51 protein-coding genes are annotated in these 56770 nt (G+C 70.2%); 17 read left to right on the plus strand and 34 right to left on the minus strand.

Annotation, left to right across the window (positions count from 1 at the left end; genetic code table 11):
• The 4 genes from ACIQMX_RS38810 to ACIQMX_RS38825 all read right to left on the minus strand — a co-directional run.
• The coding region (locus tag ACIQMX_RS38810) for a hypothetical protein (protein WP_402485412.1) at window positions 1-1033 on the minus strand (1033 nt) is incomplete at its 3' end.
• A 325-nt stretch (window positions 1034-1358) separates the two neighbouring features.
• Window positions 1359-2153 carry a hypothetical protein gene (locus tag ACIQMX_RS38815; RefSeq protein ID WP_402485415.1) on the minus strand — a complete coding sequence of 265 codons (795 nt, stop codon included), beginning with the start codon at window positions 2151-2153 and terminating at the stop codon, window positions 1359-1361.
• A complete protein-coding gene (locus tag ACIQMX_RS38820; protein ID WP_402485418.1) occupies window positions 2150-2572 on the minus strand; it encodes a hypothetical protein in 423 nt (140 codons plus the stop codon). The genes ACIQMX_RS38815 and ACIQMX_RS38820 overlap by 4 nt, the downstream gene beginning before the upstream one ends.
• A gap of 50 nt (window positions 2573-2622) precedes the next feature.
• Entirely contained in the window at window positions 2623-3129 is a 507-nt protein-coding gene (locus tag ACIQMX_RS38825) for a hypothetical protein (protein ID WP_402485421.1), read from the minus strand.
• A gap of 317 nt (window positions 3130-3446) precedes the next feature.
• Here ACIQMX_RS38825 and ACIQMX_RS38830 point away from each other — a divergent pair, with 317 nt between their 5' ends.
• Both ACIQMX_RS38830 and ACIQMX_RS38835 read left to right on the plus strand, forming a co-directional pair.
• Window positions 3447-3911 (plus strand): gamma-glutamylcyclotransferase family protein, encoded by a 465-nt coding sequence (locus ACIQMX_RS38830; protein WP_402485424.1) that lies wholly within the window; start codon window positions 3447-3449, stop codon window positions 3909-3911.
• A gap of 108 nt (window positions 3912-4019) precedes the next feature.
• Complete coding sequence (locus tag ACIQMX_RS38835) at window positions 4020-4958, plus strand: hypothetical protein (protein ID WP_402485426.1); 939 nt, start codon at window positions 4020-4022, stop codon at window positions 4956-4958.
• Between the two features lie 73 nt (window positions 4959-5031).
• Here ACIQMX_RS38835 and ACIQMX_RS38840 read toward each other — a convergent pair whose 3' ends face one another.
• The 11 genes from ACIQMX_RS38840 to ACIQMX_RS38890 form a co-directional block, all read right to left on the minus strand.
• Window positions 5032-6645, minus strand: a complete 1614-nt coding sequence (locus tag ACIQMX_RS38840; protein ID WP_402485429.1) for an amidoligase family protein — start codon at window positions 6643-6645, stop codon at window positions 5032-5034.
• Between the two features lie 2 nt (window positions 6646-6647).
• A complete protein-coding gene (locus tag ACIQMX_RS38845) occupies window positions 6648-7190 on the minus strand; it encodes a hypothetical protein (RefSeq protein ID WP_402485432.1) in 543 nt (180 codons plus the stop codon).
• A 14-nt stretch (window positions 7191-7204) separates the two neighbouring features.
• A complete protein-coding gene (locus ACIQMX_RS38850) occupies window positions 7205-8668 on the minus strand; it encodes an amidoligase family protein (protein ID WP_402485435.1) in 1464 nt (487 codons plus the stop codon).
• Between the two features lie 80 nt (window positions 8669-8748).
• Window positions 8749-10224, minus strand: coding sequence for an amidoligase family protein (locus tag ACIQMX_RS38855; RefSeq protein ID WP_402485437.1), 1476 nt, complete (start codon window positions 10222-10224; stop codon window positions 8749-8751).
• A gap of 2 nt (window positions 10225-10226) precedes the next feature.
• On the minus strand, window positions 10227-11360 hold the full coding sequence (locus ACIQMX_RS38860; RefSeq protein WP_402485440.1) for a hypothetical protein: 1134 nt from the start codon (window positions 11358-11360) through the stop codon (window positions 10227-10229).
• On the minus strand, window positions 11357-12694 hold the full coding sequence (locus tag ACIQMX_RS38865) for a ParB N-terminal domain-containing protein (RefSeq protein ID WP_402485442.1): 1338 nt from the start codon (window positions 12692-12694) through the stop codon (window positions 11357-11359). The genes ACIQMX_RS38860 and ACIQMX_RS38865 overlap by 4 nt, the downstream gene beginning before the upstream one ends.
• 70 nt (window positions 12695-12764) lie before the next feature.
• Window positions 12765-13802: a replication-relaxation family protein gene (locus ACIQMX_RS38870; RefSeq protein ID WP_402485445.1), complete on the minus strand. Its 1038-nt coding sequence runs from the start codon at window positions 13800-13802 to the stop codon at window positions 12765-12767.
• Window positions 13799-16183 (minus strand): ATP/GTP-binding protein, encoded by a 2385-nt coding sequence (locus tag ACIQMX_RS38875; protein ID WP_402485448.1) that lies wholly within the window; start codon window positions 16181-16183, stop codon window positions 13799-13801. Before ACIQMX_RS38875 ends, ACIQMX_RS38870 begins: the two co-directional genes overlap by 4 nt.
• A gap of 19 nt (window positions 16184-16202) precedes the next feature.
• Window positions 16203-16721, minus strand: a complete 519-nt coding sequence (locus ACIQMX_RS38880; RefSeq protein ID WP_402485450.1) for a hypothetical protein — start codon at window positions 16719-16721, stop codon at window positions 16203-16205.
• A gap of 452 nt (window positions 16722-17173) precedes the next feature.
• Window positions 17174-18226: an NlpC/P60 family protein gene (locus ACIQMX_RS38885; RefSeq protein WP_402485451.1), complete on the minus strand. Its 1053-nt coding sequence runs from the start codon at window positions 18224-18226 to the stop codon at window positions 17174-17176.
• A 9-nt stretch (window positions 18227-18235) separates the two neighbouring features.
• Window positions 18236-18436: a hypothetical protein gene (locus ACIQMX_RS38890; protein WP_402485453.1), complete on the minus strand. Its 201-nt coding sequence runs from the start codon at window positions 18434-18436 to the stop codon at window positions 18236-18238.
• A 63-nt stretch (window positions 18437-18499) separates the two neighbouring features.
• Here ACIQMX_RS38890 and ACIQMX_RS38895 point away from each other — a divergent pair, with 63 nt between their 5' ends.
• Window positions 18500-18589, plus strand: coding sequence for a hypothetical protein (locus ACIQMX_RS38895; protein WP_402485455.1), 90 nt, complete (start codon window positions 18500-18502; stop codon window positions 18587-18589).
• Window positions 18590-19231: 642 nt separating this feature from the next.
• On the opposite strand, the gene ACIQMX_RS38900 is transcribed toward ACIQMX_RS38895, so the two are convergent.
• From ACIQMX_RS38900 to ACIQMX_RS38940, 9 genes are all read right to left on the minus strand, one after another.
• Window positions 19232-21616, minus strand: a complete 2385-nt coding sequence (locus ACIQMX_RS38900) for a hypothetical protein (RefSeq protein ID WP_402485458.1) — start codon at window positions 21614-21616, stop codon at window positions 19232-19234.
• On the minus strand, window positions 21613-24210 hold the full coding sequence (locus ACIQMX_RS38905; RefSeq protein WP_402485460.1) for an ATP-binding protein: 2598 nt from the start codon (window positions 24208-24210) through the stop codon (window positions 21613-21615). The genes ACIQMX_RS38900 and ACIQMX_RS38905 overlap by 4 nt, the downstream gene beginning before the upstream one ends.
• Window positions 24211-24249: 39 nt before the next feature.
• A complete protein-coding gene (locus ACIQMX_RS38910) occupies window positions 24250-24861 on the minus strand; it encodes a hypothetical protein (protein WP_402485463.1) in 612 nt (203 codons plus the stop codon).
• A complete protein-coding gene (locus ACIQMX_RS38915; RefSeq protein WP_402485466.1) occupies window positions 24858-25181 on the minus strand; it encodes a hypothetical protein in 324 nt (107 codons plus the stop codon). The genes ACIQMX_RS38910 and ACIQMX_RS38915 overlap by 4 nt, the downstream gene beginning before the upstream one ends.
• 32 nt (window positions 25182-25213) lie before the next feature.
• A complete protein-coding gene (locus tag ACIQMX_RS38920; RefSeq protein WP_402485468.1) occupies window positions 25214-26323 on the minus strand; it encodes a conjugal transfer protein in 1110 nt (369 codons plus the stop codon).
• Entirely contained in the window at window positions 26320-26601 is a 282-nt protein-coding gene (locus ACIQMX_RS38925) for a hypothetical protein (protein WP_402485471.1), read from the minus strand. The genes ACIQMX_RS38920 and ACIQMX_RS38925 overlap by 4 nt, the downstream gene beginning before the upstream one ends.
• A 108-nt stretch (window positions 26602-26709) precedes the next feature.
• Window positions 26710-27645, minus strand: coding sequence for a hypothetical protein (locus tag ACIQMX_RS38930; RefSeq protein ID WP_402485474.1), 936 nt, complete (start codon window positions 27643-27645; stop codon window positions 26710-26712).
• Window positions 27646-28695: 1050 nt separating this feature from the next.
• On the minus strand, window positions 28696-30300 hold the full coding sequence (locus ACIQMX_RS38935) for a hypothetical protein (RefSeq protein ID WP_402485476.1): 1605 nt from the start codon (window positions 30298-30300) through the stop codon (window positions 28696-28698).
• Between the two features lie 1181 nt (window positions 30301-31481).
• Entirely contained in the window at window positions 31482-32234 is a 753-nt protein-coding gene (locus ACIQMX_RS38940; protein ID WP_402485478.1) for a UTRA domain-containing protein, read from the minus strand.
• 260 nt (window positions 32235-32494) lie between these two features.
• On the opposite strand from ACIQMX_RS38940, the gene ACIQMX_RS38945 reads away from it, so the two are divergent.
• The 12 genes from ACIQMX_RS38945 to ACIQMX_RS39000 all read left to right on the plus strand — a co-directional run bounded on the left by ACIQMX_RS38945 (window position 32495) and on the right by ACIQMX_RS39000 (window position 43973).
• Window positions 32495-33145 carry a WhiB family transcriptional regulator gene (locus ACIQMX_RS38945; RefSeq protein WP_402485481.1) on the plus strand — a complete coding sequence of 217 codons (651 nt, stop codon included), beginning with the start codon at window positions 32495-32497 and terminating at the stop codon, window positions 33143-33145.
• Window positions 33142-33546, plus strand: a complete 405-nt coding sequence (locus ACIQMX_RS38950; RefSeq protein ID WP_402485484.1) for a hypothetical protein — start codon at window positions 33142-33144, stop codon at window positions 33544-33546. Before ACIQMX_RS38945 ends, ACIQMX_RS38950 begins: the two co-directional genes overlap by 4 nt.
• A 147-nt stretch (window positions 33547-33693) precedes the next feature.
• On the plus strand, window positions 33694-33882 hold the full coding sequence (locus tag ACIQMX_RS38955) for a hypothetical protein (RefSeq protein ID WP_402485487.1): 189 nt from the start codon (window positions 33694-33696) through the stop codon (window positions 33880-33882).
• A gap of 259 nt (window positions 33883-34141) precedes the next feature.
• Window positions 34142-36379 (plus strand): hypothetical protein, encoded by a 2238-nt coding sequence (locus tag ACIQMX_RS38960; RefSeq protein WP_402485489.1) that lies wholly within the window; start codon window positions 34142-34144, stop codon window positions 36377-36379.
• A 97-nt stretch (window positions 36380-36476) separates the two neighbouring features.
• Entirely contained in the window at window positions 36477-36989 is a 513-nt protein-coding gene (locus ACIQMX_RS38965; protein ID WP_402485491.1) for a hypothetical protein, read from the plus strand.
• On the plus strand, window positions 36989-37696 hold the full coding sequence (locus ACIQMX_RS38970; protein WP_402485494.1) for a hypothetical protein: 708 nt from the start codon (window positions 36989-36991) through the stop codon (window positions 37694-37696). The genes ACIQMX_RS38965 and ACIQMX_RS38970 overlap by 1 nt, the downstream gene beginning before the upstream one ends.
• Window positions 37697-37698: 2 nt before the next feature.
• Window positions 37699-38217, plus strand: a complete 519-nt coding sequence (locus ACIQMX_RS38975) for a hypothetical protein (RefSeq protein WP_402485496.1) — start codon at window positions 37699-37701, stop codon at window positions 38215-38217.
• An 85-nt stretch (window positions 38218-38302) separates the two neighbouring features.
• Window positions 38303-40612, plus strand: a complete 2310-nt coding sequence (locus ACIQMX_RS38980; protein WP_402485500.1) for a hypothetical protein — start codon at window positions 38303-38305, stop codon at window positions 40610-40612.
• A gap of 289 nt (window positions 40613-40901) precedes the next feature.
• The gene (locus tag ACIQMX_RS38985) at window positions 40902-41315 is read left to right on the plus strand and encodes an SsgA family sporulation/cell division regulator (protein WP_402485503.1); all 414 of its coding nucleotides are present in this window, start codon (window positions 40902-40904) and stop codon (window positions 41313-41315) included.
• Between the two features lie 136 nt (window positions 41316-41451).
• On the plus strand, window positions 41452-42171 hold the full coding sequence (locus ACIQMX_RS38990; protein WP_402485505.1) for a VWA domain-containing protein: 720 nt from the start codon (window positions 41452-41454) through the stop codon (window positions 42169-42171).
• A gap of 84 nt (window positions 42172-42255) precedes the next feature.
• Window positions 42256-42768, plus strand: a complete 513-nt coding sequence (locus ACIQMX_RS38995) for a hypothetical protein (RefSeq protein ID WP_402485508.1) — start codon at window positions 42256-42258, stop codon at window positions 42766-42768.
• 227 nt (window positions 42769-42995) lie between these two features.
• Complete coding sequence (locus ACIQMX_RS39000; RefSeq protein ID WP_402485511.1) at window positions 42996-43973, plus strand: hypothetical protein; 978 nt, start codon at window positions 42996-42998, stop codon at window positions 43971-43973.
• A 1035-nt stretch (window positions 43974-45008) separates the two neighbouring features.
• On the opposite strand, the gene ACIQMX_RS39005 is transcribed toward ACIQMX_RS39000, so the two are convergent.
• Complete coding sequence (locus ACIQMX_RS39005) at window positions 45009-45230, minus strand: hypothetical protein (protein ID WP_402485514.1); 222 nt, start codon at window positions 45228-45230, stop codon at window positions 45009-45011.
• A gap of 120 nt (window positions 45231-45350) precedes the next feature.
• Window positions 45351-45494 carry a hypothetical protein gene (locus ACIQMX_RS39010; RefSeq protein WP_402485517.1) on the minus strand — a complete coding sequence of 48 codons (144 nt, stop codon included), beginning with the start codon at window positions 45492-45494 and terminating at the stop codon, window positions 45351-45353.
• A 541-nt stretch (window positions 45495-46035) separates the two neighbouring features.
• On the opposite strand from ACIQMX_RS39010, the gene ACIQMX_RS39015 reads away from it, so the two are divergent.
• Both ACIQMX_RS39015 and ACIQMX_RS39020 read left to right on the plus strand, forming a co-directional pair.
• Entirely contained in the window at window positions 46036-49095 is a 3060-nt protein-coding gene (locus ACIQMX_RS39015; RefSeq protein WP_402485520.1) for a DnaB-like helicase C-terminal domain-containing protein, read from the plus strand.
• A gap of 3 nt (window positions 49096-49098) precedes the next feature.
• A complete protein-coding gene (locus ACIQMX_RS39020; RefSeq protein WP_402485523.1) occupies window positions 49099-49737 on the plus strand; it encodes a hypothetical protein in 639 nt (212 codons plus the stop codon).
• Between the two features lie 86 nt (window positions 49738-49823).
• Here the strand turns inward: ACIQMX_RS39020 and ACIQMX_RS39025 are convergent, their stop codons facing one another.
• The 8 genes from ACIQMX_RS39025 to ACIQMX_RS39060 all read right to left on the minus strand — a co-directional run bounded on the left by ACIQMX_RS39025 (window position 49824) and on the right by ACIQMX_RS39060 (window position 55327).
• Window positions 49824-50231 carry a hypothetical protein gene (locus tag ACIQMX_RS39025; protein WP_402485526.1) on the minus strand — a complete coding sequence of 136 codons (408 nt, stop codon included), beginning with the start codon at window positions 50229-50231 and terminating at the stop codon, window positions 49824-49826.
• 216 nt (window positions 50232-50447) lie between these two features.
• The gene (locus ACIQMX_RS39030; protein WP_402485529.1) at window positions 50448-51086 is read right to left on the minus strand and encodes a hypothetical protein; all 639 of its coding nucleotides are present in this window, start codon (window positions 51084-51086) and stop codon (window positions 50448-50450) included.
• Window positions 51087-51317: 231 nt separating this feature from the next.
• Window positions 51318-51665, minus strand: a complete 348-nt coding sequence (locus ACIQMX_RS39035) for a hypothetical protein (protein ID WP_402485531.1) — start codon at window positions 51663-51665, stop codon at window positions 51318-51320.
• 180 nt (window positions 51666-51845) lie between these two features.
• Entirely contained in the window at window positions 51846-52268 is a 423-nt protein-coding gene (locus ACIQMX_RS39040; protein WP_402485534.1) for a hypothetical protein, read from the minus strand.
• Between the two features lie 212 nt (window positions 52269-52480).
• Complete coding sequence (locus ACIQMX_RS39045; protein ID WP_402485537.1) at window positions 52481-53059, minus strand: hypothetical protein; 579 nt, start codon at window positions 53057-53059, stop codon at window positions 52481-52483.
• Window positions 53056-53829, minus strand: coding sequence for a hypothetical protein (locus tag ACIQMX_RS39050; protein ID WP_402485540.1), 774 nt, complete (start codon window positions 53827-53829; stop codon window positions 53056-53058). Before ACIQMX_RS39050 ends, ACIQMX_RS39045 begins: the two co-directional genes overlap by 4 nt.
• A 307-nt stretch (window positions 53830-54136) precedes the next feature.
• Window positions 54137-54904: an RNA ligase family protein gene (locus ACIQMX_RS39055; RefSeq protein WP_402485543.1), complete on the minus strand. Its 768-nt coding sequence runs from the start codon at window positions 54902-54904 to the stop codon at window positions 54137-54139.
• An 87-nt stretch (window positions 54905-54991) separates the two neighbouring features.
• Window positions 54992-55327 carry a BlaI/MecI/CopY family transcriptional regulator gene (locus tag ACIQMX_RS39060; protein ID WP_402485545.1) on the minus strand — a complete coding sequence of 112 codons (336 nt, stop codon included), beginning with the start codon at window positions 55325-55327 and terminating at the stop codon, window positions 54992-54994.
• Window positions 55328-56770: the final 1443 nt, after the last annotated feature.

Genomic DNA, 56770 nt, shown 5'->3' on the forward strand with positions numbered 1-56770 from the left:
GGTAGGGCAGGGCGGTCTCGGGCTCCCACATCGGCTCGTCGACCTCGGGTGCCTTGCCGTCGCCCGGCTTGCGGTCAGGGCGCGCCAGCTTGCCCTTCGAGATGTAGACCTTCAGGCTCGACAGGGCGGTGGGCTTGGGGCGGCCCTGTTCCCGGCCGTCGAGTTCGGCGATCTGCTCCAGGGTGAGCAGGCCCGGGTTCTTCTCGAAGTACTGCTGCAGGAACTCGCTCGGCTCGACCTCGGAGGCCGCCTGGGCGGGCTTGGGCGCTCCGCGCCGGCTGTCCGGCCGGCACAGGTAGGGCAGGGCGGTCTCGGGCTCCCACATCGGCTCGTCGACCTCGGGTGCCTTGCCGTCGCCCGGCTTGCGGTCAGGGCGCGCCAGCTTGCCCTGCGAGATGTAGTTGCCGAGGGTGGACAGCGCCGTCGGCTCGCGGTCGTGTTCCCGGCCGTCGAGTTCGGCGATCTGCTCCAGGGTGAGCAGGCCCGGGTTCTTCTCGAAGTACTGCTGCAGGAATTCGCCCGGCTCTCGCCGAGGAGCATCGCTCTTGCCGGTCTTGCGTCGCACGGGGCGCGGACGGGTGATGTAGGCATAGGCCGTCTCGCGGAACCACATGTCCTCGCTGACCTCGGGCTGCCGGCCGTCGCCAGCGCGACGGTCGGGGCGGGCGAGCACGCCCCGGGAGATGTAGGTGCGCAGGGTTTTGACCGGGGTGGACTCGCGGGAGAGGAATCGCCCCTCCAGTACTCCGATGTGACGGAGGGGAAGGAGGTCGCGAGGTCCGCCGGCAGGCAGTGCGGTGGCCTTCTCCTTCTGGTTGGGGTGGGCCACCACCCAGGCCTCCGGCTTGTGCTCGAGCACCCACTCGTCGACGGCACCCTCGTCGTACAGCTGGGTCTTGCCCCAGCCCTTGTCGGGGGATGAGGGGAAGGTCGGCTCGAGCGTCCAGGAGGCGGCGGTTGAATTGCTCACCTGGTAGCGCTTCGCGATCCTTTGGACCGTTGTCTGCTTGATCTTCGAGTTTGCGGGGATCATCGTCTGCTCCAGGGCCTGCGTGGCCTGATCGTTTCCCGTTGGAACGTGGTCGTGCCGCCGGGAGGTGCTGTTGTGCCGGGCCAGCGGCCCCTTCCTGTGCCCTTGCCGACGCCCGGTGACGGGCGGGAAGGATGCAGGGCGAGACCCGGTGCGCAACGTACAGCGATTCAAGCGATTAAGCAATTCTTCGCGGTGAGTCGGCGTGGCTGTCGTCGTGGAACCGGCACGGGCGTGCCGGGGAGCATATGCTTCCCGGCACGCCTGGGGTGGTTGTGCGGCGCGCTGTCCCGGCACCGCGGCCGGCGTGCTGGCCGCCGGCTGGTGGTCAGGACGCGAGGTCGAGGGCGCCTGCGGTTGCGCGGCGTTGCTTTCGCTCGGCGAGCTTCTTGTCCAGGGCTCGCTGCAAGCTGCTGAACGTCTCGTCACCTTGTCGTTTGAGCAGCATCGGGATGCGGTTTGCCGGAATTCCGACCTTCGGCGACTCGCTCAGGACGGACAGGAGGTCTGACTCCGTCTGGTCGGTGTAGCCGGCCTGCTCCAGTGCCTCGACCCCGGGGAACACGTCGGCGTGGCGATCGCTCTCCAGGTCCAGCAGGTGGTCTTCCTTGCCGCCCAGGCTGTAGCACCACAGAAAGTTCTCGGGCGGACTCGGTTCTACGAGGCGACGAAAACGCGAAACGGACTTCGTGTAGCAGTAGAACCAAGTATCTGCGGGGGCGCTCCGCATAATACGCAGCCATGCTTGCAGATAGGCGTCGGAATGGAAGTCGCCGGAATCATGCAAGCGAATCCACTTGCCCCGGTACCTCCGATGCTGAATCTCTTCCGTCATCTGCTCTTCCCACTCGTCCAGGGAATGCATCGTCATCCACATATTGCGCTCGTGCGCGGCCAGGACGACCGGCCACCGATAAGTTCCGACCCTCGCGTAGCAGAGCTTGGCACAGGCTCCCGCCTCGGGGCAGGCGTTATATGTCGATCCATCGGAAAATCGGCCGGCCCACGCTGGAAGTGGCCAATTGAAGATTCCTTCGGCACGCAGCTGCCGGTTCTGGGTAAGAAGCCACCGGCGCGCTTTGGGCTTCGTGTCCGACGTGTCGGGGGTCGAGTTGGTGCTCATGTCGTGCTTTCCGTCTGGTTGGAGCTCGAAGAATCGGCCGGGCAGTCCTCATGGGCCGCGGCGCAGGCGTGCACACCGAACTTGGTGATGCCGCCGTCGGTCATCAGGGCCAGGTAGGCAAGACCGAGGTTCAGGTGCTGGCCCGCCTCGGCGGTGTGCTTCTTGCTCGGGAACTGCAAGGCGTCGCCGCGGCCCATGATGACCGCGGCCGCCGCGTTCCGGAGCGGGTCCAGCGCATGCGACGGCATGCGGCTGACCTCGAGCATCGCGATCGGCAGCGCGTACAGGAGGTGTTCGGTGAGCCCGTCGTGGAAGATCTGTTCCTTCGCGGTGAGTCGCGCAGGTGCCGGCACGGCCACCACGGTGATGCGCGCCTCGGGCTGCTTGCTCAGCGGATGCGGGGAGTTGGAGCTGGTCATCGCGTACTTCGATCTGTTCGGGTGCCGCAGCGGTCGGGCTGTACGCCCGGCTACGTCGTGAGTGGCTGAATCGGCAGAGGGCAGTCCCGGTGATGGGCGGGCGAAGTGCGGTAGTGCGGCGACTCGGCGAGGTCCTGCGCACCGCCCAGCCAGTCGCCGTAGTCGGCAAGGTCGTTGATGCACATCGTCGGAACGGATGCTGCGCACCGCGGGCAGGGGCCGATGGGGCTCAGGGTGAAGTGTCGGGCGCTGTCGTAGGCGGCGAGGAACTCGCGGGGTTCGGCGGCGGACGGGATCAGCAGTCGGATGGCCGGGCTCAATGACCCTTCGATGAGGCGATGGAGGTCGTCAGGTGAGCTGATCACGGGGACCCACTGCCTCAAGCGGAGCACGCGGCGCAGCCGGGTGCGCGCGTAGCCGGCGGTGGCGAAGACGGCGAACGGGGCCATTGCGCTGCTGGAGCGGTGCGCGCCGTCCTCTCGTCGCCTCTGGCCGGCCGCACGAAGGGCTGCGTGGTCGAGTCGGGCCGAGGCGCGTGCGCTCAAGATGAGCGGCATGGTTCAACTCCGTTTTGTTCGGCTGCCGGTTGACGGTCGTGTGGTGCCCGGGCGCGGCGCCTCCAGCGCCGCGCCCGGGGCCTGTGTCTCCGCCGTGCTGGGAGGGGGGCGGCGGAGGATGAGCCGCGCGGGCGACTCCTTCACAGGGCCGCCGGGCGGTAGGCACTCACACCCGGCGACACCCTCTACTCTACCGAAGTAAATCCAATTAAGCAACATCGGACGCAAGCGCGACTCGTAGTTGCGCAATTGGAATTAGTCATGTAGAGTTGAGTCATCAACGCCGGAGAAGGTGACCGGCGAGCAGTATCAGAAAGGTGGCGAACGCAGTGTTCACCACTGAGCAGAAGCCCGTTTTCGTCTACGGCACGCTTCGTGCTGGCCAGGGCAACTACTTCGCAATCCTTGAGGGCACCACGGTCCAGGAGTGCGACGCGGTCCTGGACGACTACACCCTCTTCGGCTCCGGGGTCCCCTTTGCAGTCCAGCGGGACGGCCGGAAGGTCGTTGGCGAGGTCATGGACGTGGACCCCGAGCTGTGGGCCGGTGTACTCCACCGGCTCGACCGGCTCGAAGGGTACCGGGGTGAGGGCCGCAACAACATGTACGACCGCAAGGTCCGTACTGTCACTCTCGCTGACGGCAGCACGATCGAGGCGTACGTGTACCTCGCGGGCGAGACGTCCCGCCGCTGGTTCAGCGACTGCGAAGAGATCCCTGGCGGCGACTTCGTCAAGGCGGAGCGCGGCGAATCCGTTCCGTTCCTCGGAACGAGCGACTGAAAGCCACAACATCATGCAGTACCCGTCAGGCCGCGCGCGGCGCGGCCTGACGGCTTGAGCAGTACACCTCGGTCGCTCTCGGGCAATCGAGGAAGAGAAGGAACAACTATGTGTGGTCTGTTCGGAGTTGTCCGCAACCAGACCTGTGACCCCACCCGCGCGACCATCATGTGTGCCGCGCTGGGTCATCTGGCCGAAGAGCGCGGGAAGGACTCTGCGGGCCTGGCATTCGCCACCGGTGCCTCGCAGAAGCTGACGCGTCGTCCGGTCAACAACCGCCGTGACACCACGGCGGGAGGCTGGCGCATCGTCAAAGGACCTGGCCGGTTCCGAGACGTGTGGAAGTCCGACTACGTCAGCGACCTCGACGCGGCTCCGGTCGCCCTGGGTCACACGCGCTGGGCGACTCAGGGTCGTACAACGCTGATCAACTCCAGCCCGCTCCAGGTCGGGCAGCTCATCGGCACGCACAACGGCGACGTGGACGCGTGGCGGCTGCGGTCGGAGTACGGGCTTCCGCGAGCGACCGGCGAGACCGACACCGAGGTGCTCTACCAGGCGCTCGACCAGGAGGGCGGAGTCATTCTGCCCACCCTCGACGTCCTGGAGTCCGTCGTGGGCCGCGCCGCACTGGTGTGGGTCGACCGGCGCTGGCCGCAGCTCGTCATGATGGCCCGTACGGCGGTGAGCCCGCTGTCCGTGGCCGTCGACACCGAGGGGAACCTCTACTGGGCGTCCAACCCCGGCTGGTTCCGCACCGCCGCCCGCGCGGCGGGCGTAACCATCGCGGAGATCCAGATGGTGCCGGAGGGCACGTTCATGATGATCGACTACGCCTCGGGCAGCCCGTCCCTGGTGGGCGAGCGCAACTTCACCGCGACCGCGCGCGCCAAGGACGACCGACTGGCGCACCTCGTCGCCTACCGGGGCTTCAGCATCGAGGACCAGGTGGCCGACGAGGAGGTGTGCGGCCACCGGACGCTGCGTGAGCCGCAGCGCTCGCGGTCCGTGTCGGCGCCGCTGTGGCTCTCGCCCAGCGGAAAGTAAGGGGGAATCTGGCATAAAAAGGGGCCGGGGCACCGCAGATTGCGGTGCCCCGGCCCCATTTTCCTGTACGGCCTCAGTACCGGCCGTCGTGCCATCGGGTGCCGGCGAAAAGGGCAGCGGCCTGCGCCCGGTTCTCCTCCCGGCCGAAGATCCTGTCGGCCATGTCCCGGAACGAGCGGGTGGCGTTGGTCCAGGCCTCGCCACTCAGGCGCCCGCGCTGCCCGCCCCGGGCGCGACGGTGGTGCCCAACCCGCTGGGGAGGCGGCGGCGGGGTGCTGCCGGCCTCCCGCAGGGCCGCGTTCGTCAGGCCCAGCGAAACGTTGACCTGGGCCTGGATGGTGCCCGGATCCAGGGATCCGTCCCACATGCGGAACTCGGCGTGGTCACTCTGCCTCCCATGGACTGACTGGAAGTTAAGACCGATGTGGTGGCTGTTGTTGTAGCTCTGAACGGCCGAGACCGAGGTGTATGGACGTGTCGGCTGGTTGTTCGGGGTGCACCACTCCAGGCCGCGGTGACGGTCGGCGGCAGGGTTCTGTGCGATCCGGTAGATGACGTCCTCGTACCCGGCAACGGTGTTGATCAACTGGTTGTGGTTCTCGACGGTGTGGTCGTAGTCGGGGACGGCCACGTGGACGTGCCCGCCCGTTCGCGGGCTGGCGATGCCTCCGTTACGCTGCACGATCTCGCACACCTGCGCCAGGTTGTTCCAGGTCTGCGGCTCGTCGTAGAGGATGGGCGAGACGATCTCACCGGCGACGGTGGCGTCGTGCTCCAGCCGCCACGCGTTCGGGGCATCGGTGTAGCCCGCCCGCGCCGAGGCGTGCCAGCCGTTCACGTTGGCGTTCGGCGCGATCCCCGCCTCGTGGAGTTCGCGGGCGATGCGCCGGCTGGCGGCCTGCCGCTCCAAGTACGTCATGGACTCCGGATAGTCGAACTCGATCTCGACACCGAACGCGCGGCCGCCCTCGCGGGCACCGAGGCCGCCGGTGGCGTTCTCCGTCATGTACGGCACCAGCTGCTCGCCCGCCGCCCTGCGCTCCCGCGCCTGGTCGTACGCCTCCTGGAAGGCGTCCATGTCGTCCCGGTAGGAACGCACCGCAGGCTGGGCCGCCCGCTCGGCGCGCGCCTGGTCCTGAGCGGCGATGGACGCGGCGTGCTCGGCCGCGACCTCGTCGAGAACCTCTTGGGCGGCCGCCCGGTCGACTGCCGAGCGGCCGTTGGAGCTCAGCTGCTCCTGGATCAGGTTGGCCGCGGCGGGCTGGTGGCCGCAGGTGCCGTCCGCGCTCCCTGCGTGCGTGTCGCCGCCGGTGCACCGCAGGCCTTCGGGCTCCACCTGAAGCTGGCCGTCCGGGCCTCGGCGGACCCGAACGTCGCCCTCGACGAAGTGGCGCCCGTCCTCGTCGGTAACGCTGGCACCCACGTTGACCAGGGCGTCCTGATCATCGGAAACCTGGCTTCGGATGACATCGGGGCTCCGCGGCAGGAACAGCATGTGGTCGTCGCCGCTGACTAGGTACGCCTGGACGATCGGATGGTCGGCGGGGGTGTCATCGAAGATGCGCACCTCCGTGCGCTCGGGCCGCTCTTCGATGGTGAGCGGCGCGGCCTCGGCGACGAGCGTGTCCGTGGCGCGCGTCGGGGCGACGCTGTGGTGCTGGTGGTCTATCCGGCTTCCCGAGCCCACGGTCACTCCCCTCGGACATTGGGCGGCAGCGCGCCCTGCTCGGCGGCCAGGTGGATCACGCCGGCCTGGTGGAGCGAGACCAGCAGGCTCCACTCGTCATCCGGCTCGATCCAGATGAGCGCGTCCTCGGCGCCGTCGGGCCGCGGAAGGCGGCCGGCCGGCCTGTAGAACGTGGTCACCAACACCATCGGGACGGGCGCGTCCCAGCTGCTGAGCACCGGCGGGGTGTCCCGCGGCGCGAGGAGTGCCCGCTGCTGCTCAGGGGTGCACTGCTCGAACTCCTCCGAAGCGGTGAGGCCGGCCTGCAGCTGCACCTGGAGGCGCAGGGCGAGCCGGATCCGGGCGGCCGCCTTGTCCTTGGGGCTCACCAGCTCGGGGTACTCGGGGATCAGGCCTTCCAGGAGCTCGGCCGGGGTGTCGGCGTAGCCGCGCCAGCTCCCCCCGTCGTAGATCATCTCGAAGACGTAGTTGCTTCCGTCGTCCTTGGTCGGCGGGTCCAGCGGAGCGGCAGCCGACGAGGCATTGCGGGTACGGATGAACGTCATGACATCTCCAGTGGTTAGCGCCGCTGCCAGCGGGTCTCGTGGAAAAGGGCGGTTGCCTGAGCCTTATCCTCAGGTCGCTGGAAGAGGGAGTCGACCATGTTCCGGAAGTTCGCGGTGGTCATGCGCCAGGCGTCACCGCCAAGCCGTCGCCGCTGTCCGAGTTGGTTAACCTGGCGCTGATCGCGGTGGCTCCCCAGCTCCATGCGCCGGCCGGAGGGAGCGGCGTCCTGCCGGACGGCCGCCGCGGCCATTCCCAGGGAGAGCTTGACCTGCGTCTGGATCACGGACGGGTTGAGGGAGCCGTCCCACAGTCGGAACTCGCCGTGGGCGCTCTGCCCGCCGCGCATGGCGCCGTACAGGTTCACCGCCTGCCCATGGCGCGCGCTGATCTCCGAGATCGACGAATAGCCCTCGGAGGGAACGGGGTTGGGATTGCACCACCGGGTGCCCCGATGCTGGTTCCCTTCGGACGCGGGATTCTGTGCGAGGCGGTACAGGACGTCCTCGTGGGCCTTGTACGTCTGCATGAGACGCGTGTGGTTGGCGACGTCGTGGTCGAAGTCGTGCATGCCCACGTGCACGTGGCCGCCGGTTCCGAAGGAGGCGCGGCCGCCGTTGCGCTCGATGATCTCGCAGGCCGTGGCGAGGTTCTGCCAGGTCTGCGGCTCGTCGTACAGGATCGGCGAGACCAGCTCGCCAGCCACGGTGCAGTCCGACTCCAGCCGCCACGCGTCCGGTTCGTCGGTGTAGCCCGCATTCTGCTGGGAGTGGTAGTCGTACTGCCGGGCGGTGCGCGACAGGCCTGCGTCGCGCAGTTCCCGGGCGATGCTCTGGATCGCCCGCTGCCGGTCGACGCCGGGCTCGATGTCGAATTCGATCTCGACCCCGAAGCCGCGGCCGCCTTCGCGGGCGCCGAGACCCCCGGTGGCGTTCTCCATCATGTACGGGACGACTTGCTCACCGCGTGCGGCGCGGTCACGGGCGGCCTCGTAGTCGCGCTGGAAGGCGTCGAAGTCGTCGGTGTAGCTGACGTTGTCGGGCGGCCACTGCTCGCGGGCCGCCTCCTGGAGGGCCGTGGCCGCCTGGTGCTCGGCGGCGACCTCGTCGAGGACCTGCTGCGCCGCGGCCCGCTGGACGGCTCGCTCCTCAGGGCTGCTCCATTCCGGTGGCACGTCCCGCTGCTCGGGTACGGACACGCCGGCGCCCGCGGCCTGCATGATCTGCTCGTCGAGCGTGCCCTCGGCATGCCCGTACTCATCCTGAAGACGCTGGCGCAGTTCGTAGAACTCGTCGAGCTCTCCCGGGTTCTGGCGATGCTCGGCGATGGCGGTGCCGAGTTGCAGCACACGGCTGATCAGCTGCTCGTGTGCGTCGTCGGGAGACAGATCGACTCCCTGGCTGGGAGCGCTGATGGTGGTGCCTGCCGCCGTGGTGGCGACGAGGTGGTGCTGATGGTCGATTCGGCTTCCGGATCCCATGGCATTGGCCCCCTTTCAGTGATCTGGCCGGCCAGGACAGTGCAGGCCGGCGGTGTGGTGTGCGGACGTTGCGGCGGGCACTACCAGCCCTGGGATTCGGGCTGCTGCCAACGGGTTACCGCGTACAGCGAGGCCGCCTGTTGCATCTGCGCGCGCCGGTGGAAGATCTCGTCGGCGAACTGGCGGAACTGACGGCTGTTGGCCTCCAGGTCGCCAACGTTGAGGCGATGGTCTGGGCCCCAGTCCTGCCGGTGGCGGCCCAGCGGCATCCGCTCCCCGCGCCTGGTGGTCGAGGCGCTGTCGCGTACGGCCGCGTTCACCATGCCCAGGGACAGGTTGATCTGGGTCTGGATGACGGCGGGGTCGACCGAGCCGTCCCACAGCCGGAACTCCCCGTGGTCGCTGCGCTGGCCGCGCGCCGCCGACAGGTTGACCGCGAGGCCGTGACCGTGGCGCTGCACGTCGTTCAGCGATCGGAACCCGCCGGCGGGGACGAAGTTGGGCTCGCACCATTCGGTCCCGCGGTGTGCGGAGTCGGGCGCAACGCGGTTGGCGGCCAGCCGGAACAGGACGTCTTCGTAGTGGTCGTACATCTGCATGAGCCGGGAGTGGTTGCCCACCTCGTGGTCGTAGTCGTGCAGGCCTACGTGCACGTGGCCGCCGGTGCTTTCGTTGGCGCCGCCGCCGTGCCGGCGGACGATCTCGCAGACGGTGGCGAGGTTCTGCCAGGTCTGCGGCTCGTCGTACAGGATCGGGGAGACGATCTCGCCTGCCACGGTGCAGTCGTCCTCCAGCCGCCACGCGTCCGGGGCGTCGGTGTAGCCCGCGTTCTGTTGCGAGTGGTAGCCGTACATCCGGGCTGAGCGCGACAGGCCGGCCTCGTGCAGGTCGCGGCCGATGGCACGCAGCGCCTCGTCCTGGTCGTCGTAGTCGCCGTCTGTGACAAACTCGATCTCCACGCCGAAGCCGCGCCCGCCCTCGCGTGCGCCGAGGCCGCCGGTGGCGTCTTCAAGCAGGTAGGGGACCGCTTCTTCGCCGCGGATCTCCCTGTCCCATGCGGCGTCGTGGATCTGGCGGAAGGTGTCGAAGTCCGTGACGAAGCTCAAGTCCCGCTCGCCGGGCCACCGGTCTCGGGCCTGGACCGAGAGCGCGGCGGCCGCCTGGTGCTCGGCGGCGACCTCGTCGAGGACCTGCTGCGCCGCGGCCCGCTGGACGGGGATGCCGGCCGGTGGTTCGGTGGCCCGCGGGGGGAAGCCGGGGCGGTCGGCCTCCTCGGCGTCTTCGCGACTGGCGTCCTGGATGAGGCCGTGGCCGTTCCACAGGTCGTGCTCGAGGCGGAGCCGGTCGCGCAGGCCCCAGTACTCCATCGCTTCCTCGAGCGTGGCCCGTCCGTCGTTGGCCTCCCAGTGGGCCTGGATCGCCAGGGACTGGTCGATGAGTTCACGCTGGGCCTCGGGCATGAGGTCGACCCGCTCGGCCGGAGCCTCGATGGTCAGGCCCGCCGCTGTCGTGGCGACGAGGTGGTGCTGGTGGTCGATCCGGCTGCCCGAGCCCATGGTCAGGCCTCGTTCCGCGGGGTGATCGTGCCGTCGGCGAGTCCGGCGTAGTGGCGGACGTTGGCGGTGAACAGGTCTTCGGTGAGCGCGTGGGTGTCCACGCGTCCGTCCTCGGTCATGACGGCGCCGTGGCGTGCGTACTGCAGCGGGTTCTGGCTGATGAGGTAAAGGCGGCCGGGGAAGAGGGCCTTGAGGGTGGCGATCCGGTCGGCGCGGCTTGCGCCGGTCAGGACCATGGGCAGGTCGGGCGGGAGGGTGGCGGCCAGGTAGGTCAGGCCGGGGACGGCCATCTCTTCCCAGTCGGCCTGGGTGCGGAACGTCTGCAGGTTCATGGCGAGCGCGGGCGGCAGCGCGGGGGATTCGTCGAGCCAGTCGAGGTAGCGGTCGAGGTCTTCGAGGCGGAGCCAGTAGATGTTCGGGACCGCCGTGACGCCGGCGGCGGTGAGCTCGGCGGCGAGCATCAGGTTGCGCCGCATGTTGATCAGGTTCTCGGCCCGGGGCTGGTTGAAGTACATCGACGCGTTCGGGGTGAGGACGAGGTCCCACTTCTGGGCGGCGAGCATCTCGGCGAAGCCGTCGGCCTTGCGGCGCGTCCAGTACGCCTCGACGAGCGGGTCCTCCGCGTAGCCGCTCAGGATGGCCTTCTGCTCCGGACGCAGGTTGAGGAACTGGTGCGCGGTCTTGCCCTCCCAGCGGGGGAAGAGCTTGTGCGTCTTGGGGCTGATGACGCGGCGCAGCCCCAGGGCGTACGCCGGCCACTTCAGCTGGGCGTCGAGGGTGGGCACGTCGTGCCCGTCGACCTGGGGGGTGAACAAGGGCAGGTCGGGCAGTGTGCCGGGGACGCGCAGGCCGGTGAAGTGCATGGTGCCGCCGATGTCCTTCATCCAGGCCTCGCGGTCGGGCCGCGTGCCGCAGCGGATCGGGCACCGGGTGCAGGCCAGCTCCGACTCGCTCCCGGGGAGCGGGTCCTCGGCGCGGGCGCAGCCGCAGTATTCGCAGCTGGAGGTGCAGCCCGAGCAGACGGGTTCGACGGCCCGCGGATTGTCCATGAAGAACGGGCAGTTGTTGCAGTCGCATCCGGACGCGGGGGCCGGAACGGGCTTTCCGATTCTGGGCATGGGCAGGGAGACGGTCATGCGGCAGCGGTCCTTTCGGCGCCGGCGCTGGTGTGGCGCTGGAGTTCGGTCAGGAGCATGCGGAGCGAGCCCGCATCGAACCGGTGGAGCGTGCGGCCCTCCGTCAACTGGGTGTTGAGCGCGCGCAGCGCGTCGAGGGCGGCAGCCGCGACGGACGGATCGACGGGCTCGGCAGGTTCGAGGGGCTCATCGGCCCGCAGATGGTCCTGTGCGGCGGGTCCCGCGGCATCCGGCTCTCCGGGCATCTCGAAGGGGCTGTCGGCATGCTCCTGCGGCTGCGCAACATCTGTGCCGTCAGCCTCGGAGGCCGCCGGGGCCTCGGCCGGAGAAACAGCATCGAGCCCGGCGTTGTGCTGGCCGGCCGGAGCGACGGGGCGTGAGAGTGTCGCGGCGCGTTCGGCGTTGGCCTGCTCGTGTGCGGCGACCGCGGCGCTGGCGGCGGTGTCGGCGGGCATGTCCGGGTGGGTTGCCTGCGCCCGGGTCGCGGCCGACAGCAGGTCTGTTCGGCCGAGGCGTTTGACCGCCTGCCACAGTTCGGCGGCGGCCTCGCGGCGCCCGCGGCTGAGCCGGGCGAGATTGGTCCGGGCGGCAAGGGCGACCTGGTGCTGGTCCATGTCCGCGGACATTTCGCGCGGCAGGGTCCTGAACGCGGCCACGACCTCCCGTGCCCGGCGCGGGGTGATCTGCAGGCCCAGCCGGCGCAGCACCAGGTTCCAGGGCGCGGCCAGGTTGGCGTCGCTGCCGCGCAGCTTCTCCAGGGCCTCGAAGCGGGCGACCGGGTCCTCCAGCCGCTGAACGTCCTCGTCGACCTCGATGCCGGCGTTGTCGAGCTGGGCACGCAGGATCGCGCTGCGCTCCAGCAGCAGGGCCTTGGCGAGCTCGCCGGGTTGCAGGTCCTCGCGGGCCAAATTCTCCACCAGCTGCCACGTCCGGCGGTCCTCGTCGCTGATCGGTCCCGGGCAGATGACGGCGGGCAGTTTGCTGAACCGCGGGTTGTCCGGCTGGTTGACCGCGCCCCAGCGGCAGGCCCGGTAGCGGCGCTCGCCGATCACCAGGCGCCGCTGGACCTGGTTGTCGGGGCCGGGAAGTTCCTCGACCAGGACGGGGTGGAGAACACCGACGGTCGAGATGGAGGTGATCAGATCGGCGAGGCCCTCCGGGCTCGTGCTCGGTCCCGGCCCGCGGCCCTGGACGTCGGTGTAGACCGCGCCACGCATCGGCAGGAGCTCGAAGCGGCGCTGACGCAGCTGCTCCGAGCTGTCCAGGGCCTCGGCCAGGCCCAGAACGGCCGGCGCAGGGGCCGGGATGTGGGGTTCCTCAACGGCGACGGTCATCAGCTGAGCCTCCTTTCACAGGTAGTTGCAAGGCGCCCGGGCGCCTTGCCTCGAAGGGTTTTGGTGCAGGTCAGTGAGGAGCGGGGGGCGGCGGATGCCGCGCCGGGGCCGGTGCGGCCGGGCGGCGCAGCAGCATGTCGGCCAGGGGGTGCCGCTTCTCGGGCGTTCCACGCAACAGCGGCGTGAAGACCCGCCCGAACGGGCCGTGCTCCTTGAGCTGCTGAAGGGTGGTGACCCCGACCGAGAGGTTGCCGGCGAGCCGGGACAGCCGCGGGTCGACTCGCGTGAGGGTGTACAGGTCCTCGGTGCGGTCGTTGAGCCGCTTGGCCAGGGTGGGGCCGGGGGCACCGTCGAGGACGATCAGCAGGCGGGGGAAGGCGGGGTACGTGTGCTGCCAGGCTGGGCGGGTCGACGCCGCCGAGCGCCGCGCTCGGTCGGGATGCTGCGGCACGAACTCGTACAGCCGCCCGTACGCGGAGACCTTCTTGGCGAGCTCGGCCGCGGTCATGGTGGCCCGGTCGAGCTCGATGAACAGGTTGAGCATGGTGCGAGCGCCGTGGTGGACGTGCACATAGTGCAGGACGGCATCGGAGATCACGTGGTCGTCTTCGAAGCGGCGCTGCCCGTCGCGGATCCGGTGGGCGACCTCCGGCATCCAGGACAGCGGGGTGCAGTCGTGTCCGAGCCGTCGCGCGTGCTGGACGAAGGCGATGCCGACCTCGTTGACGGCCAGGGTGTGGGCCTGGCGCGTGCTGGCCGCCGACTCGGGCGTCACCCGGTAGCGGCGGGAGAAGACCTCCGCGGCCTGTTCCACGGCGTCGGCACCCGACTCGGTCAGGAACCACACGTAGGGCCGGTTGAACCCGTGGCCCGCGCTGGCCTGGCCCTGGGCGCGCAGGCGCTGGACGAGACCGCCCTCCTCGAGCTCGACGAGCTGCCGCCGCAGGTAGGACCCGCCGCGAGCGGCCGGCGTCAGCAGCCGGGCGAGCTGGTCCGTGGTCATCAGGCGGTGCTGGTAGAGCAGGTCGAGGGCCGACTTGGCGACGGCGTGGAAGCTGAGGGTGCGCGGGGGATGGTGCAGCAGATCAGGCTCGGTGTGGGTGTTCATCCGACGTGTGACCCCATGGTCTTGGTGAGGTAGGTGACGTTGTTGGGGGGCGGCTCCTCCGCCGTGGGCATCCCCGGCCCGTCGTCCGGGGGCTCGGGGCCCGGGTCGTCGACCGGAGGTTCGTCGGGTCCGGGATCGTCGTCGTCCGGCGGGGGCGGCGGCAGGGTGGCCATGAACAGACGGATGCGGGTGTCGAGCTTGGCGAGGTCGTCGAGGATGTCCCGCACCCGGCGCCGGCGCAGGTTCTCGTCGACCGCGGCGTCCAGGCGGTGCATGTCATCGGGACGGTGGTACTCGCTGTAGATGTCCTCGACGCTTGCGCCGCGGACCCGGAACGGGTCGCTCTGGCCGCCGTCGAGGGTGACCGACATGACGTAGTGGTAGCGCTGCAGCTGCGAGATCGTGTCGGGCGCGACCCTCTTGCCCCAGCGCCGCACCACCATCTGCGCCTCGTCGATGTCGCTGGCCGTGGTCGACAGGATCGACAGGTTCTGCAGCAGACCCTGCCTCGTGGTCGCCGACAGCCGCTGCGCCATCTGCGTCATCGCCAGGAGCTTCACCTTGTACTTGCGCAGTTGCTCGGCGATCGCGGCGAGCGTTCCCTTGCTCGCCCCGTCCACCGCGGTCAGCTCGTCGATGAAGGCGTAGAAGTCCTTGCGGTCGGCGACGGGCATGGTGCGCCGGGAGAGGCCGGCCCGGAAGAGGTCGTAGATCAGCAGGCAGGAGACGATGCGGTCGGTGTCACCGGTGCCGGACGGGCACACGAAGACGACTTTGCCGTGGTCCATGGCATGCCGGATGTCGTACGTGCTCAGCGAGGACCCGAGGAACCCCTTCAGGGAGTTCGAGCTGTCGAGACGCTCGATGATGTTCGTGACGACCGGAGTGGCCTCGTTGGAGTACTTCGGGTAGGTCTGCACCCAGAAGTCCCTCAGCGTCTTCGGCAGGTACGGCACGACGGAGTCCCGCCACACCTCGTCGTTGAGCAGGGTGCGGATCTGGAAGATCGTCGGCGCGAGCTCGGGCTTGCCGGCCCGCGACAGCATCCACGACAGGTGGGCCAGGGTCTGCACCGACCGCGTCAGGATGGTCTTGGCGCGCCCCGCGCTGTCCGACCAGTTCAGAGCGCTCGCGAAGCCGGTGACGATCGCGTTGACGATGTCCGGGATCTCCTCCTCGCCACGGTTCTCCATGGACAGCGGATTCCACGAGCCGACCATGGCGTCCAGGTCCGGCGAGGTCAGGTCGATCTCCCACAGCCGCGGCGCGATGTGCGGGTGTGCGAGGTAGGGCCGGGCGCGCTGCCAGCCGTCGCCGTGCGGGTCCAGGAAGAGCGTCCCGTGCCCGTTGTGGGCGAGCGCGATGGCCTGTACCAGCGACATCTCCGTCTTGCCGTATCCGGCTTTTCCGAGGAACAGCCCGAAGAGCAGGTAGGCCAGGGGCAGGCCGGCCAGCCGCTCCCCGCCACCGGGCTTGGCCACCCACCCCAGGGGAAGGAGATCCGGCTGCCCGGTCCATGTGGGCAGGCTCGGCGGAGGCGGGGGCACGACGCCGCCGGAGCGGGCCACGTTGGCCGCCATGTTGTGCTTCGTGGCGGGCTTGAGCAGGCCGGCGAGTTCCGCGCCGGTCACCCAGCTGGGGCGCCGCGGCGCAAACTCCCCGGTGGCGAAGCGCCGGTCGAAGCTGCGCCGGTACAGCCGCGAGTCCGCGCGCAGCCGCGTCACGAGCAGGTTCAGGCCCACGGGGCGCAGGTGGTTGTCGCCGGCCCAGCCCTCGAGCGTCGCCATGATCTGCTCCAACAGCATCCGCGGCCGGGACGGGTCGGAGGAGGAGGTGCGAATCAGCAGCTGGAGTGCGAACACCGGGTCCGCGCCGGGCCCGAACTTGCCCATGGCCGCCTTGACATCGGAGATGCTCGGCATGCGCTGACGCTGAGCGGGACGCTGGCCGCCGCGGCCCTGCTGCCCGCGCATCTCCGCCGCGATCTCGCTCCCCAGGGACGACAGCCGGTCGAGACCGAAGCCGCCCCCCGAACCCTGCTGCGGAAGGCCGGGTATCGCCGGCATCGCGCTGGGGTTCCGGCGAGCCTGGGCAAGCAGCCGACCGCGTCGACGGCCCACCCGGGAGGGCGAGATCGGCACCAGGTCCAGGACGATGTCCGCTCGCTCCCCCAGGTCCTCGCGCACATCCGCGACGGCAGCCGCGAGCGCCTCCAGCGGATCCGGCTTGATCGGCACCTCACGCAGGGCGAGGTGGTCCGGCAGCGCCAACGCCAGCTCGGCGCGCGCCACATGCTGCTGCTTTGCCGTGCCCTTGCGCGGCTTGGACCTGCGCGGACCGCGTCCGTGACCGCGGGGGGACTTGGCGTTCTTCTTGCTCACCACAACCTCCTTCGGGTGGTCACGCCGCGAGAGCGGTCTGAGGGCCGGCATCGGGTTCCGCGCCGAGACGGATCTCCGGGCGCTCGGCGCTGGCTGCGGCGGAGCCGACCGCGCGCATCTCGCACTGGCCGTATCCCTGGTGCCGCAGGACCGCCGCGGCTTGTGCCGGGCCCTCGATGCGCATGGTCAGGAGCCCGCCCTGGGACAGCAGTCGCACGCGCACCGCGGTGCCGCGCACCGGGGTGAAGGCCCAGCGCGAGACGCTTCGCTGTGCCTGGGCGAGCTGCTTGGCGAAGCGGAGGACGTCCTCGAGCACCGGGTCGAAGCCGGTGGTGGGCAGGAGCTCGAACGCCTGGCGGTCCCTGAGCGGCTTCCGGCCCAGGCGCCGTCGCGCCACCGAGGCGGATGGGCCGACGATCACGGGGACCGAGATCAGCCACCACATGTTGCCGGTCAGCCAGGTGAGTGCGGCCTGTCCGTACGCCGGGAGGTCCTGCACTACCTGGATCAGATGGTCGATGACGTCGTTGGTGGTCATCGGGCAGCCACGGGGCGCGAGGGGGACGGACGGGGGGTAAGAGGAGGCATGTCGGAACTCCGGGGGTGACGGGGAGCGCGGATGCCTATAGAGGTGCGGTTTCGGACGCCCGTGTGACATGGGTGACGGGACTTTTGATCTCCGGCCCCGCTCGGCCGCCCAAGGAGGCCATGAGCGTGTAGGGCGCGCGCTGCACCTGACCAGCACTCCAGCGCCGCGGGAAGGGGTGTGGTCAGACGGTCCGGAACCTGCTCGCGCGCCGTGGGTTCAGTTGCTACGACGTGAGGTGTAGGTTCTCGTTTGATCTGTCGGATTCCTAGGGCAGATCGGGCATCTGGCTCGGGCCGACAGATCGGTGAGAAGCTTGACCTGCGGACTCATCGACTCGCAGCCTCAAACCGACAGATCGCTGGGAAGCCGACAGATCTGATGCGGTCCTACAGATGGCCTGATCAGCCCACCCGCTTCATGACGAGGATCTGGGACTTCCAGTACGACAGCGGCTTGATCCGCACCTTGAGACCTGTCTTGGGCGCATCGATGACCTGGCCTTCGCCAACGAACATGGCGACGTGCTCGGGCCGGCTCGCGCTGCCGCGGCTGAAGAGCAGATCACCAGGTTGAAGATCGGCGGTCGACCGTACCTCCGTGCCCTGATTGACCTGGTCGTAGGTGGTGCGAGGGAGGTTCACTCCGACGCTGGCCCAGGCCATCTTCATGAGGCTTGAGCAGTCACACCCGTTGTTCTCCCGCAGACTGAAGGGGCTGCGGCAGTTGCCGCCCCACTGGTAGGCGGTGCCCAGGGCCCTCTGTGCAGCAGCCACCACCTGACCGGTGCGCCCGCTGCTGGCGGGGACCGGGCTGCCCTGCGCCATGGCATCGGTCCACTTATGGGCGAGCGCACGGATGGTCTTGACGTAGTTCTGGGTCTCCGGATACGGAGGTATCCCCTGGTACTTCTTCACCGCGCCCGGCCTGGCGTTGTAAGCGGCCAACATGTTGTCAGACTTGTCGCCGGGGACGTTCCGGACATCCTTGGCGATGTCGCAGTCGTAGTCGACGGCCGCCGGCACAGCGTCGTTGGGGTCCCAGACGTCCTTGTCGCCGTCGCCGTCGCCGTCCTTGCCATGGGATGTCCAGGTCCCCGGGATGAACTGCCCGATTCCCTGCGCCAGGGGCACCCTTACCTTGGTGCCGTCCTTCTTCTTGACGGTTTTGTAGGACTCGGCCTTGGGGTCGAAGCCGCTCTCCTGGTAGAGCTGTGCGGCGATGAGAGCAGGTGTCACCTCGGGGCACCCGTACTCGCTGATGGCTTTGTCGATCAAGATCCGTAGCCAGTCCGGGACGTCCGCACCCTGGGAGATGCCGCCACCGAAGCCGGCGTTCTGGATGTCCTCTCCGGTGTTGTCACTGCCGAGCTTGGTCACGACGGCCATCACCGCGGCCACGAGGAGGGCGATGAAGCACAGCCAGGCGAGGCCAAGGCCCAAGAAGAACTTCTTCACTGCGGCTCCTCAGGCGTTCATGATCGCGGCGACTCGCCACGGGCCTGCGGGCGCGTGGCGCATCTCGAGCGCGAGTTGGTCGTGAGTGCGGATGTCCGGCCGGTCGGCGGTGCGGGCTGTGCAGGTGTAGAGGACCCGTACGTAGGCCTGTGCCGCTGTCGCAGCGGGTGCTCCGTCAGGAGTGGCAACGTGATCGACGGTGCAGGTCACGCGTGTTTCGTCGGCAAGCCATCGCTGCCACAGCCGCGTTGACCGGTCGCCCGGCTCGCGCAGTTGGCCGGCCAGCTCCTCGGTGGCGTACGCGGCGGCGCGCCGGCCGACATCGCTGAAGGAGGCGTCGCGCCCTGGGCGGGCGTCGTGTGAGGTCCAGGCCAGAACGAACCGCAGTGCCGTGTCGGCAGCCTGCGGCGGCAACGACTCAGGGGCAGGCGCCCCCTGTTCTACCGCCGTGGTGGTGCTCGGCGTTGGCTCGGTCGATGCAGTACTGGACGCGGAGGAGGGCGACTCCGGAGCGCTCGGAACGGCTCCTGGATCGGCAGGAGGGACGGACGGTTCGGTGTCGACGAGCAGGATCAGGATTCCGCCGAGCGCCAGGAGTGCGGCCGCGGCGAAGAGCATGACGATCGCCCCGGTGCTCGACTTCTCGGGCTGCGGTGTGGGCATCGGGCACCTCCTGGGGGCCAGACGGGATGAGGGAGGGTGGGTGCGCGCGGGTACGGCGTGCACCCGCGCGGTTCAGCTGCGGCGTCGGGGGCGGGTCGGCGCCCCCGGCCCTGCGGATGGCGCAACGTCGGGGCGCCGAGGGCGCGGGAAACGCGGAGGACGTCGAGGACGCCGGGGGTGGTGGCGAAGGAGCCAGCACCGGGGCGGGGACGGACGCCGGGCTCGCTGCCGTAGTGGTCGTTGGGGAGCCGGACCTGGACGGCGTCGGCGCAGCGCCAGCGACCGGGGGCGCGCTCGCGGCCGCCCGTGTGCCGGGAGGGGTGGCAAGCCGGGGCGTGCCTGTCATCGGTTGCGCCATCCCGAGCTGCGCGTTGCGTGGCGGCCGACGAACCGGGTGGCAGTCTGCACGTTGCGGCGGTACTCGTTGCCGAAGGCGCGGGCCCCGTCGACCTTGGCGGTGACCCGGGCAACTGCCCGACTCTTCGCTGCGTTCAGCTGTCCCCTGACCGCGTTCGCTCGCGTGGCTGAGGCAGTGCCGCCCCGCTTGGCGGCGGCGATTCCTCGGGGGATTCCGACCGGGGCTCCCACGGTGGCGAGCGCGGCAACCTTGGTGGCCTTCCAGCCGAAGCGGGCACTGACTGCTGCGCCCTTGCCGGCCATGAGGGTCGCGCGTCCGCCGCGGGACTGCGCCAGCTTGCTCGTGGCAGCCGTGGCGAGCCGTCGGCGCAGAGCCTGCTTGGCGGCGCCCTGGGCTGCGACCTTCGCGGCGGTGGCGGCGCCGCCCGTGCCCACAGCGGCCGCGGTGTTGGCCGCCAGGCGGGCCGCGGAGCGCAGTCGGCCGCCGCGCTTGCCCTTCTGCGGCCCCATCCACATTTGCTTGGCGCTGCGCCCGGCCCGGGTAAGCGGCTGGGTCACCTTGCGGGCCTCGCCGCGGGCTTCGCCGAACAGCTGCTTGATGCCGGGGGCGGTCTCGGCGTAGCGGCCGAACTGGTTGAACACGCTCTGGCGGCTGCCGCCGATCCGGGCGTTGGCGAGGCGGCGGTTGAGATTGACGCTGACCTGCTTCGCCGTCTCCTTGATTTTCTTCTGGCCGACGAGTCCGGCGACCGCGGCCAGGTCGAGGCAGATGAACTTGACCGCCAGAACGTCGCCGGTGTCCGCGTCGATCAGCGCGATGATCACGACGGTGAAGATGGCGAGGAACAAGATCGCGAGTATGACGCCGAGGATTGCCTTGACGATCGCGGACACCCAGCGCCACAGCACGCCGCGGCCGCCGCCCGGCAGGATACCGGCGGCCAGGGCCCAGTGGCCCTTCATCGCTTCGAACGCCAGCCAGCCCTGCGAGATCAGGAAGGTGCCGGTGACCAGCACCATGAGGACGGACACGATGATCGCAGCGAGGGCCACGAAGGCGGCCGAGAAGGTCATGTCGGCCGATGCCTTCTTCGCATCCCCCTTCTTGACCTTGCAGACCTTGGTGAAGTGCTCGCCGGCGTTGGTGAGCTGGGCCACGTAAGTGGCTTCGCCGGAGGGGTTGATCCGGTTGGCCTCGAAGAAGTCGATGCCCATCTGCTCGAAGTTGTATTTGACCAGCGAGGCTTCCGCGAAGGCCTTCGAGCAGGCGGGGTCCTTGAACGTCTTGCCATAGAGCATGAGCTGAGTCGGCTTGACGATGAACGCGTCGACAAGGGCGTCGGTGATCGGCCGGGAGACGTTCTCCGGCTTGGCGTCTCCGTCGGGGTCCTGCGACAGCACGACCGCGCTCACCTCAAGCGACAGGTCCTTGGCCTTGCCGACCAGGCCCTCGTCGCTCAGCAGCATCGTGGAGCCGCCGGGGGAGGTCTGGTCGTGGGTGCCGAGCAGCACCTGGGCGGGGGAGAGCAGCACCGTGGTGGCCACGGCGGCGACGACCAGCGACATGCCGGCCTCGGCGAAGCCCCGGCTGCGGTTCTTGAACAGGATGTGCCACGCCGCGTACAGGCCGGAGAAGAGGAGGAAGAGCCCGGGCAGACCAAGACGGTTGATGACCTGGTCCCGCAAGCTCGTGGCGATGTCGTCGGCGGGCTTCACGAGGATCCTGGCGAGGCCGAAGTCGAGTGCCCAGTCGACCAGCCAGCACGAGAACCCCACGAACCACTTGGCGATCCCCATGAAGAGCTGCGAGAGCAGGTTCCAGATCTTCAGGTCGATGTCGTTCCAGTCGCCGGTGTCCGAGTCCACGCTGTACGCGCTGATCGGCACGCCGTCCTTGTCCTTGACGTTGAACGGCTGCAGCAGCCCGTTGGAGGCGTCCTTGGGCGACTTGCTCAGATCCTCAACCGGCCGGTCCTCGTCGCCGGGCTTCGGTGCAGGCGGTGTCACCCCAGGCCGCGGCTCCATCGGGTTGTAGGAGTCCTCCGGCTTGGGCTTCGGCTCTGGGGCCGGCTTGTCGTCCTTGTCGCTGTCGCCGCCCTCCTTGCAGTACTTGTACTGGGCGCTTCCCTTGGGCAGCTGGTCACACGGGTCCGGTTCGTCCTTGCCGGGCTTGGGCGTGCCCTTTCCGTCGTCCGGCTTGGTGCTCGGTTTGGCGTCCGGTGCGGTGGGTGCCGGTCCCGGCAGGGGGTTGGGGACCGTGTCGGCGAACGCGACCGCGCCGGACAGGCCCAGCAGCAGTGCCAGGGGCACGGCGATGAGCCAGATCCGCAGGGCGCGGCCGCGCGGCGCGGCACGGGGGACGGACTTCATGCGAGCGCCCCTTCGAGGGGCACTGCGACGGCCGGCTCGTCCTCGTCCATCTGCCCCGGGGTGGTGTGGATGGCGTCGGCGGCGTCGTCGTCGGCCGGGATGAGGACCTTGATTCCGCCGATGCGCCGGCGCAGATCGCGGTAGAGGCCCTCACCGGCGCGCAGGCTGCGCTCGGCATCGGAGACGTTGAGTGGGCTCAAGTTCTCCGTGATCAGCTTGATCATCTCGTCGTCGGTGGGGTCGAGGTCGATGAATTCGAGGCAGCGGGCGGCGAGGGTCTTGCTGCGGTGGCGGAAGACGAAGATGTGGCTGAGCAGGGCGCGGATCTTGTCCCCGACCTCGTTCTTGGGCCCGATGTCGTACGGGTCGTGCGAGCCCGCGTACACGCCGGCGTGGTGCTTGCGGCCGTCGGCGATGATCTCGAGCAAGAGGTTGGAGCCCTCGGCCGAGGCGGTGAGCCACCAGCACTCGTCCAGGAACACCCCAGTGAATTCCGCAGGGTTGGAGAAGGCGACCTCGCGGCACAGCGCGGTGATCAGGTACATCAGGCGCCAGCCGAAACGCGTCTCCACCTCCAGGCTGCGCAGGCGGTGCTCGTCGAGTTCCTCCTTTCGGGGCAGGGCGAGGCGGTCGACGGCGAACACGATCGAGTCGGCGTTGCTGATCCTGACGACCTGCAGGTTCGGGTCGAAGATCGTGCGGCCGAGGTCCTTCTTGGCCAGGGCGCGCATCTTGCGGACGAGTTCGGAGGCCGCCGCGCGTACGGCCATGTCGTTCGGCTCGTCCGGGTCCGGGGTCTTGGCGCGGATCGCGAGGTTGGTGATGAGGGAGGTCATGGACGGGTTGGGGCCCAGGCGCGTGACTTCGATGGCCTCGGCGAGCGTGACGCCTTCGACCGACATGCTGGCGATGTCGAGCAGGGGGGTGAGGAAGCTCTCGCAGTAGCGGGCCGCGCGCGGGCCGCGGAAGACCCGCAGCGGGTCGAGTGAGACGCCGGCGGTCTCGTCGACGCGGATGATCTGTGTCTCGCCCGGGCAGGCCAGGGCGAAGCGGGTCCACTCCTGCTGCGGGGTGCGGTCGATCACCAGGGCTCGGCCGCGGCTCCTGGCCTGTCCCGCTCGGTGCCCTGTGGACAGGATCGAGTACATCGCGGTCTTGAGGGCGACGCTCTTGCCGGAGCCGAGTTCACCGACGAACGCGGCGCTGGCCGAGGCGTTGATGCGCGGGCCGTGGCTGAAGTCGATGAGGACGGGGCGGACACCGCCGCCGGACAACTGCAGGCCGAACAGGGAGCCGGTGTCGTCGCCGAGGTTGGCGCCGCTGAACGGCATCGCCATGGCGAAGTCCCTCGCCAGCAGGTACTGGGTGAAGTCGAGGAGCGGCCGGGGCGTTTTGGTGCCGGGGAGCATCGCGTGGAAGAGCGGCACCTGGTCGCCGACGGGCCGGGTGAGGGTGTAGTCGTTGCCGCCGAAGTGGTGTTGCAGGGAGGCCGCGCGTTCGTTGGCCTCTTCGGGGGTGTCGCCCCATACGCAGGTGACGACGGAAGCGCGGATCTCAACTTCGGTGGCCGAGGAGGTCAGCCGGTCGCGGTACTCGTCCAGAGCGAAGGCGGCCTTGTCCAGGCTGGCGGGAACGCCGGCGGTCTCGCCGTCGTACTCGCCTCGCTGGTGGGCCAGTTCGCGCTGCTGCCTGCGGGACTTCGGCTCGGCCTTCGAGCCGGCTTCGATGCTCAAACGCACCGCCCAGTCGACCGGGAAGCCGAAGTCGTCCAGGGCGGCCAGGTACTCCGAGCCGGGGAAGCGGAAGCTCTCGGGCATCTCGGCGAGGACGCTGAAGGCCTGGTAGCTGTCTCCGTGCTCGGTGGTCACCTTGGCGTAGCGGCGGGCGAAGGGGTTGGAGGGGCCCTTGCGGCGCTGGCCGCCGCGGCCTCCCTCGTCGAGAACGACCTGGGTGTGGGCCGCGACGGTGTGTCCGCGGCCGCGCAGGCCGCGGGGCGCTCCCTCTTCGGGGAACAGTGGCTCGTCCAGGCCGCGGCGTGCGGCGTGTCCGTAGGTCCAAAGGATCTCCGCCTCGGTGGCGGCCTTGAGTTTGATGCCGGCCGGCCACGAGGCGGCGAGGCGGTTGGCCTGGCGTAGGCGCTCGGCTTCCTCGGCGGCGGAGACGGGTGGAGTCGGCAGGCCGAGCGCGGCCATGAGCTCGACGTGGGCGGAGGAGGCGACGGCCTTGGCGGTCTGCTTGAGGTCCAGGTGCGGCAGGGGTATCGCCAGGAAGTCCACGCGTCCGGTGAGTTCGAGCCCGTCCAGCTGGTCGAGGACTTTCAGGGAGAGGTCGAGATACTCGGGGCTCTTGTCCCAGTCGACGCCGGCGGTCATGCGCTTGACGACCGAGGCCGCGTCGATCTGCGGGCACAGGCTCAGGAGCAGGGCGTCGCCGTGCAGCGCCTTGAAGAGGGCTTCGAGGGCGTCGAGACGCTCCCTCTTGGTGGCCTTCGAGCCGTGGGTGTAGTTCTCGCTGTCGACCTTCCACACGCCCCACGTGGCGGCGTTGGTCGTCCAGATGAGGTGGCCGCTGATGTGCCGGACGGGGAGACGCATGGGAAGTCCTTCGTGAACAGAGCGCGCGAGACGGCGCTGTCAGGAACGGGGGTGCTGGCCCTCGATCGAGGCGAGGAGGCTCTGCAGCTGGCTGCGTCCGCCGGCGCGCGGAGGCGCTGTGCGCGCGGAGCTGGGCGGCGTGAGCGGCTCTGCAGTTGCGGGGGCGGCCTGCACGCGTGCGGGCCCAACCGGTCCGGTGGCGCTCGGAGTCCGGGTCGCGGCGACGGTGGCGGCGGGATCGTCGGAAGGCGAGCCGGTGACGCGGACGGTGCAGGTTGTCCGCGTGAGCCGGGGACGCACCTGGCGCTGCGGGTGGCCGGCGAGCCGGCCGCCGGCGGGCGCCGAGGCGTAGACGAGCAGGGAACGCAGTGCGCGCGCCGGGTCACGGCCGTCGATGCGTGCGTACCGCAGCACCCAGGCCAGTCCCCATGGGAGCGCGATCATGATCAGGATGTTCGCGAGACCGAAGCGCGCCCACAGGGACTGCGTCAGGGCCAGGGAGCCGAAGACGACGACCATGGTCACGATCTGGGTGATCGTGTACGGGCCGCCCGGGATCCTTCCGGCACCTGGGAGTTTGCCGATGACGAGCGGGTGCTTACGGGCGCGGGTGTAGGAGTGCCCGACGAGGTCTTCCTCCGACGCACTCACCGCAGTGCGCTGACGTCATGGGGGCCGGGCCCCGGCACCTGCACGGAGGAGCTGGCCGTGTCCTCGATCTCCGAGCCGACCTTGCTCTGCAGCGACGGCAGGTTGGCGATGCCCCACAACACGAGGGCTCCCAGGACGAACGCGACCAGCGTGGCCACCCAGGACTTGGTCCTCCAGTACGCCATCGCGACAGCGGCGAGCACCATGACACCGACGACTAGCTTGATGAGGGTGCCGATCTGGTTCGTCTTGAGGGTGGCCCAGTTGAGCAGGTCGCCGGCGAGGACGACGGTGTTGGGGTCAGCGGTCAGGGTGTGCATGAACGTTTCCTCTTTCGGTCGTGGCGACGGGGTCAGCTGCCTGACGGCGCAGCGGAGCTGCCGGGGGTGGAGGAGGCCGCCGGGGCGGAGGGCGCGGGCGAGTGCGGCGCGTTGGACGGCGTGCTCGCTGCGGCGGTGGCCGGGGCGTCGTCGAGGGAGGAGACCTCCCAGCGCCCGGCGCGCGCGGTCAGGCCGAGCGCGTAGGTGAGGGGGAAGGTGTTGCCGTCCGCGTCGGTGGCGTCGACGGAGACCAGCAGGCGCCTGCGGACGCCGTCGCCGGGTACCTTCGTACCGGCGTCGTCCTCGGAGTTGTCCTGGACGCTCGTGAGCTTGATCGAGGTGTAAGGGGTCGGCACCACAGGGGAGAGGCGGACACCGGGGGAGGTGTAGCGGTCGAGCTCGCCTTGGCCAGCCACGTAGGCCTTCAGGAACGAGGCCGCGGTATCCGAGGCGGGGTCGGAGCTACCGGTGCCCCGCGAGGTGGGATATCCGAGGTCACCGGGCTTGAGTGCGGCCGGAGCCGCGACCTGCGCCGGCAGGGACACCGCGGTGTACGCGCTGGAGCCGTCAGCCCCGGTCGACTGCACGGCGACCCGGAAGTACTGCACGCCGGCGTCCGTGTAGCCGCCCTTCTTGGACTTCGCCGCGACGTTGACGGCGATCGTGACGCTCCAGTAGCCGGGGGAGACCTCGCGGGCGTCCATCGCCTGGGTCCGCAGGGCACTTCGAGTACCGGTCGGATGGGTGAGGGAGACGCTGCCCGAGTAGTACGGGGCCAGGTTCTTCTCCGTCCCTTCTCCCGACTCCAGGTAGGCGCCCACGAACAGCTGCGCGAAACCGGCGGCCCCCGTGGAGGCACCCGCCTTGACCGCGGGCGCCGCCTTGGCCGCGCTCTGGGCAGGCGCGGACGAGCCGAGCAGGGCCATGACTCCGATCAGCGGACCGGAGGCAATCAGCACCCAGGTGCCGGCTCGTGCCAGACGCGTGACACCTGCGAGGCCGGCCGTGCTGGTCTTCCACCCGGTGGACTGCTCCGCGCCGGTGTCGCCCTGGTCGGTGTCGGCCTTCTCGCCCGTGTCGGCGACGGCGTCCTCGGGCCAGTCCTGCTGCTCGGGCTGAGCCTTGCGCCGTGAGCGCTTCACGATGCGCTCCGCTGGGCCTGCGCCGTCAGGAGCTCGGCGATGCGGGCCTTCAGCTCCTGGGGGGTGCGTGCCTTGAGGGCCTCCCACGACCGGAGGGCGGGCTCCGAGTCGCGGTCGAGGAACTGGCGCATCTGCTCGTGAACGGTCCGGTCGAGGGGGTCGCGCACCAAAGCGGTGCCCAGGCGGGTCGCGGCGATGCGAGCGCAGGCCACGCGGGTCTCGTCGGCGTCGGCTCGACGTCCGGTGCCGGCGGGATCGGTGAAGGGGGCGGCAGCCATGGGGTACTCCGGTGAACTCGGTGGTCAGAAAGGAGAGAGGGGCCGTACGTGGATCACCCGTAGAGGTGTGGTTCCGGCCGTCCGTGTGACAGGGGAGGGCGGAAAACTTCAGGCGGCGGGCTGCTGCGTCTGAAGTGCCGCCTGGCGCAGGGGGCGGACGGCGCGGCTGGCGCGCTGGCGCAGGCGGGCGCCCTCGCTTCCCATCGATCGCCGGGTGCGGGGGGCGCCTTCAGGGGTGGCGGAGGAGGCGAGGTAGTAGCTGGCGATCCGCTGCGCGTCGGAGATCTTCAGTGCCTGGATGTCGACCGCCCACATCACCAGGGACAGCAGTTCGGCGCGGGGATCGTCGGAGCTGAGCTCCGGCTCGTCGCTGCTGACGATCTCCAGCTCCACGGCGCGCACCAGGCAGTCGGCCAGCTGCGCCTGCGTCGCGGGGTCGGGGCCGCAGGACGGCAGAAGTGCCGCGGACCGGTCGCCGGCGAGGGGGAGCAGCGTGTCCCCGATCTCCTGGAGGACCGAGCGGTTGTCGTAGTCGGCGGCCAGGGTCTTCTGGGCCAGGACGAGCGTGTCCATCGCGATGTTCGCGAAGACGCCCCGCGGCCGCCGCTCGAGCGGGTAGGTGCCGACGACCTCGAACAGCGCGCTGAAAATCGACGAGACGATGTCGTCCCACCGCACACCGTCACGCTGCTGGGACTTCGCCATCGACACGGCCTTGGGCAGCATCACCCGGGTCGCCGTGCACCAGGCCAGGTCGCGGTCGGATCCCGATTCCTGGACGCGTCCCAGGAGGAAGAGCATCGCCCGGTCGTGCTGCTCCCAGGCGCCGGACCGGAAGAGACCGGTGATCCGGTCCACCACGTCCTGCGGGGAGCGAGCGCCTTCGAACGGGAGGTGCTCGGTGGACCAGTGCGCGACGGTGGTGCCGGCGCGAGTGCTTTCGCACAGGGCCGCCCAGTCGCGGTTCAGGCTCCGCAGGGTGCTGGAGCCCTCGTCCGTAGCCGAGGCGGACAGAGGGGTGAGGGTGTTGCCGATGTGCGACATCCGAGACCGTCCTTCGTCATCCGGTGGGGATGCCGCTGACGATCTTTTGAGCCCCCTTGTCCGCGGTCTGACCTCTTGAGGCAGCGAGGTCTGTCTAGGCGAAACACGGAGACAGCCGTGCTGTGGTGCGCGAGCGGCACACCTCGACAAGGGGGTCGGCTTCCGGTGCGCACCGGTGCGCGCACCTCGGCCAGGTGCGCGCACCGGTGCGGACCAAGGACACGGAGCCCGCGCGCCGGTGCGCGACAGCGCCGCACCGCCCCGGTGCGCGGGTGCGGCGCGCCGTCGGCCCCGGCCGCACCGCCGGTGCGCGGTGGCGCACCGGTTCGGTGCGCACATCGGTTGGGCGCTGGACGGTCCGAGGCCGGTGCGGGTGGGGGTACGTCATACGCGACGCGGCGTCCCGGCCCTCCCGGCTGGGGTCGAACGCCTCTCGTAGAGGGGCTCATCCTGACGCAGAGTGACTACTGAGAGGGAAGGCCCCGGAAGGGGCACCCTGCGAGCTGCTGCCCTGCAGGGGGCCGGCTGCCACCAGATCGAGGTCGCCGCTCAGCGTTAGCAGACGACGACAAGGGGGTCACGACGGAGGTTGCAGAAGTCGACAAGGGGGCGGAGGGGAAGGTTCCGCGAACTGGGCGGGCGACCCGCCGCCGAACTGCGGAAGGCAGACAGGGCTGTGGCGGGGCAACGACGAGTCACGCTTTGACGGCGACGACCTCCTGTCGGCGGTTACACACGGTCAGGCAATTCCGTGCATGTCCGCGACGGTGCGCACAGCACCTGAAGCTGAGCCGGGGCGCCTTGGAGGTGTTGGCGCGCGGTGCGAGGGGCCCGTGCGCTCGGGCCGGTTCGACGGCGCGCGACGTGTGCGACGGCGCGTACGGGAGCGTCCGGGTGCGGTCCTCGGGCGCGCGCCGGACGGTGGTGCGCACGGCGGAACCCGGACGGCGCGCACCGCGGCACGCTCTGCCGACCGTGTGACGCGCACTTCGGCGCGGACCAGGTTGGCCGGTGCGCGCACCGGGCAGTTGGTGGCCGCGACGGCGCGCGTCACCCGGCATCCTCGGCGCGCAGTTCCCTGGAGCGGTGGCGCACGCACACTCGGCGGCTCGGGATGGCCGGCCGGTCGCACCTTTCGTCCTGCCAGCCCGCGCACCGCGGTGTCGAGCCAGGGCGGTGCTCGAGCTCTTGTGCCGGGCTGTTCATCTCCCGGCAACTCCTGCACATCTGATCGACGAGTGAAGGTCCGAGCAGCCGGATGCGGCAGCCGCAGTCCCGGCAGGACGAGAGATCCACGGGCTCGGGCACCGCTGGATCCGCGTCGAGTACCGGGCGCACCGGGGGCGGTGATGCGCATGCCGCGCAGCGGATGCCGCCCCCGCCCTGACCATGGTCGGGGCACTGCCCGAGCTCGATCCGGTGCTCCTGCTCGCGTTCCCATCGGCGAGCGGCCCGGATGTCGGCGCATGCCGCGCAGGGCTCCCCGCTCGGCCACATCACCCCGCTCTCACATGCGAGATGCCCGCAGCCCCACCTCGGCAGAGCCACACCCATCAGCCACCGGGCCGGGTCCCTGACGTCGGATACGAGCACGCCCGCGAAGCGATTGAGCAGGCGCTGACGGAGCCTGTCGGGATCGCACTCGTGGTCGAGCTGGCGGCCGACCTCGCGGGCGATTCGCCGCTGCATGAACGTGTTTGCCCGCTCGTAGAGCATCCGCACCGGTTCGAGGACCTCAAGGATGCGGGGGTGAAGCGTCAGTGCCGGCCCGTCGTAGGACGTGCGCGAGGTCCTGGAGGTCTGCGGGCGAGGCTGTTCCTGGTCCGCGCGGAGCGCGAAACCGGCCGGGGTGTCGTGGTGCGCAGGGCGCGAGCTGGGGTTCTCCACAGGCCATCCGCCCTCAACTACCTGTACTTCGCCTTCGGCGGGTGAGTCAGGGCGGCGTTCGTCATCGGGTCGGTCAATCGTGTGGTCTTCCTTAGTCGCGAGCGATCCTTCACTGCCTTCCTGACCCGATCCCTCATCAGGACGTGAAGACGCGGAGCCGCGCGACGGGCTGTCCACAGGCGAGGGGATGCGGGCGGCCTCGGGGACCGGAGGCACATCGTGGGCGATGAACTGGTGACGCCCTTGCACGCCCGACCTGCGCAGCACGGTCACCCAGCCGGCACCCTCAAGGGTGTCCAGGACCTGTCCTGCAGCCGCCGCGGACAGTGCCGTTCCCGCGCGCGCCCCGGAGTAGTGGTGGAGGTGTGCGGCGAGCTCGCCCTCGGTGAGGGGGATGTGCTGTACCTGGGCGAAGCAGAGCACCGCGTACGCGCGAAGCTGCCGCGGAGTCAGGTCCTCGCACGCGGCCACCGGAAGCCAGATGAACCGCTCGTCGCGATGCATCGGCCGAACCCGGCGCAACGCCGTGGTGCCGCACCCGCCCGGCAGTGAACGCCGCTGATTGACCGGCAACTCGATAACCCCGTCCGGCCCGGGCCTGCGCAGTTGGGCGATGCCGCGTTCGACGGAGGACCGCGACAGCCCGAGGTACGAGGCGAGCACGGCAGTCCCCGCGGTGCAGCCCTCCGGTCGCTGCCCGAGCGCCTTGATCTTCATGTAGACGGACAGCGCCACGTCGGCGTACTGCGCGGACTCCACCAGGCGCATCGGCACTTTGACGCGCTGGCGCCGAACGGGTACGTGGACGTTGGATGCGTGTGGTGAGCCCGCGGTGCGCGGTCGTGGGACCGGCGCGGAAACGCTGGTGCTGAGGAGCAGGGAACTGGACACACTTCTCCCGCACGTCGTCGCCGGGGTGACGACCCGTCGACGAGGTGCATGAGCCGCCGCCTCTCCGGAAGGTGCGCAGAGACGGCCTTGCAGATGGGGACCATGCGCCCCGCTGCCATCAGAGGGGTGTCAACCCCGGCGCGGTCGGTGGCACGCGCTGTGCCACGAGCCGCACCTGCTGACGGACGGCGTGAGCCGTACAGCGGAGCGCGGACAGCCCTGGCCGAGGAGAGGGGCACGCGGAGCGGCCCCCGGCCCGTCGGCCGAGCGAGCGGATCAGCCGGCGAAGACCGTTCGGCAGGGCGCCGACCGTGCTGTCGGCAGGCCCCGTACCCCCGGGGCCGACGCGGAAGCTGTCAAAGGCCCCGAAGCGGACGAGACGTCCGAAAAAGGCATCACGGAATGTGACGTCGAGGTGACTTCCGGGGGGCGAATGGCCGAGAACGTCGGTCGCAGGAGCCTGCTGAGCTGACAAAAGGCGTTGCGGTGCTGCAAGATGTACTCCGTTCACCCTGGTGCACTCCAGGGATGACAAAGGCCCTTCGGGGTCGGCCCCTCGGGGCAGCTGCTGGGAGGCAGTGATCATCCAGGCCGACAGGCCTGGTTCTTCGCTCGACGGAGCTGGATACTCCACAAGAGCGGTGACGGCCGGCAGAGGAGCTGCTAACTCCAAGCCGGCGGGGAAGGGCGAGGTGCGCTCCTTGCTGAGGAGCGCCCGCCCGAGATTTCTACGACATGCCGCCCTCCTTGATGGGGGCGATGAGCGATGCGCGGTGCCCGCACAGCAAAAAGTCCCGGCTCGACGGCGTCGTGGACGCAGCGTGGAGGCCGGGCTGGCTGTGCATTTGTGTGTGGGTGCGGGTACGCTCCATCACGAGACACCGCCTTATCCGGTTTCTCGAACTCGATATACGCCCCCGGACTTGCTCAAGGTCTGGGGGCATCGTGTTGTCGGGGCTAGCAGTAGATCAATCGATGGTCACCCTATCCCCATCAGCGCCGGAAGTGCACAGGCTGTGGACGGACCGGTACATCCCGCGCGCCGTGCTGATCAGCAGTCACTTCCCCTCCGGTGCACCGGGATTGGTCATCTTTGGTACCTTTCCCGATGATCCGGCCAAACTGACCCTACCGGCATGAATGAGTAGAATTTCGCAACTGCGCGCCTGCTCGCCGCTGTAGCTCACGCGTTGGACCGAAAGCAGTGATGTCGCGCGCGACTTGAGCAGGGCGGCTTCCTGGTCGGCCGCCGGTCGTCCCGAGATGGCGTGTGAGTGCCCGGTTTCGGGCAGACCGGCCTCCTCGAGGATCTGGTCCTCGTCGACCAGGTCGGCGTCCAGGAGCCGGCGGGCAGCATCGGCGATGGCCTGCGGGATGTACGTCTCCTCGATGGCCCACGGGGCGCCCGCCCGGATGAGGATGCTCTGGCGCAGGACGACACCCATGTCCGGCGGGCCGCCCAGGGCCGCTGCCACTGCGGCGGAGGCCTTGCGGACGGCGGTGGTGACCATCTCGGCCCGGTCGTCGGCCTGCTCGGGGACGGGGTGGACGTGTCCGCGCCTATCGAGGCGTGCCTCGAAGGCGGCCGCGGGGGACATCATCATGTAGCCGACCTTGGGGATCGACCGCACCAGGCCTTCCTGCTCGAGGATCTCCATCGCACCGATCAGCGTGTTGCGCGCGCACCCGAGTTCCTTGGCGAGCTGGCGCCCCGAAACGACGGTGCCGGGCGTGCGTGAGGGGGCGCCGGCGTGGATCTCGGTGCGCAGGAGCTCGGCGAGCTCGTGCCTGCTGGTCGGGGGCGTGGCCATGCGGGACATCCTGCCGTACAACCACCCGTGAGCGGGCTGCAGGGCCGCGAGCGTCATGTCGGTCTCCCTTGACTTGATTCGGAAGGCGGGGCACCATCATCACATCTGGCTCACCTGGCGTGAGCCAGATGAGCCAGATGTGGGCATGGTCCCGCATCCCGCGGCGCGCCGCACGCAAACGGCCTCCGAGGGGGTTGGAGCCCTCGAAGGCCGTGGTGATGCACGCCGCTTCCTCTCCGTCACGAAAGACAGACGACGCTATGACCAGCATGACAGCCGACCGCCCCCCGCTGGGCGCCACCGGCCACATTCCTCCCACCGCCGACGACATCGCGCGCGCCCTCGTCGGCACCCACTCGCCGGCCGCGCTCGCAGGCACCGGATACCTCACCGGCCCCGACGGACACACCACCGCGGGCCAGATGCGCGAACACCAGCTCTCCGAAGCGCTGCTGCTCGGAAGCTGCAGCACCACCAACGACGTCGACGCCTTCTACCGGCGCGACCAGGAACCGGACGAGGAGTGGCACGCCCGCCGAGACGACACCATCGCCAAGTACTGCGCGCGGTGCCCGATCGCCGCGGCATGCCTCGAACTCGCCCTGCGCTACCCCGAAGCTCCCGAGGACCTGGCGGTGCGCGGTGGTGTCTCCGAGGAGAACCAGCTCGCCCGCGCGGACACCGAAGCCGACCGGCTGGACGCGGCCCGAGCTCAGGACCTGGCCCCCTCCGCGCAGCGGGCCAAGCGGATGGACGCGGCCCTCCAGGTGCTGGAGCTGGCCCGCTCGCACATCGGTCTGTCCGTCAAGCCCGAGGACCGCACCAAGAACCACGCCAAACTCCGCACCGCGGTCTCCGAACTCGACCAGCTTCGGACCGACCACCGGCGTGCGACGGGGTGGGCCGCATGAGCGACCACACCACCGCACCGCGCCCCGACGGCTCCGTTGAGGACGAGCTGCGGCACCTCAACCGCCGCCTGATGCACGCCCTGCACATGAAGTGCGCGATGCCGGTGGTCCCCGTGCCGGTTCCGCAGGACGGCGGTCCCCCGCAGCCGACCGCGCTGATCGGCATCCTCCTGGTCCTGTGGCACCAGGCCCGCGTCGAAGCCGACGCCTACCAGGCCTGGATCCGGCAGCCGGCCCCGCGGCCGAACACCGACGCGATCTCCCTCGACGCCGCGGACGCGGCGCGCGCACACCTCGACAGCCACACCACCGGCCACCGGGCCGACGGAGTGGACGCAGGACACGACGCCCTCCAGCACGGCCGGAGCGAGCCGCCGGACGGCACCTGCCGTCGGCGATGACCCGAACCCGGACCGCGCCGCAGCGACAAGGATCCCCATGAAACTGCCGATCGCCTTGCACCCCGTCCTCGCGTACGACCAGCAGCCGCCGGACCACGGCATCTCGTGCCCCGGGTACTGCTCGGCGAAGCACTTCGACGAGTAGCCATGGCACTCACCACGAGCTCCAGCAAACGCGGACTCCACAGCGGCCACCTTCGACGCCCGACCATCTGCCAACTGCCGATCGCCGCCAGCCTGCTGGCCCGATACGGGTACGCCAGCCAGGCCGACGCCCACGACGACGGAATGTGCGCCCGGCTCTACGCCGTCGGACGCCGGACGACCGCCTCGTGAGCCCCGCAGTCACCCCGTCGTTGGACGGCCCGCTCGCCAACGAGGCGGACCTGGACCGCGCCCTGTTCGGCCCCTACGAGCCCGAGAACACGCAGGACCCGCAGTAACCCGTCACACCTCGACGGAAGGTCAGCTCCGCGACGGAGCCGGAGACCACCGTCCCTCCATGAACCCACCACCACCACGATCATCCAGTCGACGCCGCGCCCCCGACACCACGGCAGCAGCGCACGCGTCCAACCACCAAAGGAGCACGACGGTGAGCAAGCCCCATCGTCGACGCCGCCAAGCCCGCCGGCCCGGGCCGGCGCCCTCGAACCTGCACCACCCGGACGCCGACTCCGCGGTCGGCGTCGCCGACCCGCTCGACTCTCTGTCCGTACTCGCCGATGCGCGGGACCGCGCGGCCGACATTGTCGACCTGGCGCACGAGAAGGCCGGGGCATATGAGTCCGACGCGCAGGACAGGGCTGCCGCCCTCCTGAGGGCGGCCCAGGCCCAGGCAGCACGGATTGGAGCAGAGGCGGAGCGCCGCACCGAAGAGCTCCAGGACCGTACGGCGAAGGCTGCGGCAGCCGTCGCAGCCGACGCCGCCGCCCAGGCCCAGGCGGTCAAGGACGCAGCCGGCCGTCAGCGCGACGACGTGCTGGCGCAGGCCCAGGCACAAGGCCGAGCCGCCGTCGACGAGGCGACCACCCACGCCCGGCGACTGCGAGAGGAAGCTGAGCAGGCCGCCGACGAGCAGTTGACCGACGCCCGGATCAGGACCGAGGAACTGACCCGCGCAGCCCGTCGCGATGCCGAATCGGCCGACGCCCGGCTGCGCGCCGCCAAGGCCGAGGCCGAGCGTATCCGCAGCGAAGCGGCGGCCGCGGCCGACGAGCTCCGCCGGCAGACGACCGCGGACATCACCGCGGACCGGGAACGCGCCACCCGCGACATCGACGATCTACGCAGGACCGCCGCGGCGACGGTCGCGGCCGCCGAGGAGCGAGCCGTCACGGTTGCCGGGACGTCCGCGAGCCGGGAGGAGGCAGCGAAGGAGAAGGAGGAAGCGGCCGAGCAACTGCTGAGCCACGCCCAGGAGATGTGGGATCGGGCACGCTCGCGTGCCGCCCGCCGGCAGGAGCGCAAGCGGGTGCGTCAGCAGGGCCGTCAGCAGCGCTCCACGGCGCGGCGCGAGCACAAGCAGGCCGCAGGACGCCCCACCTTCGGCCAGCGCCTTGCCCAGGGGCGCCGGTGGGCGCGGGAGCTGGTGCGCAACCAGGCCCGCCGCGGTCTGGTCGCCGGCCCCATCCTCGCCCCGATGGCGGTGGCCTGGTGGTCCCAGACCGACTACGCCAAGGACGCGTTCGGATGGTGGACCGTCTTCGCGCTGGGCTTCGCAGCCGCCTGGGAGCTCACGACCGCTTTCACTGGGTGGATGTACCACCAGGCCCGGCAGCAGGGCGACGCCGGCACCATCTACCGGATCATGACGTGGGTGTTCGCATCGGGCGCAGCCGCGATGAACTATGCCCACCACTGCGGGCCCGGTGGCCGGCCCACACAGGCCTCCGTCGCCTTCGCCACCATGAGCATCGTCGGCATGGTGCTGTGGGAGCTGTACGCCTCGCTGGTCCACCGCCAGTACCTGCGCGAGCAGGGACTGATCTCGCGGGCACGCCCGAAGATCGGGCTGATCCGCTGGATCCGGTTCCCGACGCGGTCCTGGACAGCGTGGTCGCTGACGATCGATAACGCGGCGTTGTCCACGCTGGAACGCGCCTGGAACGCCGCCGGCGTCGAGCTGGCGGACCGGAACGCGCTCCGTTCCGGAGCGACCCTGCACCGCATCGTGATTCCGCGCGTGCCGACGGCCGGCCTTCGTTCCGGAGCCGGTCCTGGCGCCGTTCCACAGTTCCGCGCCATGTGGGCTGCCCCGGGCGGAACGCCGACCATGCACTGGGCGCACTGGACCGGAACGCAGCCCACGGAAGGTGTGGAGTACCCCACGAGCCGCGGCGGGGCGGAGGGGCACGGCCCCCTCGTTCCACTCCGCCACCCCGCTACTGAGCAGGACTTTTCTGCTGTTCCACCCCGCACCGGGCCGGCACCGGCCGCCCCGGCCGCCCCGGCCGGAACCGGAGCGGAACGCCCGCAGCCAGGGGCGGTGACACCCGCCCGGACCGCGGAACGCGGCACGGCCACCTCGGCGCACCAGCCGAGCGCGCCGGATGGAGCGACTCGGCCCCCGGAGCGGAGCGACTCCGGCGCCCGGAACAGGCGAGAGAGCCCCGCCGGTGCGGAACGACAGGAGGAGGTGGTCCTCGAGGAAAAGGAACGTGCCGCGGTGGAACACCTGCTCGCACGCAACAAGCCGCTGAGCAAGCGCAGCATCTCGGAGGAAGTCCGCGGCCGGGGAGAAACGATCTCCGACGAGCGCGCCCTGAAGATCGCCAACTACCTCAACTCCACGGCGCAGCGACAGCTCGTCCAGCGCTTCGTCGGCGTCTGACCCTGCTCCGCCACGGAGCACCGCAACCGGGAGACCCGGCCCGCTTTCCAGGGCCCGGCCGGGTCTCCCTCCTCCACGAATTGGGAGTCCGCCCATCATGACCCACACCCGCACACGCCGACACCGGTCCTTCCGGCGGCGGCTACCCGGCCCCCTGTGGTGGCTTGTCGGCGGTGACGACCACCGCCTTGCCCAGGTCCGCTATGGCACTCGGGAGTCCGCCTCCGAGCGCGCCGAGCGACGTGAGTCCGCCGCCCGGCGCCGCCGGCGAGTGCGACGGGCCCGGCAGGTCCAGCGCGCGGCCCGCCAAGGCCAGCAGTGGGAGGACGCGGCCTACACCACCCGCACCCCGGAAGCGACCACCGAACCCTTCGTTCCTGCGATGCCGTCGGCCAGTGGGCGGCACGAACCGCTCCCCACCGGCCTGTCCGCGCTTCCTCCGGGATTCACCCCGGCCACACCGAAGGAGAACCCGCCGGCGCTGACCGGTGCCCACCCCTCCGGCAGGCCTGCCCTGTACGTCGTCGACGGACATGCCCCGCGGCAGGCGTCGGCCCGTTCCCGGCTCCGGCGCGCCCCGGCGACCGGCACCAGGACCGGGAGCCGCTGATGTCCTCCTCCTCGCACCTGAACTTCTCCAAAGGCCAGGGCGACCAGGCCGCGGCAACGCCGGCGGCCTGCTGCACCGGCTGCCCGCTCACCGACACCTGCGCCCGGGCCGATCCGGCGCTGACCGAGTGCGCCGTCACCGGGGCTGCACCTCCACCCGCTCCACCGCCGTACATCCCTGACCCGCTCGCCAGGAGGGACCTTGACCTCACAGAGGTCGTCAGCCGCGGTGTCGAAACGGCCGTCGGCGCCGCATTCGGGCTGGGCTGGACCGACCTGTTGGCCGCCGTGATCGAGCGCACCAACGCCACCGACTCCAGCGGCAACGAGGTCGACTGGGGCCGACTGCAGCTCGGCCGCAACCTGCTGTGCCTGGCCGCGGTCAACCTCGTTCCCCTTCACGGAGCACCCGCTGCACGGTGGGCGGCCGAAGCGATCACCGCGCACGGCCTGGCGGCCCCCCTGGGGCCCGTCGGCGCCGCCCTGTGCGTTGCCGGAGCCGTCTTCGTCGGCGCGAGGATCAACCACCCCCTCGGCCTGCTGTGCCGCGCGGCCCTGTCTGCGGCCACCGCCACCGGGCGGCTCAACTGGCGCTTTACGCGCTCCCGCCTCGGCTGGATCCTCACCCGCCCGGTGATCTGGACCGGGATCTCGGGCCTGGTGATCGTCACCTGGCGCGCCGTCGTCCACCTTCTCGCCGGAGCCTGACCATGCACCTTGCGATCGACATCTTCGACAACCAGTCCGCCAACGCCGGCTTCGGTGCCCTTCTGTTCGGGGCGATGGCCACCACGGCCGTCATCGCCGGCTTCAAGAAGAGGCTGCTCCGCAAGAAGAAGACGTTCGTGCTGGTCTTCTTCTTCGTCCTGCTCGTGACGGTGAACTCTCGCGGCATCCTCGGTGAGGGAGCCGGAGCCCTGCGCGCTGCCATGAACCACCTGGGACAGGCAGTTGCCGAAGAGGGCGCCGGAGCGCAGGTGAACGCCAGCGCCCCCCGTTCGACCGTCACTCCGGTCTCGGCGGGCGGCGCCGGAATCGGTCTGTGCGGCATCACCTACTACCTCGTGGTCCTGTACGCGGCCAAGTGGAAGCCTGCCGACTGGAAGGAAATGGCCGGCGGCGCCGTCGTCGCGATCTGCTATGGCACCTCGCTCGGCTTCATGGGCGTGATCGTCAGCGCCACCACCCTGACCGGCAACAACATCGGCCTGTGGATCTTCGGAGGCTGACGGCTGCAGACGGCCGCCCGCACACCACCTGCGTGCGCGGCCGCCCGCGCCCGGCCTTCGCACCCTGGCGAGGAGACCTGCACCCATGCCCCACCCCCACGACCCCGCGGACAGCACCGAACTGGCCCCCTACGGCGAACCCGTCTTCGCCGAGATCGTCGACGATGACGAACCCGGCACTCAGCGAGAGACGCAGGAGCCGCCGGCTGACGAGCGCGTCCAGCGACGACCGTGGACCGCCGCCCGGCGCGTGGCTCACTGCGCCCGTACCGCCGCGGCAGCCATCGCCGGCCAGACGCTCCCCGGTCTGCGGCACGCCCTGTCTGCGGCACGGCACTGGCTGCGCGCGGGCTACATGTCCGACGACGAGATCCGCCGCCGGATCGTCAACCGGCCGCTGGAAGCCGACCGCGCCCGCCGCGAGGAGTCCCGCGCCGCGGTCCGCCACTTGGAGAAGAAGCTCAAGCGCAGGCTCGAGGACGCCGCGGCGTACGGTCTCGAGGCACCCGAGAAGCAGACGATCCGTGACCTGAGCCGCGAACTCAGGCGCCGCCGAACCGGCCTGAACACTCTGCAGTCGGTCCCCTTCACGCCCGAGCAACCCACTGCGGAGCAGATCCGCCGAGCGCGCTCGCTGATAGCACTCGGCCGCTTCAGCGCCCTCCTGCCCGCCCTGGGCGCCGCAGGGCTCGTATCCGCCAGCGCCCCCTCCACGCTGCTGGTCGCGGCCCCGGTGCTCGCCGTCGTCGGGTGGTGGCTGACCCATCACCCGCTCGAACTCGCCGAGCGCCCGGTGCCCGACGACCTGCTGCTACCCGAACTGGACCTGCCGCCGGTGAAGGCCTCCGACGCCTCCGGAAACACACCCCAGGACGAGACCGAAGACGACCTCACCCCGTTTCCGATCGCGCAGGCCACCACTGCCGACGAGGCCGGTGAGGCGCTCCGCCGGGCCCTGCTGCACGAGGGCCAGGACGTCGACCAGGTCACCGACGTCACCAAGGAGCCCTGGGGGTGGTCCGCCCGCGTGTCGTTCAACACCGGCACCCCCGACGACCTGAACAAGGAGGACCTCTACAAGGGCCTGATCACCCTTCTCCGACTGCGTCGCAACGGCCTGCTGATCGAGGGCGACCCGGACGCGGGCGAGGCCTGCACCGTCCGACTGGTGCAGCGCTCACCGTTCACCCCGGAGCTGGTGGGCGACGTCCCGTACCGGGCGCCGCTGTCCCTGTCGATCCTCGAGCCGGCCGACTACGGCGTCGCCATGGACGCCAAGCCGCTCGTTTTCGCCCTCGCAGGGCTGATGCTGCTGATGGTCGCCGACTCCGGCGCTGGCAAGTCGGGCGTCATGCTCGCCATAGCCGAAGTCGTCACGGCATGCAAGGACGCCGTGGCCCTCAACCTCGACCCGGTCGGCACGGGTGTCGGAGACCTCGGCGAGGCCATCACGCTCAACGCCTGCATGGACGACGAGAAGATCGTCGCGACTCTGCAGTTCCTCCTCGCGCTGTGCTCCGCTCGCGCACGGCTGCGGGCCCGTTACGGCTGGGGCAACAAGTGGCGGGTCTCGCCCGAGCACCCGGCCTTCGTCGTGTTCGTCGACGAGTGGGCTCAACTGTCGGCCCAGGCGAAGAACCTGCTGATCCGTCTGCTCCTGCTCGGCCGCAAGGAAGCGATCTGGGTGATCGGTGGAAGCCAGTTCGGCACCCGGGACTGGCTTGGTGAAGCCATCGGCCCGAAGCTGTCCGGCAAGCTGCTGGGAGCCTGCCGGCGCGTCGACGTCACCGAACTCCTGGGCGGCGGAGCACTCGCCGAGGGCTATCGCGCCGACCTCCTGCGGGCGGCCACCCACACCGAGGTGAACGACGCAGGCCAGCTGTACGCGCAGGGCTTGCCCGGCATGCCCGACCGGCCCGTCCGCTACAAGGTCCGGGAGGTCACCGCCCAGTACGCGGCCGTGATCGGGGCAGAGCGTGCCGCTGCCGGGTTGCCGGACCTGACCTTCACCCTCGACCAGGCCGGACTGCTCGACGCATGGCATGGGCTCCGGGCCCTGGTGGACGTCGACCCGGCGGCCGGCGAACAGGGCAGCTTCGAGCTCCTTCCCGACATCGTCCGCGTCCTGCGGGAGGCCTTCGCGCTGGAACACGATCCGGCCTACCTCACCTACGACCAACTGCACCCCCACCTGCGCCGCCACGACGCCGAGCGCTGGGGGCGCTGGGACGACAGGAGCGACATCGACCGGCTCCGTGAACTCGGCAAGGCCCTGCGCCGCGAGCTGGACGCCGCGGAGGCCGAGCTGTCGTCCGCGCGGATCCGGGAGCTGGACGGCTCGCCCCGCGGGTTCTACCTGTCCGCTCTCAACGAGTTGATCGAGGGCTTGGAGTGATCGGCCGACTGATCGGCATCCATCGGCTTCGATCGGCCTCGGCCAGCCGATCTCAGCCGATGCCCGGGGCGATCGAAAGTTGATTTTGACCTGCGCAGACCATTCCAGCCGATCAAGATCCACCACCCGCCCTGCGGTACTCCCGCACGCCGGGGCGGGGAAAGAGGGCTGATCCACCAGCAGGAAAGGTATTGCATAAATGGAAATAAACATGTAAGGTGTTGGTATTGCTCGGGGTGTCGTCTCCCCCCGGCCCCTGTGCTTCTCCACCGAAGAAGAGGAACCATCCATGGGCTTCCACGGCCTGGAACTGAAAACCCGCATGACCCTCGTGGCCGACCCGGACACCCGCGCACTCATCCCCGTGCGGCTGTACTACAACGACACCGATCCCTACGCGGTGCAGTTCTCCTTCGACGTCACCCCTGACCAGGTGGTCCGGTGGACCTTCGCCCGGGAGCTGCTCGCCCAGGGCCTCAAGACTCCCGCTGGACTCGGCGACGTGAAGATCACCCCGGTTGGCCCGCAGCGGGACCGCACCCTCAGCATCGAACTCGAGTCCCCCGACGGCTACGCCCGCCTCGAAGGAGCAGCAGGACCCATCGAGGAGTGGCTCACCCTCACCTACGCGGCCGTTGCCCCTGGCCAGGAGTCCAAGGCCGTCGACCTCGACACCCTCCTCGACGAGCTTCTGCCCCACTGACGGCGAGAGCCGAACACCGGTCCGGGGCCCGTTCGCGGGCCCCGGACGCAGGAAAGTCGACGCTGCCATGTCACACGGACAGCGCGCAGCACACCTCTACACACGACCCACCCAACACCGTGCGAAGGAGCACCCCGTGGCCCCCCACTCCCTGGAAAAGACCTCGGCCATCAGCCTGGAGAAGATCGCCGGCACCGCGCCCGACCTCATCGACATGTACAAGGACGCCGAGACCAGCCTCCGCAAGAGCAACCGACTCGGCGGCCGCGCTGCCGTCTACCTCGTGATCGACCGCTCGCTCTCGATGGAGCCCTACTTCGCCGACGGCTCGGTCCAGCGCCTCAGCGACCAGATCCTCAGCCTGGCCGCCCACCTGGACGACGACGGCAAGGTCCCCGTCGGATTCTTCTCCACCGAAATGCACACCGTCTCGCGCCGCGGCGTACTCCGGCGACCGAGGCCGTTCGTCGACATCGAACTCGGCACCCATCAGGGCCGCATCGCCGAACTCCACAACTCCCTGGGAGCTATGGGAGGAACGTGGTACCGCCCGGCCATGGAGGCCGTACTCGACCACTATCGCGCTTCCAGCGCCTACGCGGCGTCGACACCGGCCTTCGTCGTCTTCCAGACCGACGGCGGCCCGCAGGACGAGGCGGAGGCCGCCGAGTTCCTCCAGACCACCCGAGACGAGAACGTGCGCTGGCAGTTCGTCCCCTTCGGTGCAGTGCCGCACTTCAGCGTTCTCTCCCGGCTTCCGGGCAACACCGGCGTCAGCGCCCTCGGATCCGACCCGCAGGCCCTGTCGAACTCGGATCTCTACAACCGTCTGGCCGTGGGACTTCCCCAGGCCTGATACACCCGCGACCGTCACCTGCCGTACGGACGGCGCGCCACCACCGTCCCCTGTAACCCCTCGGCTCCCCTCCAAGGACACATCGTGAGCTTCACCGCCGCGCGGCCGGTCATCGCGACCGCGACCGCCATCACTGCAGCGCTCATCCTCACCGGATGCGCGGACACCGACACCGACCTCGACCACGGCAAGGTCGTCGACAAGCGCAGCCGAGCAGCCCAAGGCCCCATCTACGAGAAGGTCGAGCGGCCGGCGCCCTGCCGGTCAACGCGCAGCCAGATGCTGCGAACCGCACTGACCACGTCGGGCTCCAAGCCCAAGCCCCGACCGAAGCCGCCTGCCGATACGAGCGACGACCAGCCGGACGCACCGCCGCGAACCGACACGTCGAAGGACCGGCCGCGCTCGACACCGAGCACCCGCAGCCCCAACACGGCCGCCCCCTCCGCACCATGCGGTACCACCACCGTCTCCGTCTTCAAGGGATACAAGAAGCCCGGGACGTGGGAGTTGAAGCTGAAGGATGGCAAAGCGACCGACTGGGAGTCGGTCTCGCGCGAGGAGTACGACAGCGTCGAGATCGGCGACCACTTCTGAGCTTCCACGGCCTGAGGGGTCCGGCCCTGCCGGACCCCTCAGGCCGTTCCGAGGCTGCGGCACCCGATCGCGACCAACCCACCCATCCTGCACACGGCAAGACCGGCCTCCACACGCCAGGAGCCCGACGCCGGAGCCGCCCGCACGGCACACGACGACCCCGCGATCACCCGCCTGCGCTGCACCGCCTCCCGCGCTCCTCATCGGCCACACCAGGAAGTTGACCCATGATCATCTCTCCGGCGCCACTGCCCGAACACTCAGTGGCTGCGTACGCCCTGGAGCAGCCCTCCATCCAACGTCTGATCCTCGAAGCCTGCTGGGCTCACGCGCAGCGCGACGCCACCTTCGAGAACCCCGAGGCCTTCCGCGACGATCAGATTCACCGGATCCGGCGCGCCTACTTCATCCACCTCGGGGCGCTCTACGACGTCCTCACGCTGCGCGGCTCCCAGAACGCCGACGTGCATGAGGCGACCCGTGAACTCAGGGCCGGCCTTCTTGCTCTCGACGGCTTCCACCTGCCCACCGTTCACCGCTCCGGAGCCGACTACCTGCGCACCAACTACGCCGTCCTCCACGGTCACAGCGACGGCCTGCCACAGCCGACGGAACAGACGCGGACGGCCGACGACCCGGGCTACGAGCCGCCGGCCTTGCCCTCGTACTGCCCGAGCGAGACGCGGCTCCTCCGCGCTGCACTGTGGACGTACGTCCTCGCCGCGGAGTGCCGAAGGCACGGTGACTCCCGACAGGCTGCGGCCCAGGCCCGCGCGCACCACATCGCACGCGGCCTGCTGCTGTGGCGCGCCGCGGCGCTCGCGCCCGCCGACCGCGCTGCCGCGCAGGCCGCCGCCGGCGCCGGCCACCTCGTGCGCGAGCTCGACGGCCGTCCGCGCACGAGCGACGAGATGAGCCGCCAGTACCTGCTGGAGACGTACCTCGCCGAGCACCCGGACGAGTACCAACCAGCCCACGCGCCCGACTGCCCCGGCGGTTGCGGCGGGACGGGAATCGTCATGGCCACCCTCATCTGGGACGACCAGGGCGACGGCATCCTCGTTCCCGTCTGGGCCGAACCCGTCGACTGCGCCGCAGGTGAACCGGAGGTACACGATCCGGACTGCGGCGACTGCCACGGCCACGGCTACACCTACGGCCGGGGCGAGCGCCATCTCTGTCACTGTCTGGCGCCCGCGACCTGAGCGCGCGACGACCCCGGGGCGGAATCACCTCAGTGTTCCAGTACGGAGGACAGCCGAGACGTCGACGTGGCCGGGGGAGATTCCGCCCCCGTGCGCTGACGGGGGAGAGAACACCCCACGCACGGGGCAAGGAGGCAAAAACTCCTCGGCTCCGAGCCACGAAGGGGTGATCCCACCCCGCTCTTCGGCCGCGGCGGGGGTGAATCCGCCCTGGCTGGGCCCGGGTGACGCTACCGGCCTCAGTGCCGGGTCGGCACGGAGGCTGCGGGCAGGACAGGCGAGCGGCAGAACGCGCGACGCCGGCGGGCCGTTGCTGGCCTCCGGCCCGCGCTTCCCGAGCGGCGATGGCAGCGGCTACTCCGTCTGCCTCGGCCCGTGGCGCCGCGCGTTCGAGCCGGTCTCCCGGGAGCCCTGGCGCTTCCTCCGCACTCGCAAGGTCCGGTCGCGCCCTGGGTCGTCTCCTGGGTCGCGCCCCGGGTCGCGCCCTGGGTCGTCTCCTGGGTCGCGCCCCGGGTCGCATCGCGAAGACGGCTCGACAGGTGAAAAACCGCAGGTCAGAGGTCGAATTCTGTGTGTCCGCATACGCCGACTACTTCCCTACAGGGCTAGCTGGCCAAGCAGCAGCACGTGCGAAGCGGTGTCAGAGGCCGGCGGCGGAGGAGGAAGAGGAGCAGAGGAAGAGGGGAGCAGAGCAGAACAGAACAGAGCAGAGCAGAGGAGTGCACGGGAACAACGGACCGGAGAGGCAGACGGAACGGCGGACGGACGAGCGAGAGGGTGTACGGCGGGTGCGGGATGAGGCGAGCTGAGGGTGGGGTGGGGGTCTGGCGCGTGGTGCACGGAGGGCTTGTTGCGAGGTGCTGACGGCTGAGCCTGCTGGGCCTGCGTCGGCATGCGGGCGGGTGCTCCCGGTGGGCCGGGGCGGCGGCCGGTGGTGCGGGCGGGAGGCCCGCGCGCGGGCGATTGTGCAACTGGAAATATTGAGGCCGCCCCGTGGGGCGGCCGGAGGATGGCGGGAGCGAGGGGGGGGAGAAGTCACCCCGTCTCGTGCTCCCGGCTGGGCCGGGGCATGGTGAGCACGAAGGCGAACAGGGCTCCAACGGCCCCGGTGATCACCAGTGCGGTGCCGGTCGCTGATCGCACGCCGACTGTGAGGCCGACGCCGATCACGGCCACGGCGACGGTCGCGCACGGTGCGCCCCGCCGCAGGGCCCAGCGCCGCCACGCGGCACGGTCGCCTGTTCCGATCTTGGTCATGCTGTGAACCTCCGAGAATCGGCGGGAAGGTGAAATCACCGCCAGGACAGGATGCCTGAGCGGGCCGGTGCGGAGGGGTGATCTCTCCTCCGCCTGCAAGCCGATCGCGGCCCGTCGCGTTCAGCCCTCGGTGCGGGCCTGCGGGCGCAGCTCGCGGCCGGTCAGGTTGATCCGCACGCGGGAGCGGGGCAGGGGGGACGCGCAGACCATGCACGCATCGTCGGTGGGATCGTTCACGGTGTCGCACTCGGTGCACTTGCGCATGGTCGAGAACTCCCGGTGTCTGGTGGACGCCCGGGGCCGGTCGGCCTCCGGGTGGAGCGGTCGGAACTGATGGGGAAGATGATTTCTCCGTCGAGCGGGGCGGAGGAGAGACCGCCCTCCCCGTCCGGGTGCCGGTTCGTTCGCTCCGTCACGCGGGCCCCTTGGTGCGCCGGCATACGCACACCGTACCAAGATATCTCCAATTAAGCAACTCACGTGTTACGGACCTCGCTGGGCACCGCGCGGCCTTCCCTGCCAGTTGTTACGCATCATGGGGCGATCCTGGGCACCTGGGCGGCTATTGTTACGGATAGCGGCTCGTGGAATGTTACGGGTTTGCCTGTTGCTGTGGCGTGCGCCGAAGCGCCGCGCCCCATCTCCTGGAGTGCCCATGTCTGATCGTTCCGTACCGCCTGATGCCCCAGCGGCCAGCCCGGACACGGTGGCACCCGCAGGCGCCGGTGCGCCCGAGGTCCTGCGTGTCTCAGTAGCTCGAACGCAGCTGTATCCCCTCGTGGACCAGGCCCGGGAGTCCGGTCGCGTGACCGTCGTGACGAAGGGGGCGGGAAAAGCGGAGATCCGTGCAGCGTTGGTGCCCCTGGACGCGCTCGACGCGGAGGCGCAGGCCCGAGTCGGAGAGTGGCCGGCGCTGTCAAAAACAGCGGCCCGGCCCAAGCTGGGTGATCTGGTGACCGCCGCGGTGGCAAACTCCGACCGCGGCTCTCCCGGGACGCCGCAGGTCTTGCTGGACTACAAGACGCCGGTCGCCGTACTGGTGGACGCCGCGCTGCTTCCGGGGGACGGCGGTCCGATCCGGATCCCGGCGCCCGGCCGCCGACAGACCACGCTGTCTGCGGCGGAAGCGGCGCGGGACTGGATCTCGCTGCTGGAGGATGCCGAAGCGGGCGAGACGCTGGTGGAGGTGTACCCGTCGCACTCGACGACGGCCCCCCGCGCCGTGCTGATCCCCGTCGTGATGCTGAGCGCCGAACAGACAGCACTGCTCGGGGTATGGCCGGAGCGTGACGCGAATGACGTCCTTGGCGAATTCGACGTCCTGGTCGAGCGCGTGGCCAACTCCACGGCGCAGGGCGCAGCGGACGGTGTGGTGGTGACACAGAACGGCAAGCCGGTCGCGGTCCTCACGGCCCGCGCTGAGTACCCCGACGGGGAACGGCCCACCGGAGACCCTCAGACGGTCGACGCGGCCCGGCAGCGAGGCAAGGCCGAGTCCGCCGACACCGGAACTCCAGTCGCTCCGGTCGCTGTCGCGGCCGACGTTCAGGCCGACGCCCCTGCGCCCTCCACGAGCGATCCGACCGCGGAACCCGAGGCGCCCGAGGCGGGCCCGGTAAGCCGTCGACCCGTGGCGGCCCTGGAGGCCGTCCTCCAGGAGGTATTGGCACCCCAGAGGTCCGCCGAGCCGCCGACCGAGGCCGCATGGTTCGGGATCCCGGCCCTGGACGACGTCGTAGCCGGCCTGCAGCCCGGGAAGCTGACGCTGGTAGCCGGCGCACCAGGCGCCGGCCCTTCGCTGCTGGTGGCGGCCGCAGCCCGCAACACGGTGCTGCACCGACAGCTCCCGGTCCTTTATGCGGCCTCCGGACTCACCCGTGCCGATGTGGCCATGCGCGTCATCGCAGCCGAGGCCGGCGTGAACTACCGCGCCCTGCGCACAGGGCAGCTCACCGACCAGGAGCAGGAGAAGGCGAACGGCGTACGGGAGCTGTTGGCACGCCTGGGCGGGGACGCCTGGCACATCGACGACGGGGCCGGGCTGACCGCATCGGACATCGCCGAGGCCGCGCAGTACGTCGATGGGCTCGCCCTGGTCGTCGTGGACCGACTGCAGCGCGCTCACGATCCCTCGGTACCCCTGTCCGGGCGCGCTCTTCCGGCCGCCGCGCAGGCTCTGACGCACATGGCGCGTCGCCTGAAGGTCCCCGTGATCGCCGCGCTGGACACTGACGAAATCCCGCTCGTCGGCGCACTGGACGCCGACGTCACCCTGACCGTCACCCGGACCGACGAGCGGGCAGAGGTCACCTACGCCGAACGCGACTTCGGAATCCTGGCGAGCGCTGAACTGCGCGCAGACCTGGCATGCGCCCGCTTCACTGATCCGCCCGAGACCGCGGAGCCCACGGCACCGCAGGCCGTGCAGGAGAAGCCGCCCGCCGCCACCGCCGAGCCCAGCGACGACACCGAGGACGAACTCCTTCAGGCGGCACATCCGTTCGTCTCCGGGGCAGCTGAGGGCATCGGCGCACGCCTGAGGGGCACGCTGTCCGCGCTCGGGGCAGCTACCCGCACCCCGGACCATGGCGGCCTGGAGGACCTGCGCGCATCTGTGGCCGACCTGGCCGCACGCCATCCGACCCTCCCGGAGACCGACGAGGGCCGACGCCTGGCATCAGCCCTGGCGGCCTACGCCGCCCGTCACGGCGCACCCGCACCGGCGGGTGCCGGCGGGACTGCACCGCCGGCACCCGCACCGGCCGCCTCCCTGACGGTCCGGGAACCCGTCCGGGACAGCGATGAAGATCAGGCACCCGCCGATGCCCCGTCCGACACGGACGAAGAGACTTCGGCGACGTTCCAGGACACCACCGTGCCGCCGGAGGACAGCGGCAACGTCCGTCGCGGTCGCACCTACACCTTCTTCACCAACAAGATCGCGGCCGCCGTGGACCAGGCGCTCCAGGAGGTCAACGGCGACGTCGACGAAGCCGTCAAGCTCCTCAAGCGAAAGGCCGTGCCGGATGCCATGGCCCTGTTCAAACTCTCCAGGGTCGGGGCTACATACGAGCATTCGGTATACCCGGAGCCGCTCGAATTCCTCTCCAAGCCCTCTCAGAAAGAATCCGACCAGATCTGGGAAGGACGCCACAAGTGGCGCAACGAAGCCCTGCGCACCGCGGTGAAGAAGGGCATGCAACAGCCGTTGGACGTGACGGCCCTCGACACCAACTGCGCCTACCTGTCGGCCTTCAAGACCTACTTGCCGATCGGTGCGCTGCGCCACCACACCCGCGGGTTCCTCCCCAAGGAGTCCGGCATCCACCGCGTTGACCACTTCGAATGGCCGCACGATGACCTCCCGAACCCGCTGGGCGGTCGGGTCGAGCCGGGTCCGTACCTGCTGGACGAGGCCACCGTCCGGCTCCTGATCCGCTGCCACGAACTCAAGCTGTCCGACCCGCCGAGGATCCTGGAGTCGTGGACCTCCGGCGGGACGGAAGCCCTTCTGGAGAAGTTCCGCCGCATCCTGAACGAGGCCCGTACCAAGGCAGTCCAGGAATCGGACAAGCCCACCGAGGAGTACGTCAAGGCCATGTATTCCCGATTCACCTCCACCATCGGTGAATCGGGAAAGAACCAGGAACTCCGGCGCGCGGACTGGGTCCACATCATCCGGTCGCAGGCTTTCGCGAGCCTCTGGCTGAAGGCGCACCGGGCCTATCAGGAAGGCCTTACCCTGGTGCAGGTCGCTGGCGTAGACGAGATCCACCTCGTCGGAGAATGGCAGAGGATCTGGAAAGAGGGTCGGATGCCCGGCGAGATGAAGAAGAAGCGCCTCTACACCCTCGGGGGGAATTAGCCCATGCCGTACGACGACAGCGGCTGGAGAAATTTCGGCCGGCTCGGCGCGAACCGCTCACCGGAGAACGTTCGCGGCGGCGAGGCGCTCGGCGCGGCCATGGAGGAGGCGCTGTCCCGGCAGATCCGCGAGGGCGGAATCCGGTCCCCGGTCACGACGAGCCGCGGGCTGAACGCACGGCTGAACTACCTCGACAGCGACGCCGGCCGGCAGGCCATGGCCGACGCCGGCGTCGACGTGACACCGCGCACGATGAAGAGGTGGTTCGACGGCACGCAGCAGCCGATGCCGTCGAACAAGGAGCTGATCGACACGGCGTACTGGAACCTGCGCGCCGAGCGGTTCCTGAACAACCTGGGAGCCTTCAAGCAGCACCTGAACAACCGAGGCCGCGGTACGTCCATCGAGATCCACCCCATCAACCAGGACCTCGTCGACGAGCCCGCACAGCGCCCGAACCTCGTGGGCGAACAGGCGCACCGGTTCCTGCCGAACGTCCGCTACATCTGGGACGAAGCGGTAGACGCCATGCGAGAGGGCGACAGCGACAAGCTCGAGGAGATCTGGGACGACGTCATCGCCGACCTCGACAGCGACTGGGGCGCCTACACGTATGTCTCCTACGTGGGTCTCGGCGCCTGAGCAGACCCGCCCTCCAGTCGCAGGCCGGCCGGGAGACAACGAAGCGGGGCGGGAGGCACACAGCCTCCCGCCCCGCTTTCTGTCACTCAGTCCCGCGGCTGCACGGCGCAGCACGTGGGGCGCCAGCACACGCACCGCCCGCAGTCCTGGCAGTCCTGGGTGCGTGGGCAGCCGCACCGGCAATCGCGCGGGCGGCACTGCGCGCGGTGCCCGGGCGCGGTCTCGTGACGGCGAACCGCTTCGAGATTCCGCGCAGCCTGCGCTCGCGTCACCGGATCCTCGTCCGCCTCCACGGCGCGGACCAGCTGCCAGGTGGAGATCGGCGCAGCCTCCGCCTCCACACTCGTGGTGAACGTGTCCTGGTCGACGAACCGGGAGGGGTCGTAGTCGAAGTCCTGCACGCAGACGACGAGAATCGTGCCGTCGCGCCGGAGGTATCGGCGATAGTGGGGCTCAGTGTTGAGGCTGCCGGGAGAGGTCAGATCGAGCGGCATGTCGGTTTCCTAGAAGATGGCGCGGCGTGCACCACTGCTGTGCAGGCCGCGCGGGACGCGGAGCACCCGTCGTCGTAAGCGGTCGCGCTGGGGAGGGATGTCTGACTCGGGCCGAGCTCCGCATGCGAGCGCGGCGGGTCACAGCGTGGTTCGGTGACGGCGCGCCGGGGGCCCGTGCGGGCTGCCAGCGCGATGATCGTCTGCTCCGGCGGTCTCTCATACGCGCTTCCCTGGTGGGGGCACTTCCAGTGGGAAGACGCCCGTGCCCTGTCCCATTAGCCACAGGGCGTGTGCCAGGGTGCGCCCCGGGGCGCACCGGGAGATGTGGTTCTGGGCGCGGTGCGTCCTCGGCACGCCTGCGGTGCGGGTGACGGCCAGGACCGTGCCGTCGGCAAGCACCGCGGTCAGACTGCGCTGTCGCCGCGCCCCGGGAGTGTCTTGGGTGTCCACTCCTTCGATGACTCCGCTCTGGTCGAGTGCCCACCGCTCGGCGAGGACGAGCAGTCCTACGACCATGCCCATCGGGTCGGTCCGGGAGTCAGGGCCCAGACCTGCGGAGTCGTCGAGCAGCGCCCGCCCGTACCCCTCCATGGTGTCCGGGAACCCCGGCCCGCCATCATGGGCCCAGGCCGGGACGTCCATTTCCTCGACCGCGACAGCTTCGCTGGCAGGCTCTGGACCGATCATCTCCGGATGCGGGAGGCGGATCTGCATCCAGGTGACCGGCAGGCTGTCCCAGGCGACGGCCTCGTGGAAGTTGTGTTCCAGGGCGACCAGGACGGCCCCTACGGCAGCGCGAGCGCTGTGGCTCAGCAGTTGGCGGGCGTGGTTCCCAGTATTGATCAGGCGGGTCATAGCAGTCGGTCCTCTTACAAGGTGGTGCAGCGACAACGTGAATCGCCGCTGCGGGGGGAGTGGTGCACGGACAGAGCGGGGCGCCAGCGCGGCACGGACGGCGGCGACGAGGTCGCCGTCCGTGCCGCGCTGCTGCATGTCCGTGGGTGGCTCCGAGAAGTGAGTCGCGGGCGGGCCCGTGCCGGCCGTCCCGATGAGCACTATTCTAGCGCAATAAAATCAATTAAACAATTATCGGGGGAGTCTGTCGTACGGGTTGAGGACGACCTCCCCGGAGCCGAGGTAGCGGCCGAGATCGTGGCCGCCAAGCGCGGCAATGCCCCCCAGGCCCTGGCCGCGCAGGACGTCGGTACCGACGGCGAAGTGGGGCCGAACGACCAGTTCACCCACGATGAGCTGATGAGTGCGCGTACTGCCGTACTGGAGGGGGTGGGCCGGGACGTCAACCCGGCTGGAGCCGACGAACGAGACCGTCCCGTCCCCGGCTCGCTGTACGTACAGCCAGGCGGGCACATGGCGTGCGTGGGGATCCAGGCGCAGGCCGGCCAGGGCGGCATCGGTGGGGAGGAAGTCGTTCATGTGGGCCTTTCGATGGTGATCCGGGGGAAGGAGGGGCCCCGCCACGGAGCCGCCTTCCAGGGGCCTGACGGGTTGATGGAGGCCCGCCGGGCTGGAGCCCGGTGCTAGCAGCGCGCCCAGCCGAAGAACAGCCATCCGCAGTGCTGCGGCGCTCCACCCGAGGAGGGTGCTCCGTGCAGATCAGCTGACCCGGCGGAAGTAGTCGGCGGAGTCGCGGGCGAAGTCGCGGTTGGCTTCGAGCCACAGGTAGCGGCGGGCGTCGGCAACAGGGTTTCCCATGTTGCCAAGCGGCTGCTCGGCTCCTCGTTCCGCCTTCGCCATCTGCTCGTGGCAGGTGGCCACGGCGTCGCTGCTCGACTCCAGCGCGTCGATGAGACCCTGCCACAACTCGGTCGTGAACTGGGCGCGGGTGATGGTCTCGAAGAATCCGTCCATGCGGACGTTCTCGGCCGTGAGCTCGGGTAGCCGCAGTCGCTCCCACGAGTTGGTGCCGCGACGCTGCGCATTGGTCAGACCGGCGCGTGCAGCGGTTCCGAGCCTCTCCGCGTGCATCCGGCGGTCACGCTCGGCGCGAGTCACGTCCGTGGTGCGGCTGCTGCTCATCGAGTGTCCTTTCTGCGGGCGTCTGGGCCCGAGCCGAAGAGTCTGGCGGTCCGGCCGCCGACAAGCTCCACCCTATCTCAATAAAACCAATTAAGCAATACATGCGGGCCGTCCGCAGAGACGGCCGAGCCGGACGACGAGGGGCACGTCGCGTTGGTGCGCCCATCGCGCAGGGCGCGCCGGCGGTCAGCCGGCGGTGCGCCCGGTGATGGTCAGCTCGCCGACGGGCTGCTCGCGTTCCCCCCACCGACCCGTGCTGCCCATTCGGCGAGCGCCGCGAAGTCGCCGCCGGTCAGGCCCGTACGGGGATCGACGTAGTGCAGCAGGGCCGGACCTGCGTGGTGGCGCTCCACGTATGCGCGGTCGGTCTCGCCGATCTGGTCGTCGATCCAGGCGAACGGCCTTCCGGCCGCGTACTCGACGACCTTCCACGTCTTGAAATAGGTGCCGTCGGGGCGCAGCTCACTCTGGTCCCCGAACTCGATGACCGGCAGGTCTCGTTCGCGCGGAAACCCGATACGCCAGCCGATCCAGTCGTTCGCGTCGTGCTCCCATGTCGTGGCCCATACGAGGTCGTAGGGCAGCGCCATGAGTGCCGGGCCGTGAGACGGGTTCAGCCACACCCGCAGCGCCTTCACGTGTCGCTCGGGGGTGCCCGGGTGCTGAGCGATCCAGCAGTCCGGCTTCATCCGGTGCGTCAGATAGCCCATCGGACGCCGGTGAGGCTTCGCGGCGAAGGGATTGAGAGGCCCGTCCACGTCTACCAGGAGGAGCGGCTTTGTGCCCGTCATCGTCCCTCGCCCTCCGCGGCCGTCGTCTCCTCGGCAACGTTCTCGACGGTCAGGTCGGCGCCGTCCTCGGGCCGCAGGAGTTCGGCGAGCGTACCGAGGGCAGCGGCCAGTGCGTCGTCGTCCAGATCGACGGTCGTGGAGGTCTCGCCGTCCTCGTCGTGCAGCGTCACGTCGTGGACACGGTAGTCGGCGTGCCCCATGCCCAGCTTGGAGTCGCGGGCGTCGAAGACCGCGCAGGTCCATCGCGGTGCGTCGGCCGGCGTCAGCAGCCTGACCCGGCGGGCGATCACATCACGCAGCGCGGCCTCCTCGGCGTCGGCTGCGGTCTCCCGCAGTTCGGTCAGTATCGCCGGATTCACGGCGTCCAGGAGACTGCGCAGCGCGGTCATGCGAGCCCGCCTGCGGGCACGGTCGGCGGCGGCCTGAGCGCAGCACTGCGCGCGCCAGCATGCGCACCGGCGGCAGTCGACGCACGACTGGGCGGGGTCACAGGCACACCGGCAGTCGAAGGGGCGGCAGAAGGCGCCGTGTTCCATGCGCGGGGCGGAAGGGATGGCAGTCAGGGCGCGAGACAGCTCGGTGATGTCCCGCTCCTCCTCCACGAGGTCGGCGGCCAGGGTCTGGCCATCGGTGCGCAGTATCGCGGACAGGCGGTTGCAGGTCTGCCGGGCGACGACGAGGGCGTACGCCTCAACCTGGGCGCCGACGAGCAGCGGGAAGGGAGGCGGGGTGTCGGCGGTGCTGGGAGGCGTGCCGTCGGAAGTGTTCATGATCGTCTCCGTCAGGGGATTGCGGTCGAGGCCGTGGCGGGGCGGGAGAGGGCAAGGGCGCGGGCCTCTGAGGGCATGCCGGGCAGCGGAGCGGCTCGTCCGTCGTCTGCGGATGGCAGTGCAGGCCGGAGCCGTCGGCAGTGCGCCAGGGCCGGGCGGCCTCGGCCGGCTCATGGCTCATGCCAGTCGAGATCCACCTGCACACCTACGCGATCCGGCCCGCGCCAGGGCGATGTGCGCTCGCTGCCGCACGTCGCGCGTCAGCCGCCGGGCCGCATAGGCCCGGCGGCTGACGCCGACTACATGATCAGCGCTGCTTGGCGCGGAGCTGACGGGTGCGCTCGTAGTTCTGATAACGGGCCTTGGCGATCACGGAGCGATCGGTGGCGCGCAGAACAAGCCCCTCGGGTCGGCCACCGGCGTCCTGGTCCAAGGTGACCAGGGTCTTGGGCGGGTGATGAGTGAGGAAGTCCTGCATCTCGTCGATGCCGGTCGGCAGCTCGCTGGCCGCGATCGTGGCCAGGCGGGGGGCCATCTCGATGTCCTGGTCCGTCGCGATCTCGGTCAGGGCGTCCTCGGTGTGGAAGTACTGGCCGCCGCCCTCGCGCCAGCTTGCAACTCGGGCCAGCGGCTGCTGAAGAATGTGGGCGTCGATCTCCGCCACGTCGAAGAGCCGATGCCCCAGCGCCGTCCCGCCGGTGTACTGCTTGCTCGCGACGGTGATCTTGTTGCCGCCGTAGACCTCCAGGTAGTACACGCGGATGCCCTCGGTGGTCGCGCTGAGCCGTTCGGCCACCGGCCGGAGGGCCTCCACGATCCCCAGCTTGCGATTCCAGACCCTGTCACCGCGCGCGTAGAACAGCTCCTCACGGGAGCCCAGGAAGTAGTCGCCGCCGGGCAGTGTGATGATCCGCCCGTTCGTCCCGTCGACCTTCTCGGTGAGGATCACGTCACCGGAGAAGGCGGTCGCGTTCTCCAGCAGCCCGCCGCTCGGTCCGAGCTCGTGGTAGGTCAGGATCGAGGGGTACTTGGTCGCCGAGTTGAGGGCGTCGAGGTCAAGGTCTTCTGCGCGCATGTGCGCTCCCGGTTCTGAGGGGTGGTCTGTCATCGGGGTGTGGCGTCTTCCGCGCCAACAAGGTCAATGCTACGTGAGTAAATCCAATTAAGCAATAGCGCTCAGCGCCGCGCTGACCATCTGCCGCTGAGTGGGGGTGAAGGATGCCATCAGGGCGACCAGCACCTGCGCTTGCGGCGCCATGGCCCTGGTCAGCTCCTCGTGCATCAGCGTCGCCGTGTACTCCTCGCTCGTCACTGCGGCGGCGTAGCGGGCGCGGCCACCCTCGAAGGAGCGTTCCGCCCACCCCATGCCGAACAGATTGTCCGTAGCGGTCACCACGCAGTAGTGGCGCTTGCGGGTGGCCTTGGTGATCTCCTCGACCGTCATGCTCCGGTTCTCGCGCCAGAGGCACATCATGATGTCTTTTCCGTCTGTGCTCATGTGTCGACTCACGAGAAACCCCTGCTTGAGTGTGATGTGCGCCGGTGTTGCGCGACAAGGAGAACCCTACCTCGATATTTCTAATTAAGCAATACATGGAAGTTACTTCCGCCCCCGCCCGGCCGCCGCGCCGCCCATCGCCCCGCCGCCGCCCCGCCCGCCCGCTCCGGCCGGCCCTGGCCGTGCCCGCCGTCCGGCCCGCCCCGCCGCCCGTCCGCGCCGTGCGCTCCGCCGCCGCCGCACCCCGTCCACCGCCGCCCGCGCCGCCGTTCCGGCCCGCGCCTCCGCTGTCCGCGCCGCACCGCCGCCCGCCGCGCCCAGCGCCCGCGCCGCCGCAGCGACACCGCGCCTGCGCTCGGCGCCGGATGCGTCCGCCGCCCGCGCCGCGCCCAGCGCCTGCGCCCCCACCGCCCCGCCCAGTGCCCGCCGGCCCGCCAGTCCGCCCGCGCCCTCCGACCGCCCGCCGACCCATCGCGCCCACCGCCCGTACGGCGCCGCCCGCCGGCCGCACCCACCCGGGCCCGGTCGAGCAGGTCCTGCTCCCCGCTGTGCCGTGGCCAGGCCGCCGCCGACCCCGCGGGCCCGGCCCCGCGCGCCCCCCGGCCGCCGCGCCGCCGCGCGCGCCCGGGCCCGTGTCGAGCCGGCCCTGCTTCCCCGCATGCCGGCCGCCTGCCTGCTGCCGCCCGCCCGGGTCCGCCGCGTCAGCCCGCCCCGCGCCGCCGCGCGCATCCGGCCGGCGTCCGCACCCCGCCGCGCCCTCACGCCTTGCCCCGCCGGAGCGCCGGAGCCGCGCCGGTCCGCCGCCCGTACACGGCCCGCCCGTTCCGACTGCCCGCCGCCGCCCGGCCGCGCTCGCCCGATTCGCGTGCCCGCCGCACCACCACCGAGCTCGGCCCGCCGTGCCCCCCCGCTGCGCCGCCGCTGCGCTGACCCGCGGCCGCCGCGTCACCGCGGTCTCCACCACCCCCTCCCGCCGCGGCCCTCATTCCGCGCTCCGGGCCGCCCGGCGCCGTGCCGCAGGTCGCGGCGGCCAGCCGCGGCCAGCCGCCACTCCCCGCCGGGCTCCGCCCGCCCGGGCGGCCCGCGCACACCGGCTGCTGTCGCCCGGCCGTGTGCCGGACGCCCCCCCGGCGCCGGCCCCGCGTCCGGGCGCCGTCCGGCCTGCGTCCCGGTCCACCGCGGCGTCCGCCTCGTCGTCCTCGTCCCGTCCGTACGCGATTGGTGCCGCGCCGACCCGCCCGACCCCTACCCCGGCACCGCTCCGGCGCCCGGCCCGTGCTGCGCCGACACCCTGGCCGCCGTACCCCGCCGGGCTCAGCCCTGCCCGGCCGGGCTCAGCCCTGTCCGCCGTGCCGCACCCGGCCGTGCCACATCCCGGCCGACCCGGCCGCCTCCGCCGCCGGCCCCGTGTCGTGCCGCCGACGCGCCGCGCCTGAGCGTCTC

It is taken from the genome of Streptomyces sp. NPDC091416, from assembly GCF_044756845.1.
In the GTDB taxonomy this organism is placed as follows: Bacteria; Actinomycetota; Actinomycetes; order Streptomycetales; family Streptomycetaceae; genus Streptomyces.

What these genes read in the sequence shown, in the direction of transcription:
- ACIQMX_RS38815 (WP_402485415.1), bottom strand. Translation starts at nt 2,153, where the DNA reads ATGAGCACCAACTCGACCCCCGACACGTCGGACACGAAGCCCAAAGCG.
- ACIQMX_RS38870 (WP_402485445.1), bottom strand. Translation starts at nt 13,802, where the DNA reads ATGAACACCCACACCGAGCCTGATCTGCTGCACCATCCCCCGCGCACC.
- ACIQMX_RS39060 (WP_402485545.1), bottom strand. Translation starts at nt 55,327, where the DNA reads ATGAGCACAGACGGAAAAGACATCATGATGTGCCTCTGGCGCGAGAAC.
- ACIQMX_RS38825 (WP_402485421.1), bottom strand. Translation starts at nt 3,129, where the DNA reads ATGCCGCTCATCTTGAGCGCACGCGCCTCGGCCCGACTCGACCACGCA.
- ACIQMX_RS38940 (WP_402485478.1), bottom strand. Translation starts at nt 32,234, where the DNA reads ATGGCCACGCCCCCGACCAGCAGGCACGAGCTCGCCGAGCTCCTGCGC.
- ACIQMX_RS39035 (WP_402485531.1), bottom strand. Translation starts at nt 51,665, where the DNA reads ATGAACGACTTCCTCCCCACCGATGCCGCCCTGGCCGGCCTGCGCCTG.
- ACIQMX_RS39045 (WP_402485537.1), bottom strand. Translation starts at nt 53,059, where the DNA reads ATGACGGGCACAAAGCCGCTCCTCCTGGTAGACGTGGACGGGCCTCTC.
- ACIQMX_RS38880 (WP_402485450.1), bottom strand. Translation starts at nt 16,721, where the DNA reads ATGACCACCAACGACGTCATCGACCATCTGATCCAGGTAGTGCAGGAC.
- ACIQMX_RS38945 (WP_402485481.1), top strand. Translation starts at nt 32,495, where the DNA reads ATGACCAGCATGACAGCCGACCGCCCCCCGCTGGGCGCCACCGGCCAC.
- ACIQMX_RS38980 (WP_402485500.1), top strand. Translation starts at nt 38,303, where the DNA reads ATGCCCCACCCCCACGACCCCGCGGACAGCACCGAACTGGCCCCCTAC.
- ACIQMX_RS38915 (WP_402485466.1), bottom strand. Translation starts at nt 25,181, where the DNA reads ATGCACACCCTGACCGCTGACCCCAACACCGTCGTCCTCGCCGGCGAC.
- ACIQMX_RS39010 (WP_402485517.1), bottom strand. Translation starts at nt 45,494, where the DNA reads ATGCGCAAGTGCACCGAGTGCGACACCGTGAACGATCCCACCGACGAT.
- ACIQMX_RS38965 (WP_402485491.1), top strand. Translation starts at nt 36,477, where the DNA reads ATGACCCACACCCGCACACGCCGACACCGGTCCTTCCGGCGGCGGCTA.
- ACIQMX_RS39030 (WP_402485529.1), bottom strand. Translation starts at nt 51,086, where the DNA reads ATGACCCGCCTGATCAATACTGGGAACCACGCCCGCCAACTGCTGAGC.
- ACIQMX_RS38950 (WP_402485484.1), top strand. Translation starts at nt 33,142, where the DNA reads ATGAGCGACCACACCACCGCACCGCGCCCCGACGGCTCCGTTGAGGAC.
- ACIQMX_RS38935 (WP_402485476.1), bottom strand. Translation starts at nt 30,300, where the DNA reads ATGCGCCTGGTGGAGTCCGCGCAGTACGCCGACGTGGCGCTGTCCGTC.
- ACIQMX_RS38975 (WP_402485496.1), top strand. Translation starts at nt 37,699, where the DNA reads ATGCACCTTGCGATCGACATCTTCGACAACCAGTCCGCCAACGCCGGC.
- ACIQMX_RS38955 (WP_402485487.1), top strand. Translation starts at nt 33,694, where the DNA reads ATGGCACTCACCACGAGCTCCAGCAAACGCGGACTCCACAGCGGCCAC.
- ACIQMX_RS39020 (WP_402485523.1), top strand. Translation starts at nt 49,099, where the DNA reads ATGCCGTACGACGACAGCGGCTGGAGAAATTTCGGCCGGCTCGGCGCG.
- ACIQMX_RS38970 (WP_402485494.1), top strand. Translation starts at nt 36,989, where the DNA reads ATGTCCTCCTCCTCGCACCTGAACTTCTCCAAAGGCCAGGGCGACCAG.
- ACIQMX_RS38905 (WP_402485460.1), bottom strand. Translation starts at nt 24,210, where the DNA reads ATGCGTCTCCCCGTCCGGCACATCAGCGGCCACCTCATCTGGACGACC.
- ACIQMX_RS38860 (WP_402485440.1), bottom strand. Translation starts at nt 11,360, where the DNA reads ATGACCGTCTCCCTGCCCATGCCCAGAATCGGAAAGCCCGTTCCGGCC.
- ACIQMX_RS38845 (WP_402485432.1), bottom strand. Translation starts at nt 7,190, where the DNA reads ATGACGTTCATCCGTACCCGCAATGCCTCGTCGGCTGCCGCTCCGCTG.
- ACIQMX_RS38985 (WP_402485503.1), top strand. Translation starts at nt 40,902, where the DNA reads ATGGGCTTCCACGGCCTGGAACTGAAAACCCGCATGACCCTCGTGGCC.
- ACIQMX_RS38820 (WP_402485418.1), bottom strand. Translation starts at nt 2,572, where the DNA reads ATGACCAGCTCCAACTCCCCGCATCCGCTGAGCAAGCAGCCCGAGGCG.
- ACIQMX_RS38855 (WP_402485437.1), bottom strand. Translation starts at nt 10,224, where the DNA reads ATGGGCTCGGGCAGCCGGATCGACCACCAGCACCACCTCGTCGCCACG.
- ACIQMX_RS38925 (WP_402485471.1), bottom strand. Translation starts at nt 26,601, where the DNA reads ATGGCTGCCGCCCCCTTCACCGATCCCGCCGGCACCGGACGTCGAGCC.
- ACIQMX_RS38900 (WP_402485458.1), bottom strand. Translation starts at nt 21,616, where the DNA reads ATGAAGTCCGTCCCCCGTGCCGCGCCGCGCGGCCGCGCCCTGCGGATC.
- ACIQMX_RS39005 (WP_402485514.1), bottom strand. Translation starts at nt 45,230, where the DNA reads ATGACCAAGATCGGAACAGGCGACCGTGCCGCGTGGCGGCGCTGGGCC.
- ACIQMX_RS38930 (WP_402485474.1), bottom strand. Translation starts at nt 27,645, where the DNA reads ATGTCGCACATCGGCAACACCCTCACCCCTCTGTCCGCCTCGGCTACG.
- ACIQMX_RS38865 (WP_402485442.1), bottom strand. Translation starts at nt 12,694, where the DNA reads ATGACCGTCGCCGTTGAGGAACCCCACATCCCGGCCCCTGCGCCGGCC.
- ACIQMX_RS39055 (WP_402485543.1), bottom strand. Translation starts at nt 54,904, where the DNA reads ATGCGCGCAGAAGACCTTGACCTCGACGCCCTCAACTCGGCGACCAAG.
- ACIQMX_RS39000 (WP_402485511.1), top strand. Translation starts at nt 42,996, where the DNA reads ATGATCATCTCTCCGGCGCCACTGCCCGAACACTCAGTGGCTGCGTAC.
- ACIQMX_RS39050 (WP_402485540.1), bottom strand. Translation starts at nt 53,829, where the DNA reads ATGAACACTTCCGACGGCACGCCTCCCAGCACCGCCGACACCCCGCCT.
- ACIQMX_RS38835 (WP_402485426.1), top strand. Translation starts at nt 4,020, where the DNA reads ATGTGTGGTCTGTTCGGAGTTGTCCGCAACCAGACCTGTGACCCCACC.
- ACIQMX_RS39025 (WP_402485526.1), bottom strand. Translation starts at nt 50,231, where the DNA reads ATGCCGCTCGATCTGACCTCTCCCGGCAGCCTCAACACTGAGCCCCAC.
- ACIQMX_RS39040 (WP_402485534.1), bottom strand. Translation starts at nt 52,268, where the DNA reads ATGAGCAGCAGCCGCACCACGGACGTGACTCGCGCCGAGCGTGACCGC.
- ACIQMX_RS38850 (WP_402485435.1), bottom strand. Translation starts at nt 8,668, where the DNA reads ATGGGATCCGGAAGCCGAATCGACCATCAGCACCACCTCGTCGCCACC.